Origin of the sequence: Streptomyces sp. NPDC086989, assembly GCF_044745505.1 — a bacterium.
Lineage (GTDB): Bacteria > Actinomycetota > Actinomycetes > Streptomycetales > Streptomycetaceae > Streptomyces.
In genome coordinates this window covers 166,494-222,126 of the sequence record NZ_JBIVAL010000013.1, presented here as the reverse complement: position 1 = coordinate 222,126, position 55,633 = coordinate 166,494, and the positions used below count along the sequence as shown (strand labels likewise).

At 74.9% G+C, this 55,633-nt stretch carries 45 protein-coding genes and 2 pseudogenes (2 of these 47 only partly in view); 19 read left to right on the top strand and 28 right to left on the bottom strand.

What is annotated here, in order from left to right; translation table 11 throughout:
• The 4 genes from ACIPK4_RS29280 to ACIPK4_RS29265 form a co-directional block, all read right to left on the bottom strand.
• A protein-coding gene (locus ACIPK4_RS29280; protein ID WP_402317925.1) for a glycosyl hydrolase family 18 protein crosses the window boundary here: on the bottom strand, positions 1–923 show its 5' portion. It extends 826 nt beyond the left edge of the window; only the first 923 of its 1,749 coding nucleotides appear in the window; its start codon is at positions 921–923; the stop codon falls past the left edge of the window.
• Positions 924–1,033: 110 nt separating this feature from the next.
• Positions 1,034–1,780 carry a hypothetical protein gene (locus tag ACIPK4_RS29275; protein WP_402317922.1) on the bottom strand — a complete coding sequence of 249 codons (747 nt, stop codon included), beginning with the start codon at positions 1,778–1,780 and terminating at the stop codon, positions 1,034–1,036.
• Positions 1,781–1,958: 178 nt separating this feature from the next.
• Entirely contained in the window at positions 1,959–2,621 is a 663-nt protein-coding gene (locus ACIPK4_RS29270) for an NADPH-dependent F420 reductase (protein WP_402317919.1), read from the bottom strand.
• 645 nt (positions 2,622–3,266) lie between these two features.
• Positions 3,267–4,628 carry an FAD-dependent oxidoreductase gene (locus ACIPK4_RS29265; protein ID WP_402317917.1) on the bottom strand — a complete coding sequence of 454 codons (1,362 nt, stop codon included), beginning with the start codon at positions 4,626–4,628 and terminating at the stop codon, positions 3,267–3,269.
• Positions 4,629–4,844: 216 nt separating this feature from the next.
• On the opposite strand from ACIPK4_RS29265, the gene ACIPK4_RS29260 reads away from it, so the two are divergent.
• Entirely contained in the window at positions 4,845–5,894 is a 1,050-nt protein-coding gene (locus ACIPK4_RS29260) for a PHP domain-containing protein (RefSeq protein WP_402317914.1), read from the top strand.
• A 40-nt stretch (positions 5,895–5,934) separates the two neighbouring features.
• On the opposite strand, the gene ACIPK4_RS29255 is transcribed toward ACIPK4_RS29260, so the two are convergent.
• The gene (locus ACIPK4_RS29255; RefSeq protein WP_402317911.1) at positions 5,935–6,867 is read right to left on the bottom strand and encodes a UbiA family prenyltransferase; all 933 of its coding nucleotides are present in this window, start codon (positions 6,865–6,867) and stop codon (positions 5,935–5,937) included.
• A gap of 76 nt (positions 6,868–6,943) precedes the next feature.
• Between ACIPK4_RS29255 and ACIPK4_RS29250 the strand changes: the two genes are divergently transcribed.
• Genes ACIPK4_RS29250 through ACIPK4_RS29240 form a run of 3 tightly spaced genes read left to right on the top strand, consistent with a single transcriptional unit; the run spans position 6,944 to position 9,616 of the window.
• Positions 6,944–8,005 (top strand): type III polyketide synthase, encoded by a 1,062-nt coding sequence (locus ACIPK4_RS29250; protein ID WP_402317908.1) that lies wholly within the window; start codon positions 6,944–6,946, stop codon positions 8,003–8,005.
• Between the two features lie 10 nt (positions 8,006–8,015).
• Entirely contained in the window at positions 8,016–8,594 is a 579-nt protein-coding gene (locus tag ACIPK4_RS29245; protein ID WP_402318062.1) for an isoprenylcysteine carboxyl methyltransferase family protein, read from the top strand.
• On the top strand, positions 8,591–9,616 hold the full coding sequence (locus tag ACIPK4_RS29240; RefSeq protein ID WP_402317907.1) for an NAD(P)/FAD-dependent oxidoreductase: 1,026 nt from the start codon (positions 8,591–8,593) through the stop codon (positions 9,614–9,616). The genes ACIPK4_RS29245 and ACIPK4_RS29240 overlap by 4 nt, the downstream gene beginning before the upstream one ends.
• A gap of 136 nt (positions 9,617–9,752) precedes the next feature.
• On the opposite strand, the gene ACIPK4_RS29235 is transcribed toward ACIPK4_RS29240, so the two are convergent.
• Both ACIPK4_RS29235 and ACIPK4_RS29230 read right to left on the bottom strand, forming a co-directional pair.
• Complete coding sequence (locus ACIPK4_RS29235) at positions 9,753–10,181, bottom strand: hypothetical protein (protein ID WP_402317904.1); 429 nt, start codon at positions 10,179–10,181, stop codon at positions 9,753–9,755.
• Entirely contained in the window at positions 10,178–10,630 is a 453-nt protein-coding gene (locus tag ACIPK4_RS29230) for a hypothetical protein (protein WP_402317901.1), read from the bottom strand. The genes ACIPK4_RS29235 and ACIPK4_RS29230 overlap by 4 nt, the downstream gene beginning before the upstream one ends.
• A gap of 235 nt (positions 10,631–10,865) precedes the next feature.
• Here ACIPK4_RS29230 and ACIPK4_RS29225 point away from each other — a divergent pair, with 235 nt between their 5' ends.
• The 3 genes from ACIPK4_RS29225 to ACIPK4_RS29215 all read left to right on the top strand — a co-directional run bounded on the left by ACIPK4_RS29225 (position 10,866) and on the right by ACIPK4_RS29215 (position 13,347).
• The gene (locus tag ACIPK4_RS29225) at positions 10,866–11,054 is read left to right on the top strand and encodes a DUF6381 family protein (protein ID WP_402318059.1); all 189 of its coding nucleotides are present in this window, start codon (positions 10,866–10,868) and stop codon (positions 11,052–11,054) included.
• A gap of 126 nt (positions 11,055–11,180) precedes the next feature.
• A complete protein-coding gene (locus ACIPK4_RS29220) occupies positions 11,181–11,690 on the top strand; it encodes a DinB family protein (RefSeq protein ID WP_402317898.1) in 510 nt (169 codons plus the stop codon).
• Between the two features lie 43 nt (positions 11,691–11,733).
• On the top strand, positions 11,734–13,347 hold the full coding sequence (locus tag ACIPK4_RS29215) for a carboxylesterase/lipase family protein (RefSeq protein ID WP_402317895.1): 1,614 nt from the start codon (positions 11,734–11,736) through the stop codon (positions 13,345–13,347).
• 6 nt (positions 13,348–13,353) lie between these two features.
• Here the strand turns inward: ACIPK4_RS29215 and ACIPK4_RS29210 are convergent, their stop codons facing one another.
• A complete protein-coding gene (locus tag ACIPK4_RS29210; RefSeq protein ID WP_402317893.1) occupies positions 13,354–14,046 on the bottom strand; it encodes a hypothetical protein in 693 nt (230 codons plus the stop codon).
• A gap of 81 nt (positions 14,047–14,127) precedes the next feature.
• On the opposite strand from ACIPK4_RS29210, the gene ACIPK4_RS29205 reads away from it, so the two are divergent.
• A complete protein-coding gene (locus ACIPK4_RS29205; protein WP_402317890.1) occupies positions 14,128–14,685 on the top strand; it encodes a hypothetical protein in 558 nt (185 codons plus the stop codon).
• A gap of 343 nt (positions 14,686–15,028) precedes the next feature.
• On the opposite strand, the gene ACIPK4_RS29200 is transcribed toward ACIPK4_RS29205, so the two are convergent.
• The 6 genes from ACIPK4_RS29200 to ACIPK4_RS29175 form a co-directional block, all read right to left on the bottom strand.
• The gene (locus ACIPK4_RS29200; protein WP_402317889.1) at positions 15,029–15,589 is read right to left on the bottom strand and encodes a GNAT family N-acetyltransferase; all 561 of its coding nucleotides are present in this window, start codon (positions 15,587–15,589) and stop codon (positions 15,029–15,031) included.
• Between the two features lie 50 nt (positions 15,590–15,639).
• Positions 15,640–17,757, bottom strand: coding sequence for a hypothetical protein (locus tag ACIPK4_RS29195; RefSeq protein WP_402317886.1), 2,118 nt, complete (start codon positions 17,755–17,757; stop codon positions 15,640–15,642).
• Complete coding sequence (locus tag ACIPK4_RS29190; protein ID WP_402317883.1) at positions 17,754–21,905, bottom strand: DUF5682 family protein; 4,152 nt, start codon at positions 21,903–21,905, stop codon at positions 17,754–17,756. Before ACIPK4_RS29190 ends, ACIPK4_RS29195 begins: the two co-directional genes overlap by 4 nt.
• Positions 21,902–23,065 carry an AAA family ATPase gene (locus ACIPK4_RS29185; protein ID WP_402317880.1) on the bottom strand — a complete coding sequence of 388 codons (1,164 nt, stop codon included), beginning with the start codon at positions 23,063–23,065 and terminating at the stop codon, positions 21,902–21,904. The genes ACIPK4_RS29190 and ACIPK4_RS29185 overlap by 4 nt, the downstream gene beginning before the upstream one ends.
• A 119-nt stretch (positions 23,066–23,184) precedes the next feature.
• Positions 23,185–28,158: a DNA-binding protein gene (locus tag ACIPK4_RS29180; protein ID WP_402317878.1), complete on the bottom strand. Its 4,974-nt coding sequence runs from the start codon at positions 28,156–28,158 to the stop codon at positions 23,185–23,187.
• A complete protein-coding gene (locus ACIPK4_RS29175; RefSeq protein ID WP_054225212.1) occupies positions 28,155–29,024 on the bottom strand; it encodes a DUF4132 domain-containing protein in 870 nt (289 codons plus the stop codon). The genes ACIPK4_RS29180 and ACIPK4_RS29175 overlap by 4 nt, the downstream gene beginning before the upstream one ends.
• A gap of 288 nt (positions 29,025–29,312) precedes the next feature.
• Between ACIPK4_RS29175 and ACIPK4_RS29170 the strand changes: the two genes are divergently transcribed.
• A complete protein-coding gene (locus ACIPK4_RS29170; RefSeq protein WP_402317875.1) occupies positions 29,313–30,047 on the top strand; it encodes an HNH endonuclease family protein in 735 nt (244 codons plus the stop codon).
• A complete protein-coding gene (locus ACIPK4_RS29165) occupies positions 30,044–30,328 on the top strand; it encodes a hypothetical protein (RefSeq protein WP_402318056.1) in 285 nt (94 codons plus the stop codon). The genes ACIPK4_RS29170 and ACIPK4_RS29165 overlap by 4 nt, the downstream gene beginning before the upstream one ends.
• A gap of 97 nt (positions 30,329–30,425) precedes the next feature.
• Here ACIPK4_RS29165 and ACIPK4_RS29160 read toward each other — a convergent pair whose 3' ends face one another.
• The 5 genes from ACIPK4_RS29160 to ACIPK4_RS29140 all read right to left on the bottom strand — a co-directional run bounded on the left by ACIPK4_RS29160 (position 30,426) and on the right by ACIPK4_RS29140 (position 34,383).
• A complete protein-coding gene (locus tag ACIPK4_RS29160; protein ID WP_402317873.1) occupies positions 30,426–30,959 on the bottom strand; it encodes a GNAT family N-acetyltransferase in 534 nt (177 codons plus the stop codon).
• A 168-nt stretch (positions 30,960–31,127) separates the two neighbouring features.
• Positions 31,128–31,430 carry a hypothetical protein gene (locus tag ACIPK4_RS29155; RefSeq protein WP_402317870.1) on the bottom strand — a complete coding sequence of 101 codons (303 nt, stop codon included), beginning with the start codon at positions 31,428–31,430 and terminating at the stop codon, positions 31,128–31,130.
• A gap of 324 nt (positions 31,431–31,754) precedes the next feature.
• On the bottom strand, positions 31,755–32,789 hold the full coding sequence (locus tag ACIPK4_RS29150) for an isopenicillin N synthase family dioxygenase (RefSeq protein ID WP_402317867.1): 1,035 nt from the start codon (positions 32,787–32,789) through the stop codon (positions 31,755–31,757).
• Between the two features lie 165 nt (positions 32,790–32,954).
• Entirely contained in the window at positions 32,955–34,025 is a 1,071-nt protein-coding gene (locus ACIPK4_RS29145; RefSeq protein ID WP_402317865.1) for a GNAT family N-acetyltransferase, read from the bottom strand.
• Between the two features lie 52 nt (positions 34,026–34,077).
• The gene (locus ACIPK4_RS29140; protein ID WP_402317862.1) at positions 34,078–34,383 is read right to left on the bottom strand and encodes a hypothetical protein; all 306 of its coding nucleotides are present in this window, start codon (positions 34,381–34,383) and stop codon (positions 34,078–34,080) included.
• A 183-nt stretch (positions 34,384–34,566) separates the two neighbouring features.
• Here ACIPK4_RS29140 and ACIPK4_RS29135 point away from each other — a divergent pair, with 183 nt between their 5' ends.
• The gene (locus ACIPK4_RS29135) at positions 34,567–35,157 is read left to right on the top strand and encodes an HPP family protein (protein ID WP_402317859.1); all 591 of its coding nucleotides are present in this window, start codon (positions 34,567–34,569) and stop codon (positions 35,155–35,157) included.
• Between the two features lie 119 nt (positions 35,158–35,276).
• Positions 35,277–36,428, top strand: a complete 1,152-nt coding sequence (locus ACIPK4_RS29130; RefSeq protein ID WP_402317856.1) for a serine hydrolase domain-containing protein — start codon at positions 35,277–35,279, stop codon at positions 36,426–36,428.
• Positions 36,429–36,487: 59 nt separating this feature from the next.
• On the opposite strand, the gene ACIPK4_RS29125 is transcribed toward ACIPK4_RS29130, so the two are convergent.
• Positions 36,488–37,855: a M64 family metallopeptidase gene (locus ACIPK4_RS29125; protein ID WP_402317853.1), complete on the bottom strand. Its 1,368-nt coding sequence runs from the start codon at positions 37,853–37,855 to the stop codon at positions 36,488–36,490.
• A 129-nt stretch (positions 37,856–37,984) separates the two neighbouring features.
• Here ACIPK4_RS29125 and ACIPK4_RS29120 point away from each other — a divergent pair, with 129 nt between their 5' ends.
• A complete protein-coding gene (locus ACIPK4_RS29120; RefSeq protein WP_402317850.1) occupies positions 37,985–39,319 on the top strand; it encodes a tetratricopeptide repeat protein in 1,335 nt (444 codons plus the stop codon).
• Positions 39,320–39,495: 176 nt separating this feature from the next.
• Here the strand turns inward: ACIPK4_RS29120 and ACIPK4_RS29115 are convergent, their stop codons facing one another.
• Complete coding sequence (locus tag ACIPK4_RS29115) at positions 39,496–39,738, bottom strand: DUF6158 family protein (protein WP_402317847.1); 243 nt, start codon at positions 39,736–39,738, stop codon at positions 39,496–39,498.
• 70 nt (positions 39,739–39,808) lie between these two features.
• On the opposite strand from ACIPK4_RS29115, the gene ACIPK4_RS29110 reads away from it, so the two are divergent.
• The 3 genes and pseudogenes from ACIPK4_RS29110 to ACIPK4_RS29100 all read left to right on the top strand — a co-directional run.
• On the top strand, positions 39,809–40,927 hold the full coding sequence (locus ACIPK4_RS29110; RefSeq protein WP_402317844.1) for a M20 family metallopeptidase: 1,119 nt from the start codon (positions 39,809–39,811) through the stop codon (positions 40,925–40,927).
• Positions 40,928–41,014: 87 nt separating this feature from the next.
• Complete coding sequence (locus tag ACIPK4_RS29105; RefSeq protein ID WP_402317842.1) at positions 41,015–41,650, top strand: TetR/AcrR family transcriptional regulator; 636 nt, start codon at positions 41,015–41,017, stop codon at positions 41,648–41,650.
• Positions 41,647–42,987 (top strand): annotated as a pseudogene (locus tag ACIPK4_RS29100) (MFS transporter); the annotation flags it as partial. The gene ACIPK4_RS29105 and the pseudogene ACIPK4_RS29100, both read left to right, overlap by 4 nt.
• On the opposite strand, the gene ACIPK4_RS29095 reads toward ACIPK4_RS29100, so the two are convergent.
• A complete protein-coding gene (locus tag ACIPK4_RS29095) occupies positions 42,952–43,860 on the bottom strand; it encodes a LysR family transcriptional regulator (RefSeq protein ID WP_402317839.1) in 909 nt (302 codons plus the stop codon). The pseudogene ACIPK4_RS29100 and the gene ACIPK4_RS29095 overlap by 36 nt on opposite strands.
• A gap of 177 nt (positions 43,861–44,037) precedes the next feature.
• Here ACIPK4_RS29095 and ACIPK4_RS29090 point away from each other — a divergent pair, with 177 nt between their 5' ends.
• The gene (locus ACIPK4_RS29090; RefSeq protein ID WP_402317836.1) at positions 44,038–44,658 is read left to right on the top strand and encodes a DUF6817 domain-containing protein; all 621 of its coding nucleotides are present in this window, start codon (positions 44,038–44,040) and stop codon (positions 44,656–44,658) included.
• 13 nt (positions 44,659–44,671) lie between these two features.
• Here ACIPK4_RS29090 and ACIPK4_RS29085 read toward each other — a convergent pair whose 3' ends face one another.
• Positions 44,672–47,881: a TIM-barrel domain-containing protein gene (locus tag ACIPK4_RS29085; RefSeq protein WP_402317833.1), complete on the bottom strand. Its 3,210-nt coding sequence runs from the start codon at positions 47,879–47,881 to the stop codon at positions 44,672–44,674.
• A 210-nt stretch (positions 47,882–48,091) separates the two neighbouring features.
• On the opposite strand from ACIPK4_RS29085, the pseudogene ACIPK4_RS29080 reads away from it, so the two are divergent.
• A pseudogene (locus ACIPK4_RS29080) lies at positions 48,092–48,256 on the top strand (RICIN domain-containing protein); the annotation flags it as partial.
• An 88-nt stretch (positions 48,257–48,344) separates the two neighbouring features.
• On the opposite strand, the gene ACIPK4_RS29075 reads toward ACIPK4_RS29080, so the two are convergent.
• The 5 genes from ACIPK4_RS29075 to ACIPK4_RS29055 all read right to left on the bottom strand — a co-directional run bounded on the left by ACIPK4_RS29075 (position 48,345) and on the right by ACIPK4_RS29055 (position 55,278).
• The gene (locus ACIPK4_RS29075) at positions 48,345–50,132 is read right to left on the bottom strand and encodes an ABC transporter permease/substrate binding protein (protein WP_402317831.1); all 1,788 of its coding nucleotides are present in this window, start codon (positions 50,130–50,132) and stop codon (positions 48,345–48,347) included.
• The gene (locus ACIPK4_RS29070) at positions 50,132–51,193 is read right to left on the bottom strand and encodes a glycine betaine/L-proline ABC transporter ATP-binding protein (RefSeq protein ID WP_376205409.1); all 1,062 of its coding nucleotides are present in this window, start codon (positions 51,191–51,193) and stop codon (positions 50,132–50,134) included. The genes ACIPK4_RS29075 and ACIPK4_RS29070 overlap by 1 nt, the downstream gene beginning before the upstream one ends.
• Positions 51,194–51,374: 181 nt before the next feature.
• On the bottom strand, positions 51,375–52,316 hold the full coding sequence (locus ACIPK4_RS29065) for a SigB/SigF/SigG family RNA polymerase sigma factor (protein WP_402317828.1): 942 nt from the start codon (positions 52,314–52,316) through the stop codon (positions 51,375–51,377).
• A gap of 302 nt (positions 52,317–52,618) precedes the next feature.
• The gene (locus tag ACIPK4_RS29060) at positions 52,619–53,482 is read right to left on the bottom strand and encodes a winged helix-turn-helix domain-containing protein (protein ID WP_402317825.1); all 864 of its coding nucleotides are present in this window, start codon (positions 53,480–53,482) and stop codon (positions 52,619–52,621) included.
• Between the two features lie 125 nt (positions 53,483–53,607).
• Positions 53,608–55,278 (bottom strand): IucA/IucC family protein, encoded by a 1,671-nt coding sequence (locus ACIPK4_RS29055; protein WP_402317823.1) that lies wholly within the window; start codon positions 55,276–55,278, stop codon positions 53,608–53,610.
• Positions 55,279–55,389: 111 nt separating this feature from the next.
• Between ACIPK4_RS29055 and ACIPK4_RS29050 the strand changes: the two genes are divergently transcribed.
• On the top strand, positions 55,390–55,633 hold the 5' end (the start) of the coding sequence (locus tag ACIPK4_RS29050) for an IucA/IucC family protein (RefSeq protein ID WP_402317820.1). The gene runs 1,307 nt beyond the window's last position; 244 of the gene's 1,551 nt are visible here — the first part of the coding sequence; its start codon is at positions 55,390–55,392; the stop codon falls past the right edge of the window.

The window sequence follows — 55,633 nt, the reverse complement described above, 5'->3', positions numbered from 1 at the left end:
CAGAAGGACAGGGTGTTGATGCCCTGGCCGGTGGCCCAGTCGTAGACGGCGTTCGCGTCGGCGGTGGTGAAGGTCTCGGCCGGCCCGTAGTCGTCGATGCCGGGCATCTCGGTGACGCCGATCATGCCCCACAACTGGGCCGGGGTCTTGGCCGGGTACAGGGCGGCGAGCTGGTCGTGGAGCCCGGTGGCCGCGGTCCGGGTGTCGTTCGCCATGTCGTGGCCTGCGCCGTCGTAGTAGTCGAAGGTCATCAGGTTCACGACGTCGACCCGGGCGCCCGCCGCCTTGGCGCTCCGGAGGACCGCCAGGCCGGTGGCCGCGAGACCGTTCGTGGTGGTGGGCAGGGTGTACGAGACCTGGAGCGGGCGGCCGTTCGCGGCGGCCCAGTCCTGCACCTTCCTGATGGCCTGGTTGCGGCGGTCCACACCGGCCTTGTCGGTCAGCGAGTTGTCCTCGATGTCCATGTCGAGCCGGGAGACCTCGTAGGTGGTGATCACCTTCTCGTACGCGGCGGCGATCGCGTCCACGCTGGTGCAGCTGTCAGCGATCTCGGTGCCGCCGTTGTCGGCCGCGTACCCGCCGAAGGAGGGGATCACGTCTCCGCCGCGGGAGCGGATCGTGGCGAAGTCGTCGCCGAAGACGGCGGCCGAGACGGGCCGTCCCCTGTCGCCGTTCCAGTACGGGGTGCAGGAGCCCTTGGCCTCGGTCTGCACGAACGCCATCGTCAGGTACTTCGCGCCGGACTTCTGGGCGAGATCGGCGGGACTGTCGGAGGAGTACGCCTCGAAGTACGGGGCGAAGACGTGCGCGGGCAGCGGGGCCGCCGCGTGGGCGGCGCCGCCCGCCCCGAGGACGAGGCCGGCGGACGCGAGGACCGTGGCCAGCGCCGCGGACAGGGCATGCAGGGGCCTGGGACGTCTCATCGATGCTCCCGGTGGGGCGTGAGCGAACGGGCGGACGCCTCATGATTGGTCTGGACCAACTAACGGGTCAAGGGTCCAGACCTCTTCAATCACCGGGGACGGAAGGGGAGTTACAGGAGGCGCCGGGTGGTGCAGGGCAGTGATCCGTACCCGGGCCGCGCGGAGTCCGCCGGGGCGCCGTCGGCGGCGTCCGTGTCGATCGCGTACACCATGAGCGGGCTGCTGCCGGTGGGGCCGGTGGCGGTGGCGCGCAGCCGGTAGCGCTCGGTGCGGACGGCGTCGCGGGCGAGGGCGGCGCCGCCCCCGTAGAGGCCGGCCGGCATGACGTCGGTGGCCATGCGCAGGTCCACGGACCGCCAGGCGCCGGTGGCCGGATCGAGGTGTTCCAGGACGAAGGGGGTCGCGGGCCCGGGGAGGTCGCCGGGCTCGCCGGGCAGGGGCTCCATCTGGAAGGCGATCAGCAGGTGCCCGTAGTCCCGGGAGTTGCCGTTGTGGACGGTGACCGTGAACTCCCTGGCGGGGCCTCCGCGGACCAGGTTCAGTCCGCCGCCCGCGGTGGACGCGGTCAGCGACAGCCGGGTCGCGGCGACGGGGGCCGCGGCCGGCACCTTCGCGGGCGCGGCCGGGGACGCGGCTACGGGGGCGGAGGCGGGGGCGGGCGTGGCCGTCACCGTCGCGGAGGCGCTCGGGGTGGCCGACGCGGTCGCCGTCGGCGCCGCGGAACCCGAGGGCTGGACGCCCGCCGACCGGGAGGGTGCGGCGGCCGGGTGGTCCGCGTGCCCCGTGCAAGCCGTCAGCACGGCGGGCAGTGCCGCCAGTACCGCCGTGGCGATCAGCAGACGGGGTCTGACGTGCATGGTCGGTCCTCCTACGGCTCCCGTGAGGGCAGGACCGTAACAAGGGCGCCGCACCGGCGCAGAGGCACGGTCGATGACGCTTCGATCACGGTTCGGCACGCCCGGACCGGGGCGGACCCGCCCGGACCTGGCCGGACCCGCCCGGACCCCGGGGCGGGCGCGCCCGCCCCGGGGGCGGTCAGGCCCTGAACTCCTCCTGGCGTACCGGGGAGGCGTCGGCGAGGGCCTTCACCACGGCATCGGTCCCCGCCCGGAGCCCGTACACCGGGGTGCCGGGCTGCTGGCGCCAGGAGTCGTCGAGACCGCCCGCGTCGACCGTGTCGAAGCCGAGTTCGTCGACGAGCGCCCGTACGGTCCGCTTGGCCGCCTCGTCGTCGCCGGCGATCGGAAGGGCCATCCGGTCGGGAGCCCCGGCCGGGCGGTGCCGGTCCAGGATGTCCTGGGCGTACGTCCCGTTGAAGGCCTTCACCACCGGGTGTCCGAGGCGGCGCTCGCTCCACCGGCTCTCGGTCAGGCCCTCGTCCTCGATCTCGGCGATGCGGCCGTCGCGCTGCTTCGGGTAGTAGTTCCCCGTCTCGATGAGGACGAAGTCCTTCGCCGCCGCGTCGAAGAGGCCGGCGGGCAGGTTCGCCACGTTCTTCAGGGGGATCGTGACGACGACGACCTCGGCGCCCCGGGCCGCCTCCGTGACGGTGACGGGCGTGGCCCCCGTCTCCTTCGCGAGGTCGGTCAGGGTCTCGGGGCCGCGGGAGTTCGCCACGGACACCTCGTGCCCGAGGGCGGTGAGCCGGCGGGTGAGGTTGCCGCCGATGTTGCCTGCGCCGATGATGCCGATCTTCATGAGCCCTCCAGTGCGTGCAGGGTGGTCGGGTACTGCGAGGAGTCCGAACCGCCGGAGGCCGCCGGGCATTCCGCGTTCGGCGCCGTCGCACCCAGATTCCCCCGCACGAGTGGCCGGTTCCCGGCCATCGGACTTTCACAAGATCGCTTATGTGGGGTTTCATTCATTCGCCGCCCACCGGGGCGGCGAGCGGGCGCGCGGCCGACCACCGCCCCCGTCCCGCTCGTTCGCGCACCACGTGACCCGACACGAGGGACCAGCATGGGGTTCCGGCTTCAGGGGCAGCCGACCATCACAGACACCGGCCCCGCGGCGGACAGCGGCTGGCGCGGGGTGCCCACGACCGGATCCAAGCGGCCGGGCCCGACGCCCGTGCGCGGGTGCGCCGGACGGGTTCGCCCCGATAGGCACGTGTACGCCAGCGACGTCGCATTCAGGCCATTTCGCACGATCCGAGAACCGTCCGCGGCGGCCGCACTCCGCTCCAGCGCGAGCTGAGGACGTGGGAGGACGCCAACCACGCGGACGGGGTGCTGCGCGCGCAGAACGTGCCGCTCCGGTGGAAGGTCACCTCCACCGGCAACGGGGCCGGACGCACGGGTGGGGGCCACCGCCGGCGGCCCCCACCCGTGTACGGCGCGACCGTTACGCGCCGCTCGCCTTCAGCATGTCCTCGCGCTCGACGATCTTCACGCGCTCGCGGCCCTGGGGCTCGCCCAGCGCCTTCTCGGCGGCGTCGAGGCGGTACCAGCCCTCCCACGTCGTGAAGCGCACGCTCCGCTCGGCCAGGAAGGCCTCGACGGCCTCCGGCGCGGGCGCGGACGGCGTCCGCAGGCGACCGCCGGCGTGGTCCGCCAGGAGGTTCGCGACCGTCTCGTTCGCGTCGCCCTTGGTGTGGCCGATGAGGCCGATCGGCCCGCGGCGGATCCAGCCGGTGACGTACGTCGACTTCAGGTGCTCGCCGGCCTCCATCACGCGGCCGCCCTCGTCCGGGACCGTGCCGCTCTCGACGTCCCACGGCAGCTTGGGCAGTTCGTCGGAGAGGTAGCCCACGGCGCGGTACACGGACTGGACGTCCCAGTCGGTGAACTGTCCGGTGCCCTTGACGTTGCCCGTGCCGTCGAGCTCGGTGCGCTCGGTGCGCAGGCCGACGACCTTGCCGTCCTCGCCGAGGATCTCGACGGGGGACTCGAAGAAGTGCAGGAAGAGCTTGTGCGGGCGCTCACCGATGTCGCGGATCGCCCAGTTCTCCAGGGTCTTGGCGACCATGTCGGTCTGCTTGTTGCCCCGCCGCTCGGCGATCGAGCCCTCGTCGTAGTCGATGTCCTCGGGGTTGACGATGACCTCGATGTTGGGCGAGTGGTCGAGTTCGCGCAGCTCCATGGGGCTGAACTTGGCCTGGGCCGGGCCGCGGCGGCCGAAGACGTGCACCTCGAGCGCCTTGTTGGCCTGGAGGCCGGCGTGGACGTTCGCCGGGATCTCGGTCGGCAACAGCTCGTCGGCGGTCTTCGCGAGGATGCGCGCGACGTCGAGGGCGACGTTGCCGACACCGAGCACGGCGACCTTCTCGGCCTCCAGCGGCCAGGTGCGCGGGACGTCGGGGTGGCCGTCGTACCAGGAGACGAAGTCGGCGGCACCGTAGGAGCCGTCGAGGTCGACGCCCGGTATGTCGAGCGCGCGGTCCGCGGTGGCGCCGGTGGAGAAGATCACGGCGTCGTAGAACGAGTGGAGTTCGTCGAGGCTGATGTCGTTCGGGTAGTCCACGTTGCCGAAGAGCCGGACCTGCGGCTTGTCGAGCACCTGGTGGAGGGCCGTGATGATGCCCTTGATCCGCGGGTGGTCGGGGGCCACCCCGTACCGGATCAGGCCGAAGGGTGCGGGCATCCGCTCGAAGAGGTCGATGGAGACACCCGGCTCGGCGGCCGCCTCGGACTTCAGCAGCGCATCGGCGGCGTAGATTCCGGCGGGGCCGGCACCGACGATTGCTACCCGCAGGGGGCGAGGCATGACAGGTTCCCTTCGACCGACAAAAAAGACTGGATCAAGGGAACCTTAAGCTAAGGGGACCCTAACCCTGCACCCACCCCCTGTTTATAGCCCCATAAACAAGGCTTATGACCTTCCCAAGACATCCTTGGGGTTCCCGGTCACACTGAGCTCAGTGACAGTTCCCGGCCTCACGGCGATCCGGCCGGCGGAGCAGGGGAGCCAGGAGGTGCGTCCATGGATCCGGTCGCGGCGCTGGAGCGCATCGCGTTCCTGCTGGAGCGCGGGCAGGCGCCCACCTACCGCGTGCAGGCCTTCCGGAGGGCCGCGGCCGCACTCGTGGAGCTGGGAGAGTCCGGGGTGCGGGAGCGCGTCGAGGCCGGGACCCTCGAGGCCGTCAAGGGCATCGGGCCGAAAACCGCCCAGGTGGTGCGGGAGGCGGTCGGCGGGGCGATCCCCGCGTACTTGCAGACGCTGGAGGACGAGGTCGCCGCGCACCCCGAGGGTCCGCCGGCGAGCCCCGCCGCCCGCGCCCTGCGCGCGGCCCTGCGGGGGGACTGCCACCTGCACTCCGAGTGGTCCGACGGGGGCAGCCCGATCGAGACCATGGGCTTGGCGGCGGCCGGACTGGGCCACGAGTGGGCCGTGCTCACGGACCACTCCCCGAGCCTGACCGTCGCCCGCGGGCTCTCGCCGGAGCGGCTGCGCGAGCAGCTGGAGGTGGTGGCCGAGCTGAACCGGACGTGGGCGCCCTTCCGGCTGCTCACCGGGATCGAGTGCGACATCCTGGCCGACGGCTCGCTGGACCAGGAGCCGGAGCTGCTGGACCGGCTCGACCTCGTCGTGGGCTCCGTCCATTCGAAGCTGCGGATGGAGTCGCCCGCGATGACGCGGCGCCTGCTGGCGGCCGTGCGCAACCCCCTGATGGACGTACTGGGCCACTGCACGGGCCGGCTGGTGACCGGCCGGACCCGCCCCGAGTCACAGTTCGACGCCGAGGCTGTCTTCGCCGCCTGCGCCGAGTCCGGAACCGCGGTGGAGATCAACAGCCGGCCCGAACGGCTGGACCCGCCGCGCCGGCTGCTGCGGCTGGCGGTGGAGTCCGGGACGCTGTTCGCGATCGACACGGACGCCCACGCGCCGGGCCAGCTGGACTGGCAGCCGACCGGCTGCGAACGGGCCGTGGAGTGCGGGGTGACGGCCGAACGGGTCGTGAACACGTGGCCGCGGGAGCAGCTGCTGGAGTGGACCCGGACCCGCCGCCCGCCCGCCACGGCCGCCGCCTGAGGCCGGCGGGGCCGCCCGGGGGCCGGCGGGGCCCATCGGCTCACCGGAGCCCGCCCAGGGCGGCTCCGCGCACCAGCAGCAGTACGACATCACCTCCGGCGACCGCCATGGTGAGCAGGAACGGGATCCGGCTCCGGCCGGTCCGCCACCCCGCACCCGCGAGCACCACCGCGGCCGTGACCGCGAGCAGCACCCACCCGTACGGGGGCACCCGCCCGGGCGGTCCGGCGACCAGGGCCACGGCCGAGCCGAGGACCAGCAGCCCCCCGACGACCGCCGAGCAGCGGGCCCCGATCCGGTGCGGCAGCCCCACCACCCCCGTGGCCAGGTCGTCCTCGATGTCGGGCAGGACGTTGGCGAAGTGCGCACCCGTACCCAGCAGGGCCGCCGCGGCCGTCAGCCACCACGGCGGCCAGGGGGCCCCGGGCAGCCCCAGGGTGACGAAGGCGGGCAGCAGCCCGAAGGCGAGGGCGTACGGGAGCCACGAGGCCGCGGTGCCCTTCAGCCGCAGGTTGTACGCCCACGCGGCCCCCACCCCCCACAGGTGAGCACAGCCGGCGAGCGCTCCGGTGGCCAGGGACAGCGGGATGCAGAGCAGCAGAGCCGTGAGGGCCGCGGCCGTCACGGCGGCGGGCCGGACCGCTCCCGAGGCCAGGGGCTTGTCACGGCGGCCGGTCGCCAGGTCGCGGCGGAGGTCGACGCGGTCGTTGCTCCAGCCGACCGACAGCTGCCCGGCGGCGACGGCTGCCACGGTGAGCGCCGCCCCGGGGAGGCCGTGCCCGACGGCGGCGGCCAGGGCCGCGGTGAACAGGGTCACGGCGGCGGCGGGCACCGGGTGGCAGGCCCCGAGCAGGGCGGACACGGCGGACAGGGCGGGCAGGGCGGGCGCGGGGGGACCGGCGGCGGGCGCGGGGGGACCGGCGTCGGATGGGGCGTCGGGCGCGGTTCCGTCGGCGGCTCGGGCGGGGGACACATGATCACGCTATGCCGCGCCGCGCCCGGTAGGCCGCATTCCTCACGAAGTGTCAGTTGTTCCCTATGTTGAATCAATGACGCGTGTTCTGGCAGTGAGCAGTGTGTTCCCGCCCCACCGCTATCGCCAGTCCGAGATCGCGGCGGCGCTCGCCCGCTTCCTGCCCCCGGGGCCCGACACCGCCCTGCTCCACCGGCTGCACGCCGCCGTGGGAGTCGAGACCCGTCACCTCGCGCTCCCGCTGGAACGCTACGGTCCGTCGAACGACTTCGGGACGGCGAACGCCCACTTCGTGGCGACCGCCGAAGAGCTCGGCGCCCGCGCCGTCGACACCGCCCTGACCGCCGCCCGCTTGGAGGCGGGCGAGATCGACCTGGTCATGTCGACCACGGTGACCGGACTCGCGACGCCCTCGCTGGAAGCCCGTATCGCCACCCGTGCCGGTCTGCGCCCCGACGTCAAACGGCTGCCGCTCTTCGGCCTCGGGTGCGCGGCGGGCGCCGCCGGACTCGGCCACCTCCACGACCATCTGGCGGGCCATCCGGACCACGCGGCCCTGTTGCTGTCCACCGAGCTCTGCTCCCTCACCCTCCAGCCCTCGGACACCTCGACGGCGAACCTGGTCGCCGGGGCCCTGTTCGGCGACGGAGCCGGGGCCCTGCTCGCCGTCGGCCGCGGCCATCCGCTGCACGGCACCCGGCTGGGTCCGTCGGTGGTGGCCGCGCGCAGCCGCCTCTACCCCGGCACCGAGGGGCTCCTCGGCTGGGACATCGGCCACTGGGGGTTCCGGATGGTGCTGGGCCGTGAACTGCCCGCCCTGGTCCGGCTGCACGTGGCCGAGGAGGTCGAGAGTTTCCTCGCCCGGCACGACCTCAAGCCGCCGGACGTCGACCGGTGGATCGTCCACCCCGGCGGGCCGAAGGTCCTCGACGCGCTGGCGGACGCGCTGGCCCTGCCCGACTCCGCCTTCGCGACGAGCCGTCGCTCGCTCGCGGAGGCCGGCAACCTCTCCTCGGCGTCCGTCCTGCACATCCTGAACACGATGCAGGCCGCCGGGCCGCCCGCCCCCGGATCCGTCGGGCTGATGATCGCCTTCGGACCGGGCTTCGCCTCCGAACTCGTCCTCCTGCGCTGGTGACCCCATGTCGATGAACCCGATGGACCGGATGAACCCCACGGACCTGTACCTGCTGCTCATCGGCCTCGTCGTGGCCGAGCGGCTCGCCGAACTCGCGATCGCCCGCCGCAACACCCGGTGGAGCCTGTCCCGCGGCGCCGTCGAGTACGGCCGCGGCCACTACCCGGCGATGGTCGCCCTGCACACCGCGCTGCTCCTGGGCTGCATCGTGGAACCCCTCGTCGCCGACCGCCCGTTCCTGCCCCTCCCGGGCCGGATCGCACTCGCCCTCGTACTGGCCGCCCAGACCCTGCGCTGGTGGTGCATCGCCACTCTCGGCGCGCGCTGGAACACCCGCGTCCTGGTCGTCCCGGGGCTGCCGCTCGTGGCGGCGGGGCCGTACCGCCTGCTGCGCCACCCGAACTACGTCGCGGTCGCGGTGGAAGGCGCGGCGCTGCCCATGGTGCACACCGCCTGGGTGACCGCGGCCGGCTTCACCGTGCTCAACCTCCTGCTGCTGGCCGTACGCATCCGTTGCGAGGAGGACGCCCTGGCCCATGCCGCGCCGGTCTACCGCAGCCCCGTACCGGCGGAGGGCGGGGCCCGGTGATCGACCTGCTCGTCGCGGGCGGCGGCCCGGCCGGGCTGGCCACGGCCATCCACGGGGCGCTGGCCGGAATGGAGGTCGTCGTGCTGGAGCCGCGCCCCACCCCGATCGACAAGGCGTGCGGCGAGGGCCTGATGCCGGGCGCGGTCCGCCGTCTCGGGGACCTGGGCGTGTCCGTGCCGGGCCGGCCGTTCCACGGGATCCGCTACCTGGACGGAGTGAGCGGCCTGCACGCGGAGGGGCGGTTCCGGGCCGGCCCCGGTCTCGGCACCCGCCGGACCGTCCTCCAGGCCGCACTGGCCGAACGGGCCGAACGGCTGGGCGTACGGGTGCTCGCGCGGCGCGTCGGCGAGGTCCGCCAGGACGAGGACCGCGTCGGCGCGGCCGGCCTGACGGCCCGCCACCTCGTGGCGGCGGACGGCCTCCACTCCCCCGTCCGGCGCGGCCTGGGCCTGGCGGCGCCGCCCGCTCCGGGCCGCACGCCCCGTTACGGGCTGCGCCGGCACTACGCGGTGGAGCCCTGGAGCGACCTGGTCGAGGTCCACTGGTCGGCGCGGTGCGAGGCCTACGTGACCCCGCTGGGGCCCGACCGGGTGGGCGTGGCGGTCCTCACCACCGAGCGCGCCCCCTTCGACGTACAGCTGGCCCGGTTCCCGCTGCTGTGCTCCCGGCTGGCCGGAAACGCCGGTTCGCCGGTGCGCGGCGCCGGACCGCTGCGCCAGCGGGCCCGGGTACGGGTCGCGGGGCGGGTGCTGTTCGTCGGGGACGCGGCGGGGTACGTGGACGCGCTGACCGGCGAGGGGCTGACCCTGGCCGTGACCGCCGCGGGTGAACTCGTGCGCTGCGTACGGGAGGGCCGGCCGCAGGCGTACGAGCGGGCCTGGCGGGAGCTGTCGCGCAGCTACCGCACCCTGACCGCGTCCCTGCTCTGGGCCCGCCAACAGCCCCGGCTCGCGGGACGGATCGTCCCGTTGGCGGCGCGGCTGCCCCGGGTCTTCACACACGGGGTCAACCTGCTGGCCTAAGCGCTGCGCAGCGAGGTGCCGTAGCCGGCGTCGCGCGCCCGCCGGGGAGTACGGGACAGCCCTTGGGCCCCTCAGGATCACGCGGGGCGTGCCACGGCGGCGGGACCGGCACACCGGTCCCGCCCCCGTCGCGCGGTCAGCCGTCGGCGCCCGCCCGGGCCTGCGGCGACCGGTTCACGAGGGCCAGGCCGGCCAGCACCGCGGCGGCCGCGGCGGACAGCACCGCCGTCGCACCCGCCCAGGCCAGGGAGGCACTCACCGCCCCCTCCAGCGGGTCGAACCCCGCGGCTCCGGCGATCACGTGCAGGGTCACCACGGCGACGGCCGCCGCCGCACCGGCCCGCCACGCCCCGGCCGTGTCGCGCACCGCGAGGAGCGCACCGAGTCCCAGGCACAGCACGGTGGCCAGCAGCGGGAGGAAGGCGGCCGGGGTCCGGGACGGCAGGTGCGCCACGTCAGCCGGCAGGTGCAGGACGCCGCAGCCCAGGAGGGCCGCGGCCACCGGCCAGCGCAGGACGTGCCGCAGCGCTCCGGCGCGGGCGGCGGGGGCCGGGTTGCCCTTCACGGTGCGGTGGCACGGGCGCCGGTACCGGTCCGAGGACCCGTCCGGCTCGTCGTGGCCTCGTCGTAGGGCTCGTCGTGCGGCGGTTCCCCGCGCGCGGCCCGGGCGGGTGCGGCTGGCTCGGCGGGACGCGTGGACCCGGTCGGCCCTGCGGACCGGGCGGTCCCGGCGGGCGGGGCGCTGTGCCCGGGTGCCACGGGCGGGGCGGTCCGCCCCGGGGCTGCCGGCCCGCCGTCCTCCTCGGTTCCGAGGATGCCGGCCAGCAGGGCCACGTCCCGGACCGGGCGTCCGACGGCGGCCGCCCTGAGCGCCCGGTGGCGGCGGTTGGGCCTCCGGCCTTCGCCCTCGAGGAGGTTCACCAGTTCGGCGACCTCCTCGACCGGTGGGCAGGTGCCGGGGAGCCCGCGGGGATCGTCGTCCTGCGTCGCCGCGAGCGTGGTGGGGTCATTCATGGAAAGCTCCGTTCGCCGACGGCGGGTCTGCACATCGCGCGCCGGTCAAGGTGCGTCATGGGAAGCGCACGCTCGGTCACATTCAGCGGCACCCCGCTCCGCTACGCCATACGGGGCGGGCAAACGGGGGAGCCGCCCTCCTCGCCCGGCCTCTGCGGGCCACGGTTCGAGATGCGCCCGCGCGGCGCTGCTGGTTCGCTGGATCCGCTCTCCTTACCCCCACACCCGAGGAGTGATCATGAGCGCAGGCGAATCCCACGGCCGGGTCCGGCAATTGCGCGAGAAGGCGCAGGAGCTGAACAACGCCGCCGAACGCTCCACCGATCCGGAAGAGCGCCGGAGGCTCCAGGACAAGGCCCGTCGGCTCCAGGAGCAGAGCGAACAGGAAGGCAAGATCGACGACCGGGGCATGGATCCCATGTAGCCGCGCGCCGGTCCACCCATCGGCCGGTCGCCACGGGGCACCGGCCGATGCCGTACGTCACATGACGTCGGACGACGTCGGACGACGTCGCGTCAGCAGTTTCGCGGACAGGTCTGGGGACGGTGCATGAAGGCTACGGAGGTCCTGGCCGATGCGTACGGGCGCATCCGCGAGGTCGTGCACGAGACGGTCGAGGGGCTCTCGGCCGAGGAGTTGAACGCGCGCCCGGACCCGGGGGCGAACTCGATCGCGTGGCTGGTGTGGCACCTGACCCGGGTGCAGGACGACCACATCGCGGACGCCTCGGGGCAGGAGCAGGTCTGGACGGCCCAGGGGTGGTTCAACCGGTTCGGCCTGCCGCTGCCCGTGGCGGCCACCGGGTACGGGCACACGGCCCAGCAGGTCGGGAAGGTCGAGGTCGCGTCGGACGAGCTGCTGCTCGGCTACTTCGACGCCGTCCACGAGCAGAGCACCGGCTTCATCCGGGGACTCACCGCCGCCGATCTGGGGCGGGTGGTCGACGCGGCCTGGGACCCGCCGGTCACCCTGGGGGTGCGGCTGGTCAGCGTGCTCTCCGACGACCTCCAGCACGCCGGTCAGGCCGCGTACGTACGCGGGGCACTGCGGCGCCGGTAGCGGCCCGCGGGGTGTGAACAGAGCGACGGAAGGCGGCCCGACCATGTCCCGTGCCCGTCCCGCACGACGGCCGGCCGCCGTGTGGTGCGCCCTGGCTCTGCTCCTGCCCGCCGTCGCGGCCGGCCCGGCGTCCGCAGCGGCGGACGCGCCCGCCGCGGAACGGCCCGTGGTGGAAACCGACCGGGGGCCGGTCCGCGGCACGGCGCACGGCACGTACCGCACCTTCGAGGGCATCCCGTACGCCGCGCCGCCGACCGGTCCGCTGCGCTGGCGGCTTCCGCAGCCCGCCGCGCGCTGGACGGCCGTCCGCGACGCCGGGGCTCCGGGTGCGCGCTGCGTGCAGCTCCCGGCGATCGGGCCCGGCGGACCCGGCGGTTCCGAGGACTGCCTGTACCTCAACGTCACCGCGCCGGCCGGCAGCGGCACGGGGCGGCCCGTCATGGTCTGGTTCCACGGCGGCGGCTTCGTCAACGGCGCCGGTGACCTGTACCGGCCGGAGCGGCTGGCCGTCCGGGGCGACGCCGTCGTCGTCACCGTCAACTACCGGCTGGGGATCTTCGGCCTGTTCGGGCACCCAGCCCTCGGCGGAGCCCCCGACTTCGCCGTCGCCGACCAGCAGGCGGCCCTGCGCTGGGTGCGGTCCAACGCCGCTCGCTTCGGCGGCGACCCGTCCGCCGTGACCCTGTTCGGCGAGTCGGCGGGCGGCCTGAGCGTCTGCGCGCACCTGACCTCACCGGCCTCGGGCGGCCTGTTCCGGCGGGCGATCCTGCAGAGCGGTTCGTGCTCGACCACCATGCCGCCCCGCTCGCTGCTGCCCACGATGGCCCGGTACGAGCCCTTCGTGTCCGAGCGGCGCACCGTCGCGGACGGGGCCGCGACGGCGGCCGGGCTCGGCTGCGACCGGCCGGAGCCGGGCGCCGTGCTGGACTGCCTGCGCGGGAAGGACGCGGCGACGCTGGCGACCCCGGAGCTGATGCAGCGGTTCTCGCTCGTCTCCTACGGAAACGGGATGCTGCCCGAGGAACCCCGGCGGGCCCTGCAGGGCGGCCGCTTCCACCGGGTGCCGGTGATCGAGGGCGTCAACCGGGACGAGATGCGGATCTTCCTCGGGCAGGGCCTGGCCGCGTTCCCCGTGCCCGACGGGGCCGCGTACCGGGCCCGGGTGGAGCGGTCGTTCGGCGCGGCGGCCGTCCCGGCCGTCACGTCCCGGTACCCGGTGGCGGCGTACCCGACGCCGGCGCTGGCCTGGGCCGCCGTACTGTCCGACGCCTCGTTCATCTGCCCGGCGCTGCGGGACGGCCGTGCGCTGGCCCGGTACGTGCCGGTCCACGCATACCGGTTCAGCGACCGGGACGCGCCGAACTTCACCGGCCTGCCGCAGGTGGCGGGCTTTCCGTACGGGGCCTCGCACGGCTTCGAACTGCCTTACCTGTTCACCATGGACGCGGCCCTGACCGCGCCGCAGCGGGCCCTGTCGGAACGGATGACCGGCCACTGGACGGCGTTCGCCCGAACCGGCGGGCTCCCCGCCGGATGGCCGGCGTTCGGCTCCGCCGGTTCCGTGCTCTCCTTCGCGCCCGGGGCGGACGGGACGCACGTGGTGGACGGCCCGACGGAGCACCACTGCGCGTTCTGGGACGCGCAGGCCACCCCCTAGGTGTCGTCACCAGGACGCGGTCGCGACCACGCCGCCCTCCGGGGTCCGGACCGACACCGTGCCGCGGTCGCCGTACACCTGCTGCCGCCAGGAGACGAACATCTGCGCCACCCGGCGGGCGTCCTCCCCGAGGCCCTTGCCGACGGACCGGGTCGTGAACGTCAGGAGCGCCTCGCCGGCGTCCCGCCCCTTGCGGACCCGGGCCTCCTGGACGGGCTGCTCGGGCAGGAGGCTGTCCGAGCGGTCCCGGTGGCGGGCGTAATAGGCGTTGAAGTCCCGGGTCATGTCGAACCACCCGGCTCCCCCGCAGGGACCCGCCCCATTGGTGATGTCCCCGTCGGTCGGCGGATTCGGAGCCCCGGTCTCCTGATCGGTCGGCGGACCGGCGTAACCGCCCGTCTCCTGATCGGTCGGCGGACCGGCGTAACCGCCCGTCTCCTGATCCGTCGGCGGACCGGCATAACCGCCCGTCTCCTGATCCGTCGGCGGACCGGCGTAGCCGCCGCCCTGTTCCTCCGTCGGCGGGTCCGGCAGGCCCGTACCGCCGCCCGTCGTCCGGTCGAGCCCGCAGGTCTCCTGCACCGGCGCGGGCGGCGCGGCGGCCTCCCCCGCATGGCGCGTGCCGCACGCCGCGAGCACGGCGCACAGGAGCCCCGCCACCGCCACTCGTCCCGCCACGGCCACCGCTGTCCTCGTCATGGTCGTCCCCCCTCGCCCATGGAGAGGGGATCACGGGGCCCGCGGTTCCACACCGGGGAGGGTGGCGGCTACGGTGCCGCCATGACCAGCTCGGCAGGGCACCCCCTCCCTCCTCTCCCCCTCCTGTACCTCGACGTCGACGGACCGCTCATCCCGTTCGGGGCCTCGTCCGAAGAACTGCCGGACGGCTATCCGACGTACGGGGCGCGGCCGGACGCGAACCCGCTGCTCGCCAGGCTGGATCCCGCCCTCGGGCCCCGCCTGCTGGCGCTGCCGTGCGAACTGGTGTGGGCCACGACATGGATGGCCGACGCGAACGCGTGGGTGGCCCCGCGGATCGGACTGCCCGAGCTGCCGGTGATGGCCTGGCCGGAGCCGACCGAGGACGACGGACCGGAGCTGATGCACTGGAAGACCCGCACCCTCGTCGACCACGCCGCGGGCCGGCCGTTCGTCTGGGTCGACGACGAGATCACCGCCGCCGACCGGAACTGGGTGGCCACGCACCACCCGGGACGGGCGCTGCTCCACCGCGTGGACCCCCGCTTCGGCCTCGGGCCCGCGGACTTCGCGACGGTGGCCGCCTGGCTGAGCGGGCCCCGACCGCCGCACGTCCGTCCCCCGGAGGCCCGGGCGTGAAGCCGATGCGCACCCTGCCCGCGCAGTTCACGTGGTACCGCACGGGCACCCGCGTCTTCCGCTGGGCGGCCCGGGCCGATGGGCGCTGGTGGGTGCTCCGGCTCAACGACTTCCCCGAGCATCCGCTCCACACGCTGTTCGTCGACGCCCAGGTCGTCCACGACCTCGACGACGCCCCGGCCGCCTGGCGGCTGTGGCCCGGCGACGGCGCCGCACTCCCCGCCCTCTCCGCGCCGGAACGCGCAGGGGTGCTCGGACTCATGACCGGCCTCGGTCCCTACGGCGCCGAGGCCGGCACCCCGTGCCCGGGCGACTGGTGCACCTGTGACCTGCTCACCGACGCCTACGCGGCCCGACTCGGCGATGAGGGCCTGTTCGGCTTCCACTCCCGGGCGAGGAGCCCGAGCAGCACCTCGTCGAGGAACTCGCCCATCACCCAGGCCGAGGAGCGCAGCACGCCCTCGCGGACGAAGCCGTTGCGCTCGGCGGAGCGCAGCATGGCCTCGTTGTCCGACAGCGTCTCGATCTGCAGCCGTTGCAGGCCGCGCACGACGAAACCGTAGTGGGTCAGCACCGCGACCACGTCCGTGCCGTAGCCCTTGCCGCGGGCGGACGGCAGCAGCCCCAGCCCGATGTGCGCGGACCGGTTGTGGTTGTCGATGCCCCACAGGTTCGCGGTGCCGACCAGCGTGTCGCCCTCCAGTTCCACCACGGAGAACGTGACGTGCTTCTGCTCCGTCTCGTCCACCACGACCCGCGGATCCTTCGAGTCGGGAGCGATCGGCCGCCACGGCCCGCCTTCGGCCCGCGAGGCGTTGACGACGTCGTTGAAGAGCTCGGTCCGCAGGATCGGGACGTCTTCCTCGTGCCGGGCCCTGAGCCCGACCTTGTTGCCTTTGAGCATGCAGGTTTCCTATCCGGCCCGGGGGAACCGCCGCAAGCGGATATGAGGGATCAGGACCAGGACGCGGCCACCAGGGAGCGTTCGGCTGCCGCCAGGTGGACGGACGCGGCCAGCCAGGCCCAGGCGTAGGCCTCGGGCGAGGGGTCGGTCAGGCGGCCGAAGGAGTCGCGCGGGCGGCGGTCCGCCTCGGCGGCGAGGGCCGTGGCCAGCTCCGCCGCGGTGGTGAAACCGGCCCGGCGCAGCGGTGCGTACGAGGTGAGCGGCTCGGTGGTGCGCGCCGCTTCGGCGACGGCGCGCCGGCCGCCCGCGACCCCCGTTTCGAGCAGTCGGCGCACCCGCCACAGCGGCGAGTCGGCCAGCGGGTCCGGTGCTTCGACGGCGACGGCCGGCCCGGCGGCCGGGGCGGCCCCGGTCCGCGGGGGGAAGTGGCTTCCCTGGAGCACGTCGTAGCCGAGGTCGGCGCGGCCCAGCCATTCCTCGGGCAGGCGCAGGGTGTACTCCGCGCCGGGGGCGGGTCCGACGGCGAGGGGGCGCAGGGTGGCGGCGCGGTCGAGATCGGGGCGGCCCAGGACGCGGAGCACGAGGCCCGGATGGGCGGCGATGCGGCGCAGGTTGGCCGTGTGGGGCAGTTCGGGATGGGGGTGGGCGGCGCGCAGCCGCAGCAGGGGCGCGTCCGCCCGTGTCTCGCGGACGAGGAGGTCCTCGCCGGCCGGGCCGACGACCGTGACCTCGCAGCCGATCAGGGCGGCGTCGGCGCCGTCCGGTTCGCCGTCCCGGTCGGCGAGCTGGCCGGCGACGGCCTCGGCCGCCGGGCGGGCGAAGAGCGCGGCGGCGGGTTCCGCGGTCCACGGGACGCCGCGCAGCGGGGTCGCCTGGACCCCGCGTCCGGCGCCGAGGCGGCCGTCGGCGGAGACGGTGGCCCCGGCGATGCGGAGCCCCCCGCGCGCGAGGCCCGCGTGGTCGAGGGCGGCCCCGCCGAGGGCGACGGAGGCGGAGCCGGCGCCGCGGGCGCGGGCCGGCCCGCCGGGGCGGACGTCGGAGACGGTGTGGCGGGCGCCGTCCGCGGCGATCAGGTGGGTGACCACTCCCCCGTATCCGGTGGCCGAGAGGACGGGCTCTCGGCACAGCCCGTACACGCGCAGGCTGCCACCGGTCCGGTAGGCGCGGCGTACGGTGCCGGTGAGCGTGGGGCCGCCCGTGCCGGCTGCGCCGGAGGCCAGCAGTCCGGCGGTGTGCAGGAGTTCGCGGAAGGCTCCGGTGAGGTCGGCGAGCCGGTGGGCGCCGCTGCGCTCCCGGGCGGCGCGCAGGCCCCGTACGACGCGCAGCGCGGCGGCCTCGGCCCGGGGCAGCCCGGCGAGGCGGGCGGTGTGGGCGGCCCGCAGCAGTTCGGCCTGGACCACCGCGCCGCCGGCCGTGACGCCGGCGGCGAGTGCCTCGGCGGCGGCCTGCCAGAGCGTGGCGGCCGCTTCGAGCTGCGCGGCGGTGAGGGCCACCGGGACGGCGCCGGTCACCACCGCGGACACGCCGGCGGAGGCGGCGCGGGGCCCGGCGGCGAGCACGGCGTCCGACGCGGTAGCGGACCCGGCCGCGGGAGCAGAGCCGGACGCGGCACCCGGCCCTGCTCCGGACCCGGCGGCGGGCCCGGCCCCAGAGGCGGCCGCGGACCCGGCGCTCGACCCGGGGTCGGCGGCGGGGGCGGCGCCGGGCACGGCTGCGGACCCGGCGCCCGACCCGGCTGCGGGAGCAACGCAGGACCGGGCACCCGACGCGGGGTCGGCGGCGGGGGCGGCGCCGGGCACGGCGGCCGGCACTGCGCCGCTCGCCGCCGCCGGGTCCGGCTGCGGCTCCGGCTCCGGCGCGCGCAGTTGCTCCGGATCGGCGAGCGGCGCCGCGCCGAGCACCGCGGCCCGGTGCAGGCAGCGCGGCGCCAACAGGCAGCTGCAGGAGGCCTGTTCGGCCGTGGTGATCGCGTCGGTCGGGCCCGGCCTGAGGGTGACGAGCGCGTCCTCGCCGAAGCGGACGCTCACGCTCCCGTCCTCGGCCCGGACGGCGCCCGCGGCACAGCCCTCGATGGCGGCGTCGAGTTTCTTGCGCAGCCGGGCGGTCAGGTTCTCGACGGCCTCGGCGAGGACCTCGGGGGCGACGGGCGGGAAGAGGTCGGTACTCAACGGGATTCTCCACGGAGGCGGTCGCCCACCCAGCGGGCGAGGGCGAGCGGACTGAGGGCGGCCACCGGCATGCCGGCCGCGACGAGCTGCCGGGCGACCGGGACCGAGTACCGGGGCGCCCCGGCGTCGTCGAGGGCGGCGCAGCCCATCAGGTGGGCACCGGACGCGGCCAGCGCGCGGACTTCCCCGAGGAGTCCGCCGATCGGTGCGCCCTCCTCGAAGTCGCTGACCACGACGACGAGGGTGCGGCTGGGCACGGTGATCAGTGAGCGTGCGTGGGCGAGACCCGCCGCGATGTGCGTCCCGCCGCCGACGCGGACCTCCAGGAGCAGCGAGAGCGGGTCCTCGACCCGGTCGGTGAGATCCACGACCTGGGTGGAGAAGGCCAGGAAGTGGGTGGACAGGGTCGGTACCCCGCCGAGGACCGCGGCGGTGAGCGCCGACCAGATGACCGAGGCCTCCATGGAGCCGGAGACGTCGACGACCAGGATCAGCCGCCAGTCGGCCTCGCGGCTCGCCCGGGTGGCGAACACGGGCCGTTCCGGGACGACGACCACCCGGCCGTCGTCGAGGCGGCGGGTGTGCGCGAGGTTGGCCCGCAGGGTGCGGGCCAGGTCGAGCCTGCCGCCGGGGCGGTGGGTGGGGCGCGGCGTGGCGAGTCCGGAGAGCGCCGGGCGCAGCCGGGTGGCGAGTTCCTTGGCGAGCTCGTCGACCAGCCTCCTGACCAGGGGGCGCAGCCGGGCGAGCTGGGCCTCCGGCATTCCGCCGGCGAGCGACAGCACCGAGCTGAGCAGTTCGACGGACGGGCGGACCGCTGCCGGGTCGAGCTGGCTCAGCACGTCGGATCGGCCCGCGTCGGCCGCGTCGGCGAGCACCTCCTCGCGTACGTCGGCTCCGAAGAGCGCTTCGAGCTCCTGCGACCATTCCCGGGCCGAGGGGAACGAGGGCTCCTGACCGCCGCCGTTGCCCCAGCCTCCTTCGAGATCGGCGGAGCCCTCGCCGCGGCCGGAGCCGTACAGCTCGTCGAGGGCGTGGGCGTAGCGGCGGGCGCCGGCGGGGAGCCGGTCGCGCTCGCGGCCGAGCAGCAGGCGCCAGCGGTCGGCGGGGGTCAGCCGCCGGTCCGCGGGCGGGCCGTCGGGGGCGGGCGGCGGTACGTCCGGGCCGGGTTCGGGTTCGGGTTCGGCTTCGGGTTCGGGTTCGGGTTCGGCTTCGGGTTCGGCTTCGGGTTCGGCTTCGGGTTCGGGAGCCGGGTCCTGCGGCCGGACCGGCCGCGGCAGGGCCGCCAGCGCTGCGGCTCCGGCGGCCTCCGCGGCGGCCCACAGGGCGAGCAGCGCGGGCGGTGCGTCGAGGGACAGGTCGAGCCGGTCGCCGAGCCGCTCGGTGACGGTGTCCAGCAGCCGGGCGCGGGCGGCCGGGGCGAGGGCGTCGAAGCCGCCGCGCAGGGCCGGCAGCCGGTCCAGGAACTCCTGGTCGGCGAGGCCGTCGATCCGGTCGAGGACCGGGGTGAGGGCCGCTGCGGAGGACTGGAGCAGCGGTGCAGCGGCGGCCAGGACGCCGCCGAGGCGGCGGGCGAGGGAGCGCCGTCCGTCGGGGGTGCCGGCGGCGTCGATCCAGCCGGCGGCGCGGTCGCCGAGGCCGTCGGCCGGATCCAGATCGAGGAGGACCCGTACGGCCAGTGCGGCGCCCTGCATCAACGGCGATGCGGTGGCGGCCAGTTCCGTCAGGGCGGAGTCCAGTCGCAGGCCCAGGTGCAGGGTGGCGGCACGGTCGGCGAGTGCCACGAGGGCGCGCGCGTCGGCGTGGTCCTCGCTGCCGGCGAGGCCGGGCAGGGAACGCACGGCGGCTTCGAGCAGCAGGCTCGTGAGCGCGCCGGCAGCGGCGCGGGAGCCCTCGGGGGTTCCGGGGAAGTGCCTGCGGGACAGGGCCTCCAGGAGGTCGATCGAGTCGAGGAGTTCGGGCAGGGTCGCGGTCTGCGGGAGGGTTTCGGCGGCCTCTTCGAGCCGTACGCCGACCAACTCGGGCAGATCGCAGCGCGCGGCGGCGGCCAGGCCGGTGAGGATCTGGGCCGGGGTCGGACCCCCGTCGGCGGTGGCGCGCCGGGCGGTTTCGCGCAGCGTCCCGGCGGCGGCCTGGGCGGCGGTGACGCCGCGCACGCCGGCCAGGTCGAGGCGGGCCGGTACGGAGGGCGTCCAGGTCAGCCGCCACTTGGTGCCGAGGGCGGTGCCGTCGCCGGTGGCGGCCACGTCGAGGGGCTCCCCGTACGAGGCCCCGCAGACGGCCAGCCGCTGGAGCAGGACCTCACGCCGGCGGTCGAGCGGGGAGCGGAGCGGGTCGAGGCGGACCTCGCGCGGGGCGGGGTCCTCGGGACCCGGCAGCCGCAGTTCCGCCAGCTCGGCCTCGACGGAGGGGCCGAGCCCGGAGCGGGGGGCGTGCGGGGTGATCCGGCCGCGGCCGGCCCCGACGAGCACGGCTTCCAGCGCCCGGGCCAAGGCGCGGCCGCGGCCGAGGAGTTCGCCCTGGCCGAGCACGGTGGTGACCGCCTCCAGGAGTTCGCCCCGGCCGGGGGCGGGGAGCCCGCGCAGGACCGCGAGGTCACAGGCGAGCCGCAGCGTCTCCGCGGCCTCGCCGGTCCCGGCGGTGTGCCCGGCGCGGCGCAGCTCCCGGCAGATGCCGGTGACGGCGACGGAGGCGGCGTCGCGCAGTCGCATCGGATCGCCGCCGGCCTCCAGCACGGCCTGCTGCCAGAGCGGATCGCGAATGCCGGCGGGGTAGCCGGAGCGGGAGTCGAGCAGATCGAAGGAGTACGGCACGAAGGAGGTCACGACCCCGTCGCCGCCCTCCTCCGCTGTGGTACGCGAGTCCCGCCGGGCGACGGCACCGTTCACCGGCCCGCGGGCGGTCGCGTACCCGGAGTCCGTGTCCCCGGAGCGGGGCGTCGAGTCCCTGCCGAGAACTCCGCCCGCCACCGGACCGGAGGCTTCGTCAGCGGGCCGCGTCGCCGGAACCCCGTCAGCGGAGACACTCCCGCACCCGTCAACCGTCGCCGCCGCCCCGGCCACGGGCTCCCGGCCCACGACCCGCGGCGCACCGGCGGTCCGGGCCGGCGCCGGTACGCCCGCGGGAGCGACGGGCCCGGGGCCCGCGGCGCCACGGGTCGACTGCGCCGGAACCCCGTCAGCGGAGACACCCCCGGGCTCAGGAGCCGGGGCCGCCGGGTTCTGGTCGGAGGCGTCGCCGGCCGGGGGCGTTGCGGGGCGGAGGAGGGCCGGGGCGTGGAAGGCGCCGATGAGGGCGGCGACCCTGCGGCCCCCCGAGGCGGCGGCCTCGATGACGCCGCGCATATGGGCCTCGCGGGCGAGGTCCGTCGCGGGGACGGGCCCGTCCTGGCGCAGGGCCCAGCCCACGCCGAGGGCGGCCCGCCGGACGGCTTCCGGCGTGCAGCCGGGGGCCAGGACCTCCACGGCCCGGTCCCACAGGTCATCGCCGTCCCGCCCGGTGCCGGACGCGGCCAGCGCCCCGGCGAACGACCGCCGGGGGGCCCGCGGTGACGCCCCGGCCGGACCGGGGCCCGCATCCGCCGTGCCCGCGGGCGGCGGCGCCGGTGCGTCATGGTCCCCGGGAGCATCAGCCGCGCCGGGGATCGTGACCGGTGCCGCGGACGGAATGCCGCCCGGCCCGACGCCTGCCCCCGTATCCGCACCCGGACCCGCACCCGGACCCGGACCCGCACCCGCGGAGCGGCCCGCGGCGGCCGCCGGCTCCGCCGCCGGGTCGGGCCGCCCGGTCCAGGCGGGGTCGGCCAGGGGGAGGTCACAGCAGCGGACCTCCACGCCGTGCGTACGCGCCCAGCGGATCGCGGCCAGCTCCGGGGAGAAGTCCGCGAACGGGTAGAACGCCAGACCGCCGTCCCGGCCGGTGCCCGCCAGGGCGACGGGCGCCACGGTCTCGGGGTCGGCCAGGTGCTCCAGCCACGGCTGGAAGTCGGCGGGCAGCTCGACGCACACCACGTCCGCCTCCGCGGCGTCCAGCAGCGCCGGGACCACCGCCGCCAGGGCGGGGCTGTGGTGACGTACACCCAGCAGGTACGGCGCGCGGGACGCGGCGAGCGCGTCCACGGCCTCCCGCGGATCGGTCGCCGGCGTCGTCATCGCAGGCTCCCGCGGAGGTCCCACAGGCGGCGCCACATCGCCGAGCCGTCTTCGGCGCGGCGGCGGACCGGGCCGTCCCAGTAGCCCAGCAGGCGGCCGTGGTCGGCGGGGTCGTCCTTGCGGACCACGCCCAGCAGGTGCCCCGGCAGCAGGTCCAGGACGTCGCCGCCGGGCAGGTACGCCGCGGCGACGCCCAGCGAGGCGGCCACCTGGACCGCCTCGGCGGTGGACATGACCGTGCCGGGGCGTTCCACGTCCCAGCCCTCGGCCGAGCGGCCCGAACGCAGGTCCCGGAAGACCGTGACCAGTGCGTCCAGCACGGCGTCGTCGACTCCGAAGGCCGCGCCCGCCCGCTGCACCGCGGCCACCGCCTGCCGGCGGATCAGGGTGGCTTCGGCGTCCGCGTCCGCGATCGGTGCGACCGTCTCGAAGTTGAAGCGCCGCTTGAGGGCGGCGGACATCTCGGAGACCCCGCGGTCGCGCAGGTTGGCGGTGGCGATGACCGTGAAGCCGGGGGCCGCGGAGACCACCGCGTCCTCGGTGGCGGTCAGTTCGGGCACGCTGACCCGCCGGTCGGACAGGATCGACACCAGCGCGTCCTGTACCTCGGGCAGGCAGCGGGTGATCTCCTCGACCCGCACGACCCGCCCGGTCCGCATCGCCGAGAGCACCGGGGAGTCGACGAGCGCCTGGGAGGTGGGGCCCTGGGCGAGCAGCAGTGCGTAGTTCCAGCCGTAGCGGAAGGCGTCCTCGGTGGTGCCCGCGGTGCCCTGCACGGTGAGGGCGCTGGTGCCGCAGACGGCCGCGGCCAGCAGTTCGGACAGCATCGACTTGGCGGTGCCGGGCTCGCCGGTGAGCAGCAGGCCGCGCTCGCCGGCGAGGGTGACCACGCAGCGTTCGACCAGGGCGCGTTCGCCGACGAACTTCGGGGCGATGACCAGCTTGGCCGGGAGTCCGGCGCGCCGGCGTCCCGGCAGGGCCAGTTCGGCTCCGTCGCTGCCGCACACGAAGGTGACGACGGCGCGCGGGGTGAGCGCCCAGCCGGGCGGCCGGGGGCCGCTGTCCTGGGCGGCGAGGAAGGCGAGTTCGGCGGCGTACCGCTCCTCGGCGGGCAGGGCCTGCCGCGGGGCGGCCGGGACGGTCGTTTCGGTCAGGGTCATGGCGTTCGTTTCCTTCGGGAACGTGCGGGGTTGCGAAGTCGGAGGAGCGCGGTGGGACGTCCGTGGGACGTCCACGCCGGGCCGGGCCGGGCGGCGGGGGGCCCGGCCCGGCCCGGTCGTCAGCGTCGGCGGGGGCGGGTGCGCTTGACCTTCAGTGCCTCGAAGCGCGGTACGTCGCCCTCGCGGACCCGCTGCCAGGCCCGCCGGTAGAGGTCCGCGGCCGGCTCGTCCGGCACCAGGACGCCCAGGACCGGACGCCCGCCGGGGGCCAGCCCGTACATCGCGAGCTTCCACTGTTCCACCGGCAGTACCGGGGAGGGCATCTCGGCCCAGCCGCCGGGCAGGAACAGCGAGCGGCCCGCCCGGGTCCGGGAGGCCGTCACCACGAGCTCGGTGGCGGCCAGTTCGGTGCGGGCGGCCTTGAGCCGGGCCGGCTTCCAGCCCGTCCAGCGCGCCACGTTGCGGTCGGTGGGGTCGGGCATGGCGAGCAGGACCAGGTAGAGGGCGGCGGCGTCCGCGCCCAGGCCGTGGGCCTCGCCGACCTCGGCCACCAGCTCCGGTACCGAGCGGCCGGGGTCCTGCGGCCACCAGGTGCCGTCCTGGTCGACCGCGTCGTCCCCGGCGCCGGCCGCCGGGGCGCCGGGGTCGGCGAGCAGCGCGGCGAAGCGCGGGTCGTGGACGGCCCGCAGCGCCGTCTCCGCTGCGGACGGCTGCTGGTCCTCGCCGCGCAGCGCCGGGAGGTAGGGGTCGGAGCCGGTGGAGTCGAGCAGGGCCGTCTTCACTGCGGGCTTGGGCCGGTCGTCGTGGGTGGCCATGACGACGGCGCCGTACCGCTCGTAGCCCGCGGCCGTCTCGGTGGGCGTACCCGCCGCCTTCCGGAAGTCGGGGAGGCTGGTGTAGTGCCCCACGGTGAGGAGGAGTTCCGGCGCGGCGAGCCGCTGCCGTACGGCGGTCAGGGCGGGCGGCAGGGCGGCCCGCAGCGGGTCCCCGGCGGGCAGCCGGTGTGCCAGCCAGGCCGTCAGGGTCAGTACGCCGGTCAGGACCTCCGAGGTGAAGGGCTCGGTGGCCGGTTCCCGGGGCTCGGCGTGGTCCCCCTTCACCTCCCAGGCGACGTCCACCGAAAGCGGCCGGGACGCCGCGGGGTCGAGGATCGCGGCGAGGGCGCGGTGCGTGGACCAGCCGGTCCTCGCGGCGCGGGTGGCCTCTGCGAGCAGCCACTCGGGCACGGGTGTGCGGCGGCCCACGCGGCGGTTCCACTCCTGGGCGGCGGCGGCCACGTCCGGGCCGTCGGTCCACAGCCGCGCGGGGTCGGCGGGCAGCAGTGCGGCGACGACCGCCCGGCGCACCTCGACGTCGAGGCCCTTCAGCTCGGTCCGGGCGTGCTTGGCGTCGGCCGCCTTGACGCCGAGGGCGGTGCGCAGTTCGGCCGGCAGGAAGTTCGCCTGCCAGCTGTCGATGTTCGGCAGGCCGGCCAGCACGAGCCGTGCGAGGGTGCCGGACACGCCGGTGAGGCGGGCGAACTCGTCGGCGGCCTCGGGGCGCAGCGGTGCCGGGCCGCGGTCGGCGGCCTCGGTCAGGAAGGCCGTGAGCCAGCCGGCGCCGCGCTCCCGGTCGCCTACCGGGGCCTCACCGCGCACGGTGTAGGGGCCGGGTACCTCGAAGCGGCCGGAGGGGTCGTGGAGCAGCGCCCCGAACTCGTGGCCGTCGGCGACGGACGTGCTGTGCTCGGTGAGGCCGAGGACGGCTCCGCCGCCGAGCGGGAGCAGGCTGCGGTGCGAGGTGTTGCGGGAGACGCCGTCCGGGGTGCTCAGGTGGCGCTGGTCGAGGTGGACCAGGACCCGGCGCCAGCGGCCGGCGCAGGCCCCGGCGGAGGCCAGTCCGAGGGCGTCCACCTGGCCGAGCAGGGTGCACAGTGCGGCCCGCTGCTCGTCCGTGGTGCCGACGGCGACGGCCCGGTAGGCGACCGCGGCCGGCTCGTCGAGCAGCGTGGTGAAGGGCAGGGCGGAGTAGTCCAGGGCGGGCATGTCGAAGTGGAGGCGGCCGGGTACGGCGACGGCGCCCGTGTCGGCGCACGCCTCGGTGAGGCGGGTCAGGAAGCGGTGGGCGACGTCCTTGTCGGTGCCCCAGCTGTAGTAGCCGGTGCCGGCGATGCCGCGCAGCGCCTGCTCGACGAGCTCGTCGGGGGGACCCTGCGGTTCGTCCGCCGGGGACCCGCCGCAGTAGAGGCGGGCGGCGACGCCGTCCAGGGCCTTTTGCTGGGTCAGGGCGAAGCGCACGACCTCGACGATGCCGCCGATCAGCTGCTCCGCGGTGACCTGCGGCAGGGCCGCGGTGACCAGGCCGGGCAGGTCGGAGGCCTTCTCGGCCTGGGCGGCGGCCTTCAGCAGGGCGGCGACGGTGTCGTGGTCGGCCGTCCGCAGGGCTGCGGAGCCCTCCGGGTCGCGGGGGCGCAGGGTGTACCAGAAGGGGAGCGGCGGGAGGCTGACGCTGCCGGTGGCGAAGCCCTCGTCGCGGTCGCTGCGCGTCGTGGCGGTGACGATGCCGTCGGGGTCGACGATGCTGAGTTCGCGCCAGCGCAGGGTGAGCGCGCGCGGCCGTTCGTCGCCGGGGAAGGCGAGGGCCGCGACGGGCATCTCGGCGCCTTCGGGCGTACGGACGGTGCGTCCGGCGGCGTCGCAGCCGTGCCAGCCCTGCCCGGGGACGCGGACGGCGTGCCAGCCCAGGAGTCCGTCGGCGGGCGCGCCGAGCGCCGAGCCCTCGACTACGGGGGCGGGGCGGAGCCAGGCGGACCGGTCGGAGAGGGTGGCGTCGGAGGGGTGGGCGCGCAGGGCGTCGGCGAGGAAGGCCGGCCGGGAGTACCGGCCGCGCGCACCGTCGGCCGGGGCGTACTCGCGCCAGCCGCCCTCGTGGTCCTGGTCGCGGTGCTGCCACACCCAGTGCGAGGTGCCGTCGGACAGCAGGGCGTGCTCGGCGGGCAGGGCCGTGTCCCCGGCGTGCAGGACGCCGCCGCCGGTGGCGCGGCCGCCCCCGGCCAGGGGCAGGCTGATGTGCTCGGAGCGCAGCGACCAGTAGCTGCGGTCGGTGCCCAGGGAGAAGACGTGGTGCGGGGCGGTGTGCCAGTAGCCCTGGACGTCGCCGCTGTTCCAGGAGGTCCAGAAGACGAGGAGGGCGCCGTCGACGTAGTGGAATCCGTAGCGGTGGGAGCCGCCGGCCGGCACCCGCAGGTCGTGGGTGAGCACGGTGGAGTCGGCGTCGATGACGCGGACCTGGACCGGGTTGGCGATGATGAGGTGGGGCCAGGCCTCGACGAGGGTCAGGTTCCCGCGGCGCAGGGCCTTGCGGTCGGCGAGTTCGACGAGGGCCTCTTCGAACGCGGGCCAGGTGAACTCCTCGAAGAGACCTCCGCGCAGGGTGCGGGCGAGGATGTCAGCGAGATCGGTGCCGGCGGCCGCGGCGACTTCTTCGCGGGCGAGTTCGAGTGCCTCGGCGGGCAGCCACGTCAGCCGCTGGATGGCGTCGGGGAGGGCGGGCAGGCCGGCGGCGGTGGAGCTGCGGGCGACCTCGCGCATCCATTCGGTGAGCATCGGGCGGCCGCCGGGCGAGGCGGCGAGCAGGCGCACGAGTTCCACCGATTCGGCGTTGCCGCCGAGGGCGTGTGCGGTGCGCCGGAAGGCGGGCCGGAAGCGCTGGTCGGCCGCGATGGCGAGCAGGTCGCGCCGCTGGTCGGAGCGTGCCCAGTCGGCCAGGTTCAGCTGGTCGTGGCGCCGGCGGGGGGAGGCGGGGTCGGGTTCGGGGTCGGTGACCGGGATGTCCAGGGAGAGCAGCAGGTCCAGCAGGTCGGCGTCCTGGACGCCCACGTTCAGGCCCGTTTCGCGGCCGGGTTCGGCGAGTTCGGCGCGCAGCCGGTCGGCCGCGCGGGTCACGAGGTCGAGCAGGGCGGGCAGGGTGGGGCGCGAGCCCCAGCCGCTGTGCCGGGCGGCGTGGAAGCGTTCGAGCCAGCCTGCCGCCCCGTCGGAGCAGCGCTGCCCGGCGGGCAGGCCGGCGTCGACGAGGCCGGCGGTGGCGCCGGACTGTTCCAGGACGTCCAGCCAGAGGGCGGAGAGTTCGCCGTCGCCGCCGGGCGGCATCAGGGCGAGCAGGGTGCCCCGTACGTCAGGCACCCGCCGGGCCAGCGCGATCAGCGCGGTGCGGTGGGCCTTCCACCAGCCGAACGCGGCGCGCAGGGTGGCGGGCAGCGGCAGCAGCTCGGCGAGGTAGTCCTGTTCGGCCTCGCTGCCGGTCAGGCCGGCGGCGCGGGCGAGGCGGCGCAGCTCGGTGGCGGCCTGCGCGGAGGGCGGCAGCCCGCCGGCGGTGCGGCGCACGCACAGGCGGCGGAAGCGCTCGTGGGCCTCGGCGGGGCTGACGCGGGTGGACAGTTCCCTGGCGTAGCCGGTGAGCACCTTCACCGGGAGCGCGCCGGCCAGGGCGAATTCGAGGAAGACGGCGTCGAGGCGGTCCTCGTCGACGGCGAGTCCGTGCTGGGCCTCGCTGGTCCGGGCGCGGCCGAACAGCTGGGCGGCGTATGTGGTGTTCTCGACGGCGAGGAAGACGCGGGCGGCCTGCTCGTAGAAGACGGGCAGGAAGTGCGGGACGGCGGCGGCGAGCCGGCCGGCCAGTTCGAGGCAGGCGTCGAGGGCGGCCTTGGGCTTGGTCTTGGCCTGGCGGGCGAGACGGTCGAGTTCGGGGACCACGGCGAGGGCGTGGTGTCCGTCCTGCGGGTGGTGGACGAGGACCCATTCGGGGAAGCCGAGGGCCTGGCGCTGGCCGAGGCCCACGACGGGCGGTTCGCCCTCGTCGCGTACGAGTCCCAGGAAGCCGGCGGCGAGGTCCTCGGCCGGACCCAATTCGGCGGCGGCGAGCCGGATGACGACGCGGTCGTCGGCGAGGGCGGGGTGACGATAGGTGCGTGCGGTCAGGTCGACGGCCGACGGGCCGGCGCCCTCGGTGCCGTGCGGCAGCACGGCACCGGCCTTGAGCAGCAGTTCGGCCTCGTGCGCGGCCTCGGTCGCCGTCGCGGTGGTGGTCGTGGTGGTGGTCGTGGTGGTGGTGCTCATCGCGCGTCCCCGCCCTCTTCGATCTTGCGCCCGGCGTAGAGCGCCGCGGCCATTCGCATTCCCTCGGACCAGGCGACCGGCCCGACCTCCGTCAGACGCACCACCCGGCCGTCCTCGTCCTGCCAGTTCAGGGCGCCGGTGGTGGTCTCGTCCTCGTAGTAGGGCTCGCCGATCCAGACGGCCGCCTCCGTACTCCGGCCGGTGTCGCGGACCTTGCAGGTCGCGTAGCCGCCGGAGACGCGGTAGCCGAGGCCCGTCGCGCGGGCGGCGAGGCCGAACCGGTTCGCGAACACGCCGCCCGCGTAGTCCCGCACCTCGGTGGCGGTGGCCGCCAGCCCCGCGGGCTTCTCCCAGGTGGGCCGGTGGATCTGCTCGACGCGCTGGACGATGCCCAGTTCGGCCGCGAAGTCCCGTACGTCGTCCAGGTCGGGCAGCAGCACCGGGTGCGGCAGGGTCACCGTGCGCGGGGAGAGCCGTACGGTCTCACCGTCGAGGTTGACCACCTTCAGCTCACCGGACGCGGTGGCGTCCCGCAGGAAGCCCACCTCGTCCGGGTCCTCGCCGACGACGGCCACGTCGCGCAGCGCGCTCTGCCAGGCCTCGTCCGGCCAGACCCGGGCGATCAGTGCCGTCGGCACGGGCAGCGAGGACACCATCCAGGAGTCCACCTGGGCGATGCAGGCGGCCTCGTGCCGCTCCAGCCATTCGGCGAGCCGGCGCAGCCGGTCCACCTCGGGATGGTCGCGCAGTGCCTTGGGCAGCGTCTTCAACTGCCGTCCCGCCGTGCGGCCGGTGGCGGACCGCGCCGCCACCTTCCCCTCCACCAGGGCGATCTCGTACCCCTCGCCCGCCGCCAGCCATGCCATCAGTACGTGCCCCTCCGCCTGCCCGGTCCATGTGCGCGCAGCGTCGACCAGGGGGAAAACCCCCTGAGCTGCGGTATGCGGGGAGACTAGCGAGAGCCACTGACAGCGGCCCCACGAGGGGCCCCGGCTCGACACGGGGGCGGGCACGGCCGGTTGCGCGCCGGTTCGCGCGCCGGTTCGCGCGCCGGTTTGCGTCCCGGTGTGGCGGCCGGCCGCCGTCCGGTTGATTGTCCGGTTCTGGGTAGTCTCTTCCGGGACAGGGTGCGGAAGCCGGCTCGGGGTGGGTTCATGGGACGTCAGACAGGTGTGCGCGGTGCGGTCCTGGCGGCCTCGGTGCTGCTGGCCGTGGCCGGGTGTGCGGGGACCGGCACGGCGGGCAAGGACGCGAAGCCGTCTGCCCCGTCCGTCCCGGCCGGCGCATCGCCCTCCGCTTCCGGGGGCGGGGACGCCAAACCGTCCTCCGGGGACGTGCTGCCCGGTCTGGTGACGGTCCAGGTGGCCCGCACGCAGCTGGCGGCGCTGAAGGTCGCACAGCCCGGCACGATGGCCGGTTACAGCCGGGCCAAGTTCACGCACTGGGCCGAACAGGGCAACAAGTGCGACACCCGCGAGGTGGTCCTCAAGCGCGACGGCAAGGACGTCAAGCAGGACTCGGAGTGCAAGGCGGTCTCCGGCACCTGGACGAGCCTGTACGACGGGACGGTGGTCACCGACGCCTCGAAGATGGACATCGACCACGTCGTGCCGCTCGCCGAGGGCTGGCGTTCGGGCGCGGCCGGCTGGGACGCCGCGCAGCGCAAGGCCTTCGCCAACGACCTGACGCACCCCCAGCTGCTGTCGGTGTCCGCCGCCACGAACCGCTCCAAGGGCGACCAGAGCCCCGACCTGTGGCAGCCGCCGGACAAGGCGAGCTGGTGCCAGTACGGGCGGGCCTGGACCACCGTGAAGTCCGCCTACGGCCTGACCGTCACCGAACCGGAGAAGAAGATGCTCTCGACGATGCTGGACACGTGCGCGTCATGACCGGGCGCCCGCGGCAGTGGCAGGACGACGTGCTCGCCGGGCCCGGCGGGGCGATGACCGATGAAGTCGGCGTCGTCACGGGCCCGCTGACCGTCCGGACGACGGCGGTCGCGGGCGGCCTGGCCCGGATCGACGTCCAGTACAAGGACGCCGAGGAGTGGTACGTCCTGACCGGCAGCCCGGTCCCGCACCACGGCGACCCGGCGGCCGTGCACGCCGCCGCGCTCGCCGCCGTCCGCGCGGGGCACGCCGCGCAGGCGCCGGGGACGGCCCCCGGCTGACCCGGGGGCCGACGCCCCGGGGGGCGGTCCCGGACCCGGGGGCCGGTTCCGGACCCGGGGTTGCGGAGGCAGGGGCCGCACGGGGCGGGCGCCGTGGTCAGGCCTCGTACTCCGTCAGGTCGATGCTGTGCACCTGGAGCATGTGGCCGTGCTCCGGATCCGTCGTGTCCAGGTCCGCCACCATGCCGAGCTTGCGGATCACGTTCTCGGACTCCTCGTGGCCCGACCGGTTGACCGCGATCACCCGGTCGAGGCCGCGGTCCTGGAGGGCGAACTCGAGGGTGGCCTGCGCGGCCTCGGAGGCGTAGCCCTGGCCCCAGTACTGGCGGCCGAGCCGCCAGCTGATCGCGACGAAGTCCCGCACCTCCTGCGGCGACTGCGCCACGCTGAGCCCGACCGCCCCGATCAGCTCGCCCGACGCCAGCAGCTCGACGGCGAAGACGCCGAAGCCCTCGTCGTCCCACTCCTCCTCCCAGCGCTCGATCTCCTCGGCGGTCCCGTCGAGGTCGAGGGTCGAGCCGTCGCCGATCCAGCGCATCACGTCCGGGTCGGCGTTGATCTCCGACAGGGGGACGAGGTCGTCGTCGGTCCAGCGGCGGAGGAGGAGGCGGGGGGTACGGATCTCGGTCATGCCCCCATCCTGCCGAACCCCGCCGACCAGCGGTAATCGGGTCGGGGCCCGGCGGTGTGGAAGCGGACCTCCGGCGCCTGGGAGCCCGGGGGGGGCCGGAACCGTCGGGGAGCTGCTGCGGCACGCCCTTCGGATGCCGGCCGAAGAAGGCGCCGACGGGGCGCCGGGTCAGGTCGGGCCCACGGGCACCCGGCAGCGGCGACGGCGGAGGCAGCCCGGGCGCGCGCTCGCGGCGGGCCGGTCGGTGAAGGTGCAGTGGTTCGAGTCGTCGAAGGTGATCCAGCGCTGCCGGCCGTCGAGCCGCTTCCCGTTCGGGTCACCGGACGGCCGCCGGTGCCGGCTGCGGATGCCGGTTGCCGGCTGCCGGCGCCGACGGGAACAGCCCGCCGTCCGTGTCGGTTCCGGCGCGATGCGCGGGTCGGCCGCCATGGCGGCGACCGCGGTGGAGCCGCCGCTGGAGTTTCCCGCCATCGTGTTCCGGCCCTGGTCGCGACGGCCGGGTCGAGTCCACGGTCGGTGGTCGGCGGGCGGGCCTCCTCGGCGGTGAGCCAGGGGTGCACCGGGCGGCCGGTGCCGTGCCGGGCCGGGTGGCGCACCCCCACCATCAGTTCGCGCGGCCGGACCCCGCCCCCGGGCCGGTCCTGGTGCGGTCGACCAGGTGCAGGATCGCCTGGCGACCCCGAACTTGCCGCTGCGGCACGGTAGTTGCGGCAGCACCGTCCGGGTGTTCGCGGAGGCGGCCGCCGACGGCGCGGACCTCGATGTGGCGGACCTCGGCGGGGCGGACCTCGGACGTCAGGACACGGTGATCGCGTCCAGCTTCGCCCGCAGGTACGCGTGGGAGTCCACCGGCTCGTGCACGACCCGGCCGACCGGCGCCGGCAGCGACTCGACACGGGTGTGCGCGTCGCATTCGTAGAAGTACACGAGCGAGACGAGTTCCTCGGCCGGAGCGTCGACGGGCGGCGGCAGCACGCGGTGCCGGCCCGCGCGCCAGCGGTCCCCCGTCCAGCGGGCCATCAGGTCGCCGATGTTCACGGTGAGCGCGGCCGGGTCGTACGGTGCGTCCTGCCAGCCGTCGGCGTCGGTGTGGATCTGGAGCCCTCCGGAGCCCTGCTGGCGGTCGAGGACCGTGACCGTGCCGAAGTCCGTGTGCGCCCCGATGCGGAACTGGCCGGGCAGGGGCTCGCCGAGCACCTCGGTGCCGGGGTACCAGTTGAGGTTGAACCCCCAGGTGGGGTGGCCGGTGTGGCGGGTGAAGTGGTCCTCGGCCACTCCGAGTGCGGTGGCGAGGAGCTCCAGCAGCTCGTCGGACAGGGCCCGCATCCGGGCGAGGTACTCGACGACCAGCGGCCGCAGCGCGGGCACCTCGGCCGGCCAGGTGTTCGGGAGGAACCATTCGGCGTCCACGGACGGGTCGCCGGTGGGCTCGTCCGCCGCGAACGACCAGGATTCCTTCAGATCGGGCGGCGAGGCGGCCCCCTCCGCGTAGCTGTTGGCCTCGGCGCCGGGGCCGAGCCAGCCGCGGCTGCCGACCGCGACCGCGTACGGCTGCTTCACCTCGGCGGGCAGCCGGAAGAACTCCTTGGCGGCCTCCCGGATCCGGGCGGGCAGCCGGGGGTCCACGCCGTGCCCGGTGATCAGCAGGAACCCGGCGGCCTGCAGGGCCTCGTCGACGCGGGCCGCGGTCCGCTCGCGCGCGCCGGGGTCGCCGGAGCGCCACGGCCCGAGGTCGATCACGGGAACCCGGGAACGGGCGGCAGCGGGGTCGGAGGAACCCGGGGGAAGGGGGGAACCCGCAGAGGCCTGGGGTTCGGTGGAACTCGCCATCGGGGCCTGCCTTCCGAGCCGGTGTCGGCTTCCGCTTCCGAGGCTATCGCCCGCACACCCGCCGGGCCCTGCGGACGCTCCGGCTCCGCATCACCCATGTCGGTGGGTCCGGGACGTGGTCCGCCGTGTGGTCCGCGGGGTCGGCGAGCGGGGCCCGCGAAGCCGTCAGGCGCGGGGGGCCGGCAGGGTGTAGCGGACCCCGCCGTCCTCCGTCGAGCCCGTGCGCTCGAAGCCCGCCCGGCCGACCACGCCGTGTGAGGGCGCGTTGTCCTCGTCGACCGAGGCGTGCAGCGCGCTCACCCCGGGCTGTCCGAAGGCCCACGCGGTCAGGCCGTTCAGCGCATCGGTGGCATAGCCGTTGCCCCGGGCCGACGGTACGAGGTCGTAGCCGACCTCCGCGTGCCCCTCGGCGTCGGGGGCGGCGTGGAAGCCCATGCCGCCGATCGCGCGCCGGTCCCGCGTACGCACGATGGCGTACGCGCCCCACCCCGGGCGGTACGTACCCTCGTCGCGCGCCGTGGCCACCATCCCGGCGGCGAACCGCGTGCCCTCGCCGGGGCCGTCCTCGGCCCAGGCGAAGCCGCCGGTGCCGCCCGCATGGAGATCGGCGGCCACGTTCGGCGAGATCTCGCACAGCACGACGCGACCGGCCGCGACGGGTTCGCTGTACCAGCGCCAGACCCGGCGTCGGGGCAGCCCCGGGAGCCCGGCGCGGCCGGTCGCCCACAGCAGGGCCGGCCAGGGGGCGGCGGTGCGCGGGACGTGCGGGAAGAGCCGGTCGAGCACCTGCTCACAGAGGTCCGCGTCGGGCTCCCAGTCGTGGACGCCGAGGCCGTTAAGGATGTCGTGGGTGTGCAGCAGCGTCTCGACGACGCCCATCGCGGCGAATCCGTCCGGGCCGGCCATACCGCACGGGTGCCAGGCCCGGACCTCGGGAGGGGTCACGGCCACGGCGGCGGAGAGCAGGCCTCCGGTGGCCTCGATGACGTCGATCAGGCCCGAGGGCGTGGTGCCCGGGTCCGCGCTTATGTCGAAGGGTACGTACGCGCCGGTCGCGCGCCCGGTGAGCTGGGCGGCGTAGCCGGTGAAGTCGCCCGCCACGTGGACGGCGGTGTCGTAACAGCTCCACTCCAGGTCGGCGGCCGGGACGGACCAGTCGAGGTGCGCCACGTCACGCAGCGCCCGTGCGGTGAGGGAAACGGATCGGCCTACGGCATCGGAGCCCATGATCGTCATGGGCGGAACCCTAGGTCCGCCCCGGGCGCCCGGGCCACCGGATTTCGGGCGGTCACGGAGCGGCGTCCGGGAGCGGGCCGCCGCAGTGCGCACAGGAGCGGGCGGACGGTCCGGCGGCGAGCCGTCCGCAGTCGGGGCAGACGAGGTGGAGCAGGCAGGCCGGCTCCCCGCCCTCGGGCGGGGGTGCGGCCGCAGGGCCGTGGTCCGCGGCCGACCCCGCGTCCACGGTGGCCCCTGCCTCCTCCGTCTCCGATGCCTCCTCGGCGTCTGCTGCGTCCGCTGCGTCTGCTGCGTCTGCTGCGTCCGCTGCGTCCGCTGCGTCCTCCGCGGACTGGAGGTGTCGGGAATGCTGCGTCATGACCGTCCTTCCGGTACCCCTGTCCCTCCCCCGGGACGGCCGCGGCACACCTGACGGATAAGCTCGGGGCCGGTCCGCGTCGGCCGTACCCGGGACAGGCGCGAGGCCGAGGCTGTGGTTGATCACCCTGCTTCGTGTCGCCCCGACCGCACCCGCCCTGCCGTCCTGCCCCGGAAATCGCACATGAGCACCGCTTTGCAGCCCCCGTCCGCCCCCGCGACCCCCTCGACGCCCGCGCCCCCACCGTCCCCCTCGTCGCCCGCCGCCGAATCGTCCCGGTTCCGGTTCGCCGCCGGGCGGGCGCCCGCGCGGCCCACTCCCGCAGCCGCCTTCCACAGCATCAGCGCCGTGACGTCGGTCCTGCTGGGGCTCGTCGGGATCGGCGCGGTGCTCCACGAGCCGGTGCTCATACCGCCGCTGGCCGCCAGCGCCGCTCTCGTCCACAGCGCCCCCACCCTGCCCCTGGCGCAGCCGCGCAGTGTGGTCGTGGGCCACCTGCTGGGCGCCGCGGTCGGATACGGCGTCCTCGCCGCAGCCGGCGGCAGCGCCTGGGCGGCGGCCGTCGCCGCCGGGGTCACGCTGGCGCTGCTGATGGCCGCGCGCACCCCGCACTCCGCCGCGTGCGCCACCGCCGTGGTGGTCGTGCTCCAGAGCCCGGCTCCGGGCCGGTTCGTCCCCCTGCTGTTCGGCGCGACGGTGCTGCTCGTCCTGACCGGGTACGCCGCCTCGCGCGTGCGGCGCAAGGCCCCGAGGTACCCCGCCTACTGGTGGTGAGCACTCCGGTGCCCACCGCGCGTCCGCCCGATGATTCCACGCCGCTGCGGGAGTCTTGGTTACCGAGGGGCCGGCCCGGCCGGCCCCTCATCGGGAGAGGCATCGGGAGAGGTGGAGTGATGACCGGCCTGCGCGACATCCTGGAACGGCACGTGAGCAGTGGACCGCTGCCCGGGGCGGTGGGCCTGGTGGCCCGCGGCGACCGGGTGGAGGTCGAGGCCGTCGGCTCGGCCGACGCCGAGGGCACGGCCCCGGTGGTCCGTGATTCGATCTTCCGTATCGCCTCGCTCACGAAGCCGGTCACGGCCGCCGCGGTCATGATGCTCGTCGAGGAGGGCCGGCTGGCCCTGACCGATGCCGTCGCGCCGTGGCTGCCGGAGATCGCCTCGCCCCCCGTCGTCCGTACGCCCGCGAGCCCGGTCGACGACGTGGTGCCGGCGGAACGCCTGATCACCGTGTCCGACCTGCTCACGTTCCGCGCCGGGTACGGCTTCCCGTCCGATTTCTCGCTGCCCGCGGTCGGCCTGCTGTTCAGCGAGCTGAAGCAGGGGCCGCCCCAGCCGCAGCACACGGCGGCGCCGGACGCCTGGATGAAGGCGCTGTCGCGCATTCCGCTGCTGCACCAGCCGGGCGAGGCCTGGCTGTACAACACCTGCTCCGACATCCTGGGCGTGCTGATCGCCCGGGTCACGGGTCAGTCGCTGCCCGAGTTCCTGGCCGAACGGATCTTCGAGCCGCTCGGCATGGCGGACACCGGGTTCGCCGTCCCGGCGGCGGACCTGGGCCGGTTCACGAGCCTCTACCGCGCGGGCGACGGCGGCCCCGAACTGATCGACGCGCCCCATGGGCAGTGGAGCAGCGTCCCGGCCTTCCCCTCCGGCGCCGGCGGTCTGGTCGGGACCGCCGACGACTTGTACGCGTTCGCCCGGATGCTGCTCGCGGAGGGCGCGCTGGACGGGGACCGGGGCCGGCTCCTTTCGGCCGGGTCGGTGCGGATGATGACCACCGACTGGCTGACCGCGGACCAGCGGGCCGGCGCCGGGCTGTTCCTGGAGGGCCAGGGCTGGGGGTTCGGCGGGTCTGTGGACGTCACGCCCCGCGATCCGTGGAACGTGCCGGGGCGGTACGGCTGGGTCGGCGGCACCGGGACCGCCGCCCACATCACCCCCGCCACCGGCTCCGCCTCCGTCCTGCTCACCCAGCTGGAGATGGCCGGTCCGACCCCGCCGGCCCTGATGCGCGAGTTCTGGGCGTACGCGGCCGGCGTATGAGCCCCCCGCATCGCAGGCCCTAGGGACCCGCCGGCCAGACGGGACTTTGACGACACGACCTAGAGGCGGACGCTCCAGTCGACGGTGTTCTTCAGGGTGCCGGCGGTCTTCGGGTCGCGGACGGAGGGCGTACGGTCCTCGGCCGTGACCGACAGCTTGTGCGTGCGCAGGTCGAAGAGCCACAGCTCGGCGACGGCGACCTCGGTCCGCCCGGCGAAGCGCTTCAGCTCCCGGCCGTCCAGGTACCAGCGGACGTCCGGCTGCCGTCCGTCCTCGCCGGCCAGGCGGGGTACGGAGACCTTCGCCGTGTTGCGCAGCCGCAGGGTGCGGCCGGTCGGGGTGAGCGGCGTGGCGATCTTCGCGTGCTGGTAGAACCCGGCGATCATCGCCTCGGCGCCGGGCAGGTTGAAGGGCTTGCCGAGCACCCGCATGATCGAGGCGTCGGTGGGCCGGTTCAGCCCGGTGACGTAGTAGCCGCCGCCCTCGTACGCGCCGACCGTGCCGCCGTCGGGCGACGGTGCGCCGAGCCAGCGCCACCACTTGGCGTGCTCGGCGGCCATCCGGTCGGCGGGCAGCGTGGAGGTGTTGGAGTCGGCGGGCTCGGGGCCCTCGTACTTCTCGTAGCCAGGGGTGCCGGGGTAGAAGTACTCGTCGGCGAGCTTGCCCAGGGAGTGGCCGGTCTCGTGGATGGCGACCTGTCCGGACTTCGCGTTGCCCGCGGAGGCCGTCGATATCCCCTCGTAGCCGAGGGTGGCGCTGGGTTCGTTGTAGCCGGCGCCGCCGTACTTGGCGCTGTTGGCGAGGACCAGGACCAGGTCCGCCGCCGGTGCCTTGGCCACGTACGCGTCCACCTTCGGCTGGTCGATGCAGAGCAGCCGCTCGATGTCCTCGCACCAGAAGTAGGAGCCGAGGGCGGTGTCGCGGACGGTGGCCGGCGTGGGGTCGCCGGAGACGCCGGAGTCGTGGGAGACGGCGTCGACCGTCCACACGTTGAAGAGGTTGCGGTACGTGGCGTACGGCTCGACGGCGGTGATCTCGGCCCACTTGGCCCGGGCGTCCGCGTGGAACCGGTCCTGCTCGGCGGCGGTGTATCCGTCGCCGACGACCACGATGTCGAGGCGGTCGGCGGTCGGGCCGTTGTCGACCTGCTTGGCGACCTCGCCGTCGGCCGCCCGTTCGGCCTCGGACAGCTGTGGGGCCTTCCTGGCCCGCCCGGCGGCGGGGACGCGGGTGTGGCCGGATCCGGCGGTGGTGCCGTCCTCCGGCCCGGGGATCTCCACCTCGGTCCCGGCCTTGGCGGGTGCCGTCGAGGGTTTCGGCGGCGGCGCCGCCGCCGCCGTGTCGAGGGGGCCCGCGGCCAGCAGCAGGGCCGTCGTGCAGACCGCGGCGAGGGCGGCGCGCAGCTTCGGGCGGAGGGACGCGTCCATGAGGTTTCTCCCCGTTAAACGGCGGTGTAAGTGTGCTGAATCGGTTGCTTAAACTAGGGGGCGCACGGGACGTGCGCAATGGCCTGCCGCCCCTGCACCATGGGGAGTTGGAGCAACCAGGGGGTCTACATGGACGAACCGGCCGAGATCGGACGCAGGGTTGCGCGCATGCGCGCCGAACGCGGTCTGACACAGCGGGCGTTGGCGGAGCCGTCGTACACGTCCGCCTACATCTCGACGCTGGAGGCGGGCAAGGTGCGGCCCTCGGAGACGGCGCTGCGCTTCCTCGCCGGGCGGCTCGGCACCTCGTACGAGGAGCTCGCCACCGGGCGCCCCGCCCATCTGGCCACCGAGCTGCGGCTGGCCCTCACCGACGCCCAGCAGACGCTGGCCACCGGCGCCGCCACCGAGGCCGCCGCCCGCTACCGCCGGCTCCTGGCGGAAGCGGAGGGGCTCGGCCTCGACGCCGAGCGGGCGGAGGCGCTGCTGGGCCTGGGCGACTGCGCCCTGGAGGCGGGGGAACTGCCGGAGGCCATCGGCCACTTCGAGGCGGCCGAACGGCTGCTGGCCGAGGAGCCGCTGCCCCGGCGGGCCCGGCCGATCCGCGGGCGGGCCGTCGCCCACCTGCTCGCCGGGGAGCTGCGTTACGCCTGCTACCTGCTCGAATCGACCATCGACGAGCTGAACGCGAGCGGGCTGGCCGACCCCGAGGCGCTGGTGCTGCTGTACGCCGCGGTGATCGGCCCGTACATCGACATGGGCGCCCACGGCCGGGCCGCACACGCCGCCGAACTGGCCTTGGAGCTGGCCCCGCAAGTGGCCGATCCGGCGCTCGTGGCGGGGATGCACCGGCAGGTCGCGCGTACGTTCCTCACCGCGGGCCGGCCGGCCGACGCGGACGCCTCCCTCGCCAAGGCGCAGGCGATCTACCGGCAGCTGCGGCTGCGGACCGACCTGGCGCACTGCCACTGGATGCGCGGCTACGTACAGGCGCAGAACGGCGATCTCGGGGCGGCCGAGGCGGAGTTGCGCACGGCCCGGGACATGCTCTCCGCCCGGCGGGCCGCCCTGTACACGGCCCAGGTCGAGGTGGAACTCGCCGATGTGCTGCGCCGCCTGGGCCGCTGCGAGGAGGCCGCCGAGCTGCTGTCCGGGCTGCTGGAGCTGGGCGACAGCCATGGCGCGGTGCATGCGGGCGGCGCGCACCGGCTGCTCGGTCTGATGGCGGAGGAACGCGGGGAGACCGAGTCCGCCGAGGAGCACTACGTGCAGGCGCTGACCCTGCTGGAGCGCAGCGGGGCCAGCGGTGATCTGGCGGATCTGTGCCGGCTGCTGGGTGATCTGCTGCGCCGCACGGGCCGGGTGGAGGCCGCGTTGGACGCCTACCGCACGGGGCTGGGCCACCGCGCGGCGCCGGGCACCACCACGCTGGGTCCGGCGCCCGCGTCACCGCTGCGCCGGTGACGCGGGCCGGGGCGCGGCTGCCGGGCGAACGCCGGGTGGCCGAGCCCGGCGAACCGCTGGGGCGTGCGGGGTGTCCAGAGCGCCCGAGGCCGCCTTTGCCTCAAATGGGACAAAAATGCCTCACTCAGGCGATAAAGGGTTCATCCCTCCTGGCAACGCGCCGGCAATGAGGCCCGTCAGTCCTCCCCGGTCCGGGCGCGTGCGCCCGACCGGGTCCGCGCCGCGATCTGGGCGCGCTGCGGGTGCCGGCGTACGTACTCGTGCTCCAGCTCGTTCATCCGCTGCGTGTGGGTGACCAGCGCCTCGTCCGACCCGTACAGCAGGGTCTCGTGGCGGGTCCGGTGGATGGCCTCCAGCTCTTTGAGCAGCTTGCCCTCCTCCAGCTCACCCGCCGCCGGACCGCCGTCGTGCTCCGCCATGGCCCGTACACCTCCTCCCCTCCATCATCCCCTCCGGCGTCCCATTCGGCGCTGCGACTACCCTTGCGCCATGACGCTGCGCACGGCCGTCGACGTGAACGTCGACGCGATGATCGAAGACCTCCGGACCCTCGTCGAGATCGAGTCGCCCTCGCGGGATCTCGACGCCCTGAGCGCATCCGCCAAAACCGTCGCCGCCGTCATCGAGAGCCGCCTGGGCGGGCACGCCGCCATCGTCGAGAGCGAGGCCGGGCCCCATGTCCACTGGTCGGCCGGCGGCGAACCCATGGTGCTGATCCTCGGTCACCACGACACGGTGTTTCCGCTGGGCACCCTCGAACGCCGTCCGTTCGAGGTCGTGGACGGGCACGCGACCGGCCCCGGGGTCTTCGACATGCTCGGCGGCCTGGTGCAGGCCGTCCACGGTCTGGCGGCGCTCGACGACCTGTCGGGCGTCGAGATCCTGGTGACCGCCGACGAGGAGGTGGGATCCCACTCCTCCCGGGCCCTCATCGAGGAACGCGCGCTCGCCTGCGGCGCCGTGCTGGTCTTCGAGGGCGCCGCCGACGGCGGGGCCCTCAAGACCGGCCGCAAGGGCTGCGGTTCGTTCCAGGTGTCCATCACGGGCCGGGCCTCGCACGCGGGCCTCGAACCCGAAGCCGGGGTCAACGCACTGATCGAGGCCGCCCACCAGGTACTGGACATCGCCGCGCTCAGCCGCCCCGGGGCCGGCACGACCGTGACCCCGACCGTCGCGTCCGCGGGCACCCTGGACAACGTCGTTCCGGCCGAGGCGGTGCTCCACGTCGACGTCCGGGTCGAGACGGCCGACGAGAAGGACCGCATCGAAGCCGCGTTCGCGGCGCTCGCCCCGCACCTGCCCGGGGCGGAGATCTCGGTCCACGGGTCCATCGGCCGTCCGCCGATGCCGCAGTCGGCGTCGGCCGGCCTCTTCGCGGTGGCCCGGCAGCTGCTCCCCGGCCTCGAAGGCCGCTCGGTCGGCGGCGGGAGCGACGGCAACTTCACGGCCGCGCTGGGGGTGGCGACCCTTGACGGCCTGGGCGCCGTCGGGGGCGGCGCCCACGCCGACCACGAGTACGTCGTGGTCGACGCCATGGCCGAGCGGGCGAACCTCGTGGCCGGGCTCGTACGGGCCCTTCGGCACGCGCAGACGGACGGGAACCGGTAGCCCCTTCGACAGAAGGCGGAAGGCGGAAACGGGATGAGGGCGGCCAGCGAGTAGACAGTGTCTACTCACTCCTGGTAGACACGGTCCATGGAACAGGACAGCCCTCTGCGGGAACGGCTCATCGACGTCGGCGTCGAACTCGTGCTCACCGAGGGGACCGCCGCCCTCGGGCTGCGCGAGATCGCCCGGCGGGCCGGGGTCTCGCACGGCGCGCCCCGCCGCCACTTCCCCACCCACCACGCGCTGCTCTCGGCGATCGCCCGGCGCGGATTCGCTGACCTCGGCGGCCGGTTCGCGGCCGCGACCGCGACCGCCCCCTCGCCCCGCGGCCAAGTCCGGGCGCTCGGCTGCGCGTACGTCCGCTACGCGCTCGAACACCGGGGCATGTTCGAGCTGATGTTCCGGCACGACCTGCTCGACAGCGAGGCCCATGCAGGCACCGGGCAGGGCGCCGGCGGGCCGGAGACCATCGGACAACAGCCACCGCAGTTGCGCGAGTCCACGATCCCGCTCTTCCGCATGCTCGTCGGGCTCGTCAGCCGCTGCGGGGCCACCGGCGACGCCGAGGTCGTCGCCGCCGCGCTGTGGGCCAATCTGCACGGCGTGGCCCAGCTGTGGGCCTGGGGCAGCCTGCCCCTGGTCCTGGGACCCGGTCACGCGGCCGGCGTCGAACGCCTCGTCGACGCCGCCCTCGACGCCCACCTCGGCCCGGAGCAGGGATGAGCGGCCCCCGGCAGCGGATCGCGCTGCTCGTCAGCGCCGGCGGCGCGATGCTCGTGGCCCTCGACGGCACCGTCCTCAGCGTGGCGCAGCCCCGCCTGACCCACGACCTCGGGGCGAGCGTGGGCCAGGTCCAGTGGACCAGTACCGCCTATCTCCTCGCCGTGGCCGCGTTCCTCGTCCTCGCCGGCCGCCTGGGCGACCGGTACGGGCACGCCCGGCTGCTCCTCGTCGGCGCGCTCGGCTTCGCGGCGGCCTCCGCCGGGATCGCGCTCGCGCCCGGCGTCGGCTGGGTCATCGGCCTGCGCGCCGTCCAGGGCGTGTTCGGGGCGCTGCTGCAGCCGGCGACCCTCGCACTGCTGCGGCTCGCCTATCCGGCCGACCGGCTGGCCACCCCGGTGGCCGTGCGGACCGGTGCCATCGCCGTGGCCGCCGCGGCCGGCCCGCTGCTGGGGGGTGTGCTCGTCGCGGAGTCGGGCTGGCGTTCGGTGTTCTGGCTGAACGTGCCGGTCGCCCTCGTGATCGGCGCGCTCGCCCTCGCCGTACGGGTGCCCGCGCCGCCGAGGACCGGAGCGGAACGGGCGCCCGCACCAGCCGGTGCGGCGCTGCTGGTCGCGGCGCTCGCCGTACTCGTGCACGCGCTGGCCGGCGTACCCGCGCACGGCTGGACCGCGCCGCCCACGCTGCTCGGGCTCGGCGGGGCCGGCGCCCTCGCGGTGGTGCTCGTACGGTGTGAACGGCGGGCCGCGCAGCCCCTCGTACCGGCTGCGGTGGCACGGTCCCGGCCGGTCACGGCCTCGATCGCGCTGCTGGCGGCCGTCTCCGCAGGCATGTTCGGGGCGCTGTTCACGGCGACGTTCCTGCTCCAGGACGTACGGGGCCTCGACCCGCTCGCCACCGGGCTGCTGGTGCTGCCGCTGACCGGGTGCATGGTCGCGGGCGCTCCGGCGGCCGGGGTGGCGCTGCGCCGGTACGGGCCGCGCCGGACCGCGCTCACCGGTGCGGGCCTGGTCGTGCTCGGCATCGGCGCCCTGGGTGCCTGGTGGTCCGGGCCGGGGGTCATGGCGGCGTTCGCGCTGCTCGGTGCCGGGTTCGCCGCGGTCATGGTGACGGCCACCGCCTCCGTGGTCGGGGACGCCCCGGCCGGGTACGCCGGGGTCGTCGGCGGGCTCAAGCAGACGGCCATGAACGTCGGTCCGACGCTCGGCATCGCCGTCGCCGCGGGCGGCGCCGCCGGTGCGGGGGCCTCGCCGACCGCCCTGTTCGCGCTGGCCGGACTGGCCGCCGTGGGGCTGGTGCCGGCGTCACTGCTGCCGAGCGGCGCGCGCCGTGCAGCTGCGGGCGACGTCGTCGGCGAAGACCCGGGCGAGCGGGGACAGGGCCGTCCAGCGTCGGACGGCCCAGCCGACGGCGAGCGGCGGCAGGTCCGGGACCGGGACGAGGCGCAGCGGGCCGTCTGAACCGGGAACCCGCCAGCCGGGCAGGGCGGGCACCACGGCGTGCCCGACGCCCAGTTCGGCCAGCAGCAGGGCGGTGTCCCAGTCGGCCACGCTGGTGTCGGACCGTATCCGGATGCCGGATTGCGCGAAGGCGGCGTCGAGATGGGCGCGGGACGCGGAGTTCTCCGGGAGCCGGATGTGCCGGATGCCCGCGAGGTCGGCCGGTTCGATGCGGGCCCGGGCGGCGAGCGGGTCGTCGGCGCAGACCGCGAGGACCCAGGGCAGCTCCATCACCGGGCGCTGCTCGATGCCCCGCACCGGCCGGCCGATGGTGATCCAGGCGAGGTCCAGGTCGTCGGCCGCGAGGGCGTCGAAGCAGCTGCGGCTGGAGTTCTCGGTCTGGAACTCCAGGCTGACCTGGGGGTGCCGGCGCCGGAAGGCCACGACGGCCTGGGACATGAAGTGCCGCACCGTCGTCGCGCCGGTGGTGATGCGCACCGATCCGGTGTCCCCGCGCACGAGGTCGTCGAGGCGGCGCAGGGCGCCGTCGAGTCCGGCGATCCCGTCGGCGGCGGCCGCCTGGAGGATGCGACCCGCCTCGGTGGGGACGACGCCGCGCGCGTGCCGCTCCAGCAGGTCGGTCCCGGTCTGCTTTTCGAGGCGGCGGACGTGCTGGCTGACGGCCGACTGGGTGCAGCCGAGATCGCGGGCCACGGCGCTGAGACTGCCGGCCCGGCAGACGGCCACGAACACGCGGAGGTCGTCGAGAGTCATGAGGTCCAAGCTACCGCTTGGGTGTTGATAGGAAATCAGAGGATTGACTTGGGTTTCGGAGTGGATCAAGCTCGATGCGGGGCCCCAAGGCGGCAACCCGTCCCCGCCCGCGCCACGGTCCGGACCTGGCGCGGGCGGGGACGGGTGTCGACCCGTCCCGACGAAAGGACCACGCCCATGCCGACACCTGACCCGACCCCGAACCCGAACCCGGAACCCACACCGACACCGACACCGACACCGGCCGGGGATCGCGAGGCGCGCGCCCTCGCGCTGCTGCACGAGCTCGGCGCCCAGCACGTCGACCACCCCGGCGGCACCCTGCTCGCCCACCTGGAACGCGTCGGGGCGCAGCTCGGTGCGTGGGGAGCGCGGCCCGAGCTGCGCCTCGCGGGCCTGTGCCACGCGTTCTACGGCACGGACGGCTTCGCCACCGCCCTGCTCCCGGTCGGCCGGCGCGCGGAACTGGCGGCGGTGATCGGGGCGGAGGCCGAGGAGATCGTCCGTCTCTACGCCGGCTGTGACCGCGCGGCCTCCTTGCCGACGCTCGCCGCCGACGCGCAGACCGTGGCGTTCCGGGACCGGTTCACCGGCCGGGCCCACTCCCCCGGCCTGCAGGCGCGGCGGGACTTCGCGGAGCTGACCGCCGCGAACGAACTGGACATCGCCCGGATCGACCCCTCCTTCCGCGCGGCCCACGGGCCCGCGCTCCTCGCGCTGTTCACCCGGCTGGGCGGTCTGCTGAGCGAGCCGGCCCGGCGGGACTGCCGTGCCGTGCTCGGCGGCGCCGCGCCCTGAGCCGCGACCGGCGTCAGGGCGTGAACGTCCAGCGTTGCGCCGGGCTCCCGTCGCAGGCGGCTCGGGTGAGCTGCGTGCCGTCGGCGGTGCCGGCACCGACCGGGGTCAGGCACTGGCCGAGCGTACGGAGGCTGCCGTCCGCTCCCGGCTGCCAGCTCTGGCCGGCTGCTGCGCCGCAGGTCTGGACGGTGACCCGGGAGGTGCTCGTCCCGTCGAGGCAGACCCCGCCCAGGCCGGTGACCCGGCCGTCGGCCTGGAGGCTCCAGCGCTGGTTGGGGCCGCCGTGGCAGGTGTACAGGGTGGGTTCGGTGCCCGGTGCGGTGACGCTGTGCGGCAGGTCGGCGCAGCGGGCGGAGGCGGCCTGGACGAGGGTGGCTCCGGCCGGGAGCGGGGCGGCGCGCCCGGTGAGGCTGATCTCGGCGGCGCTGGTCCAGGGTCCGCGGCCGCCGGCTTCGGTCAGGGACTTCAGGCGCAGGTAGCGGCCCGTCTTGGCGGACAGGGGGACCGAGGTGGCGGAGGCGGTGTCGGCGAAGGTGCCGGCCGCCACCGGTTGGCCCCAGTCGGTGGTGGTGTCGGATACGTACACCTCGTAGCCGCCGATCCTTCCGTTGACGCCGCCGTCCTGGCGGGGCAGGTAGCCGAGGCCGTCGACGGCGTAGCGGGCGCCGAGGTCGATGCGGATCTCGTGCGGCAGCGCGGCCGGGGTGCCCGAGGACCAGGCGGTGTGCCAGATCGTGGCCGGGTCGCCGTCGAATGCGTTCTTGGCCGCGCCGTTCTCGGCGGCGGTCTCCTGACTGTCGACGGAGACCAGGGTCCACGCCGCCTGCGGGACGGGGGCGGAGGTCGCCGGGACCGGGTCGGCCGCGGGGACGGAGGTGCCCGTGACGGTGATGCCGAACGCGCCCGACCTCGTACCCGACTTGACCCACAGGATGCCGCCGCGGTCGGCGGGGTCGAAGTACCAGCCGGTCGCGGCCGCGTCGTAGGCGGCCTTGGACGTCGTGCGGGCCAGGGCGACGCCGTCCGCGGTCACCGCGCCCGGGGCGGAGGCCACGTGGAGGGTGAACTCGTAGCCGCGTGCGGCCGGTTTGCCGGCGTAGCTGCCGGTCGGGGCGCCGACGGAGACGGTGACCGTGCCGGATCCGGTGGCCGGGGCGGTGACGTCCACCTGCTGGCGGGCGTAGGCGCCGGACTGGTGGGCGCGGGTGATCCCGTCGTCCTCGTACAGGCTGAAGGAGGAGTTCCCGCGCGGGTGGATGTCGTAGGTGAGGGTGGAGACGGGCTTCTCCCCGGTGTGGTTCATCTGCGGCCACATCGGCACGATCGCGCCGCCCTTGACGAACAGGGGCAGGGTCTCGAGCGGCGCCCGGTAGCCGTTCAGCCAGCCCGGTCCCGCGTACGTCCTCCCGGTCCAGTAGTCCGTCCAGGTCCCGGCGGGCAGGTAGATGCCGTCGCGGACGGAGGTGGCGGACACCACCGGCGCGACGAGGAAGGAGTCGCCGGCCATGAACTGGCCGCTGGTGAGGTTGCCGCGGGCCACCGGGTCGTCCGGGTACTCCAGGACCAGGGCGCGGGTGCTCGGCACTCCGCTCTCGTGCGCGGTGCGGCTCATGGTGTACAGGTACGGCATCAGCCGCATCTTGAGCTGGAGGTACTTGCGGTTGATGGAGAGGTACGGCTCGGCGAAGCGCCAGGGCTGCTTGTCCTGGTAGCCGGCGGCCGGGTTGGTCGCGCCCCAGCCGGACATGGTCATGAAGGCGGGCGTGAAGGCCTTCCACTGGAGGTCGCGGGTGTACGTCTCGGGGCTGCCGCCGAAGATCCCGTCGACGTCGCCGGAGGCGTAGTTGAGGGCGGACAGGCCGGCGCCGGCGATGGCCGGGACGTGCCAGCGCATGTCGTCCCAGGTGCCGTTCGTGTCGCCGGTCCAGACGACGGCGTTGCGCTGGGTGCCCGCCCAGCCGTCGACGGTCCAGACGTAGCGGCGGGCGTCGGAGTTCTTCTCGATGCCGTCGACGGCCTGCTGGACGCCGGTGAAGGCGGTCTTGTAGCCGCCTCCGATCCAGGCGACGTCCGTCTTCACGCCGCGGGTGCCGGCCGTGCCGACCTCGTCGGCGATGGAGCCGAGGCCCGTGGACGTCCACAGTCCGGTCTGGAAGCCCTTGGCTTTCAGGGCGTCGACCGTGGATTTCAGGGGCGCGGTGTAGCCGCAGCCGTAGCCGTCGTTGGGCAGGAACCATCCCGAGGGCATGTCGGCGGCGCGGGCGTCCGCGGCGTAGCCGACCACGTCGGGCGTGGTCTGGTGGCGCAGGCGGTCGTGGTCGCCCTGGTATGCGGGGTTGGAGGCGTTGAAACAGTCGGCGTTGCCGAGTTCCAGGCCCCACATCGGTGCCATGAACGGTTTGCCGCTCACATCGGTGTAGGCGTCGAGTACGGATTTCAGCGAGTCTCCGGTGAAGTACCAGGCGTCGAAGCGCTTCTCGTCGTGGCTGAGCGTGGTCGGAGCGTTGAAACCGTACGAGCCGGGCGCCCAGGTGTTGCGCATGACGCCGTAGCCGTTGGTGGACATGTAGAAGGGGGCCGGGCTGGCGTTGTTGTTCTCGCGCCACTTGTTGTCGACGGCCACCGGGACGGTGTTCCCGCGCAGCGCCCATTCGCCCAGGCGCAGGCCTGTCCCGTAGAACTGCTCGTCGACGCCGCGGGCCAGGTACTGGGTGGTCCGGGCGGCCGTCCAGGAGGTGGGCTGGGTCTCCTGCCAGACGAGGGTGGAGTTGTCGGCGCGGTAGACGGAGAACTGCAGGGGCGTCTTGTTGACGCGGATGTTCAGGGCTCCGGTGGTGATCCTGTAGTACGCGCCCGCGTCGGTCGAGGCGGAGTCCACGGAGCCGAAGTCGGTGGTGGGGGCGAGGTCGGAGCCGGCCGGGTCGTTGGTGAAGGAGCCGTCGGGCGAGAGCCACAGCCGGAAGATGTCGGCACGGGCGACGATCACGCGGGCCTTGGCACCGCTGGTGGTGGTGACCGTGAAGGTGTTCCCGGACCGGGTGAGTCCGGTGGCGTTGCCCGCCGTGGCCGGAGCCGGGGCAGCCGCGGCCGGGGAGGTCATCGGTCCGGCGGCGGCCAGACCCGCGACGGTGAGGGCGCCGGCGAGCAGCGCGGCCGGTGAGGCGCGCCGGCGCCTGGGCTTCTTGAGGATGCGGATGCTGCTGGGGATGCGGATGAATCTCATGGGGCAGCTCCTCGTGCGGTCCGGATGACGGACACACCGCTTTGGCATGCGCCTGGCAAGATAGCGCCCCACGGAGATCACTTGAAGGATGCTGCTCGAAATCGTCTCCAATCAAGCAGCTTTGAGCACGCATCAGCTGGATGGTGCACAGGGGTCGGCGTGCCGTTTCTGCGGTGAACCGGGCCGCCCGACCAAGCTCGTGAACAGGACTCCTCGAAGTGCGCCGATGTGGAGGCGTGGTCCAAGGACGACGGCGGCAACGTCCACCAGTGGAGCTGCCGCCCGGACGACGACGCGAACCAGAAGTGGACGCTCCGCCGCACGGCCGACGGGTACTGGAACGTCGTCAATCAGAACAGCGGCAAGTGTGCCTGGACATCCAGGGCCCCACGGGTGGGGGCGCCGGCGGTCGGCGGAGCGCGCTCCTGCGACGACCGCCGGCGCCCTCACCGCCGTGCGGTGGTCACGCGGCCTTCGCGATCTCCGGGTGGTCCTTCAGCCAGCTGCGGACCGCCTGTTGCTCGTTGCCCTTGCCCGCCTCCTGGATCTCGGCCTCCAGGCCGGTCAGCTGGGCCTCGGTCATCTTGAACGAGCGCAGCCAGGAGGCCACTTCCGGTTCGTCGGCGGCGAAGCCCTTGCGGGCCAGGGTGTGGATGCCGTCACCCTTGCCCCAGGCTCCCCTGGGGTCCTCCAGCTTCTTCAGGTCGTACGAGGCGTACGCCCAGTGCGGCGACCAGAGCACGACCGCCACCGGCTCCCGCTTCTCGTACGCCCGCTTCAGTTCGGCGAGCATGCCGGGCGTCGATCCGTCGACGACCCGGTACTCGCCGTCGAGGCCGTACTCCTTGAGCAGCTTGCCCTTCAGGATCCCCATCGCGCCCGCGCTGGGCTCGATGCCGATGATCCGGCCCTTGAACTCGCCGCCCTTGCCCTTGAGGTCGGCGAGGGAGGTGACGTCCTTCATGTAGGAGGGGACGGACAGCTCGATGGAGGTCGGGCCGTACCAGGACCCGAGGTCGTCCAGCTTGTTCCCGTACTTCTCCCAGTACTGGGCCTGCGTGACCGGCAGCCAGGCGTCCGTCTGGAAGTCGACCTGGCCGCCCGCCATCCCGGTGAACAGGGCGCCGAGCTCCAGCTGCCGGGCCTCGACCTGGAAACCGCGGCGCTCCAGGAGCTCCTTCCACAGGTAGGTCGAGGCGATGCCCTCGTCCCAGGGGATGTAGCCGATGCTGATCTTGCGGCCCTTGCCGATGCCGTCGGCCGCGGCGCCCGGCTGCCCGGAGCCGCCGAAGGTGTTGAGGCCGCCCGCGACGAGGGCGAGCACCACGGCCCCGGTGACGGCGTAGGCGGGCTGGGGGCGGTGGTTCCACAGCTTGGCGGCGCCGCTCGCGGCGGCCTGTGCCTTGGCCAGGGTGCGGCGGCCGAGCGGGGAGACCCGGCGGCCCAGGGCCCCGGTCATCCGGTCCAGGTACATGGCGAGGATGACGATGGAGATGCCCGCCTCGAAGCCGAGGCCGATGTCGACGTTGCCGATGGCCCGGTAGACGGCGCCGCCCAGCCCGCCGCCGCCGACCATGCCGGCGATGACGACCATGGAGAGGCCGAGCATGATGACCTGGTTGACGCCGGCCATGATGGTCGGCAGCGCCAGGGGCAGCTGCACGCGCACCAGGGTGTCGCGCGGGGTGGTCCCGAAGGCGTCGGCGGCCTCGACGAGTTCCGCGTCGACCTGGCGGATGCCGAGCTCGGTCATCCGGACGCCGGGCGGCAGCGAGAAGATGATCGTCGCGATGATGCCCGGCACGACGCCCACGCCGAAGAAGATGATGCCGGGGATCAGGTAGACCATGGCCGGCATCGTCTGCATGAAGTCCAGGACGGGCCGCAGGACGGCACTGACCCGGTCGGAGCGGGACGCCCGGATGCCGAGCGGGACCGCGAACACGAGTGTGACGAGGGTCGCGACCAGGACCAGGGAGAGCGTGGCCATCGCGTCGCCCCACAGGCCGACGGAGTCGACGAGCGCGAAGCCGGCGAAGGCGAGGAGCGCGGCGAGCAGCCCGCGCAGCCACCACGCGGCGACCGCGAGGATGCCGGCGAACAGCAGCGGGGCGGGCGCGTCGAGCACCGCGTGGATGCCGTCGTACAGGCCGGTGACGAGCGCGCTGATCGCGTCGAACAGCCAGGACAGGTGGCGCTGGAGGAAGTCGACACCGCTGTCGACCCAGGCGCCGAGGTGCAGGCGGGGCATCAGGCGGCCACCTCCGCGCAGCGCACCGGGGCGCGCTGTTCGTCACCGATGAAGGCGACGAGGCGGTCCTGCGCCACGGAGCCCACGACGGTCCCGGACGCGTCGGTGACGGCGACGGGGTGCGGGACGCGGGCGCTGACGGCGCACAGGTCGGCGAGCGGGGTGTCGGCGGTGACGCTCGGGCAGCCGCAGGCGCAGCTCCCGGCGACGGGGCCGCTCATCACGGCGTCGGCCGTGAGCACCCGGGAGCGGTCGACGTCCTGGATGAAGGAGGCGACGTAGTCGTCGGCGGGCCGGGTCAGGATGTCCTCGGCGGTGCCCTGCTGGACGATGCGGCCGTCGCGCATGACGGCGATGCCGTCGCCGAGGCGCATGGCCTCGTTGAGGTCGTGCGTGATGAACACGATGGTCTTCTTGAGCCGCTGCTGGAGTTCGAGCAGCTGGTCCTGCATGTCGCGGCGGATCAGCGGGTCCAGTGCACTGAAGGACTCGTCCATCAGGAGCAGGTCGGCGTCGGTGGCCAGGGCGCGGGCCAGCCCGACGCGCTGCTGCATGCCGCCGGACAGCTCGTCGGGCCAGGACGCCTCCCAGCCGGCGAGCCCGCACAGCTCCAGCGCCTCGGCGGCGCGCCGCTCGCGCTCGGCGCGGGCGACTCCCTGGACCTCCAGCCCGTAGGCGGCGTTCTCCAGCACACTGCGGTGCGGGAAGAGCGCGAAGTGCTGGAAGACCATGCTGATCTTCGTGGAGCGGACGTGGCGCAGCTCACGCCGGGAGAGCGAGGTGAGGTCCTGTCCGTCGAAGAGGATGCGCCCCTCGGTGGGTTCGAGCAGTCCGTTCAGCATGCGCAGCAGCGTGGACTTGCCGGAGCCCGACAGACCCATGACGACGAAGATCTCGCCGGGCTCGACGCGGAATGAGGCGTCGATCACAGCGGCCGTCGTCCCGTTGACGCGCAGGTCGTCGCGGTCGGCGCCGCCTCGCAGCGCGCGGACCGCGGCGGCGCCGTCGGCGGGTCGTCTTCCGAACACCTTGTAGACGTGTTCGGCCTGGAGCGTGGACACATGCACCTCGCGGGTCGTACCGGGGACGGTCTGCGCCCGGCCGGGGGGCCGGGCGCAGACCGTGGAGCGGTGCGGGATCCGCCCGCGCCTGCGCCGGCCGGGGGGACGACCGGCGGAAGGATCCGCTCCGGTACCCGCGAATGCCCGGGGCACTCCGGGGTAAACGCCCGGGTGACCCACCTCACGCCGGCCGGGGCGCCTGCTCCTCGGGGGCCGGGTCCTCGAGCATGGAGGCGCGCAGGTGGGCCAGGAGACGGGTCAGCAGCCGCGAGACCTGCATCTGCGAGATGCCGAGGGCGCTGCCGATCTGGGCCTGGGTGAGCTCCTGGCCGAAACGCATCTGCAGCATCCGGCGTTCCCGGTCGGTGAGCTGTTCGAGCAGCGGCGCGAGGGTCTGGATGTCCTCGACGCGCTCCAGGGCCGGTTCCTCCTCACCCATGACGTCGGCGAGGGTGTGGCCGTCGGCCGAGGCGTCGCCGCCGTCCGCGTGCGCGGTGTGCGGGGCGTCCAGGGAACCGCTGGTGTGGCCGTTGGCGGCGACGAGACCCTCTATGACGTCCTCCTGCGCGAGGCCGAGGTGATCGGCCAGGTCCGCGACGGTGGGCGAGCGGTCCAGGGTGGCGGTCAGCTCCTCCTTCGCCTTGGCTATGTCGATGCGCAGCTCCTGGAGCCGGCGCGGGACGCGGACCGCCCAGGAGGTGTCGCGGAAGTGCCGCTTTATCTCGCCTGTGATGTACGGCATGGCGAGGGTCGCGAACTCGTTCTCGCGGGTGGGGTCGAACCGGTCGATCGCCTTGATCAGGCCGATGGTGCCGACCTGGACGATGTCCTCGATGTCGTCTGCGTCACCCCGGCCGCGGAACCGGCGGACGGCGTACTGGACGAGTGAGGCGTTCATCTCGATGAGCGTGTTGCGGACGTACCGGTGTTCCGGTGTCCCTTCGGGCAGTTCGTGCAGCCGCCGGAAGAACACCCTCGAAAGCTCCCGCGCATTCGCGGGGGCCACCTCCCTGGGCTCCTCGATCCGCGGCAGGTCCGCGATCCGGGCGGCGGCCTGGGTGCCACGGCGAGGACGGGGGACGGCGGCGGTTTCGGAAGTGGAGGACGGGGCAGGGGCGGGCATGGGGTTCGCTCCTTGGGCTTGTCGGCTTGCGGCGCGGGACCTTGACTGCCGTAGATGGTGGTCTCTTTCAGCTTAAACGTCAAGAATTGCCGGAAATGGTGCCGTCCACTTGCCCGCGCGCGCGTGCACACGGGTCACACCCGCGGCACGCGCGCACGCGCGTGACCGGCGGCCCGGATTCCTCCTCCGTGCGAACACGTGGTTGCCCTGTCGAACCCGGGCCGCGCGGGCGCCCGTACGGCCCAGGGCCTGGCGGTGGTCACACGGTTCGGCGGGGGCCCTGCGCTTTTGTGGATCCGCCGTCAGGTGACGCGGAACCCCGCCACCGCGCGGTCCCGATGGAAGGTCAGCCGGTCCCAGGTGGGGAACGCGAGGTCGGTCACGGCGAGCAGCCGCCCGGAGTCGTCGTGCAGGGTGCGGCGCACGGTCAGACCGCAGACCGGCGCGGCGGCCGGCGGGTGGCTGGTGCGGGTCATGGTGAGGGTCTCGGCGACCCGCCCGTGCCCGGCGGCCCGGTCGAGCCACCGGTGCAGGGGCCCGAGGTCCTGGTCCCGGACGGCCGGGCGCTCGCGGTAGCCGGCGAGTTCGGGATCCTCCGCGACCACGCGGGGGCAGAGGTAGGTGACCGCGTCCCGGAGGGTCTCCCCCGACGGGCCGCGCTCGCGGCGGTGGTGGACCAGGGTCCGGTCGCCGCCGCGCATGCCGAGCAGCCCGGCGAGCGAGGGCGGCACGCTGACGAGGGTGAGCCAGCTCTGGTCGTGCACGACGGCGCGCCGGGCTGGGACGGCGGGGACGGCGGGGGCGGGGACTCCGGGGGCGGGGACTCCGGGGTCGGGGGCTCCGAGGGCGAGGAGTCCGGGCGCAGCCGCGGCACCCGCGGCTGCGCCCGGGGCACGCGAGACGCCCGGGGCACCTGCGACGGCGCCGACGGCCGGCCGGGTGCCGCGCCGCCCGGTGACGATCAGCCCGTCCTCCCGCAGCCGCTGGAGGGCGGCCCGGACGGTCTGCCGGTTGACCTGGTAGCGGGCGGCCAGGGTGCGCTCGGAGGGCAGTCTGCCCCCCGGGGTGCGCGCGGCGCGTTCGAGCTCGTCCCGCAGCGCTGCGGCGATCCGCTGGTACTTGGGCATGGCGACGGCGGGGCCGCCGCCCCGCGAAGGCGAGGGCATGGCTTCTCCTGTGACGGGTGGTCAAGGGCTGCGCGGTCTGCCGGTCAACCTAGCATTGGTCTATACCTCTGCGTGAGTGGTGCTCGCCGATCCCGCTCCACCTTGGCCGGATCCGGCCCAACCGGCTACGCCCGCAGGGGGTTCGGGAGCGGGACGTACCGTGCGGCGGCGCCGTCCGCGCGGGTCCAGCGCAGCAGCAGGTTCGTTTTGGCCGGGAGGGACCGCGCGGAGAGGAGTTCCGCGATCTCGGGCAGGCCCCGCTCGGCGTCGTAGCGCAGGAACTCCTCGCGCACCGCCGGCCACACCGTGGCGGCGGTGTCCGGATGGGCCTCGGCGAGGGCCGCCGCGACCTCGGCCAGGTGGTTGACCACCAGGCAGTAGACCAGCCGCTGCCAGGCCCGCGCACGCTCCACCTCCGGCAGGAGCTTGACCCCTTCCGCGTCCCGGAACAGGGCCTGCACCGGCATGCCCCGTGCGTCGACCGCGACCAGGCTGTTCTGCAGGTGGGCCTCCAGTACGACGCCGTGCCGGGCGAACAGGTCCAGTACGGGCGGGACCACATGGCGCAGGTACGCCCGCCACCAGCCCGACGGATCGGCCGTCGCTGCGAGCGGGCTGCCCGCGAACCCCTCCGCGAGCGCGGCGGACGCCATGGCCGTGGCCCCCGGCTCCAACCGCGCGTTCAGGCCGTCGCGGACCAGGACGGCGAGTTCCTCGAAGGCGAAGGACGCCGTCCGGTAGCCGCGGTCGGCGAGCCAGACGGCGTTCGATCCGGCGGCGCGCAGGGCGGTGAACCCGGCCTCGACCGCGGCGTCCGTGCGGCGCAGCTTCAGGAGGTCGTGCCGCCACAGCCGGCGCACGTCGTTGGTGATCCGCACGTCGAGGCTGAACTTCACGAAGAGGTCGCGGCCCGCGCCGCCGCCCCGTTCGTCCGGCCCGCCCGGTACGTACAGCGTGCGGATCGAGGCGGTCGGCCAGGCCGGGCGGCGGCCCGGGCCGAGGCGCAGCAGCCGGCCGTCGGCGAAGGCCGTGCGCACGGCCGCCGAGCCGCCGACCAGGTCCAGCTGCCAGGGATGCGCCGGCAGCAGCCGGTATCCGGCGGGCGGGCGCGGGCCGTCGAGCAGCCCGGCCAGCGCGTCGATCGCCCCGGCGGCGGCCGGTCCGCCCTCCTCGGCCACCTGGTCCTCGCGCAGCCCCAGGAAGACCACGGGGAAGCGGGCGTACGCCTCGGGCGCGTACGGCAGCCAGCTCGCGGCGGGCGCGCCGCCCCGGGCCTTGGGGGCGGGATGGTACGGGTGTCCCATGACGAGGGACTGCTCGGACAGGACGTACGGGTCCTGCGGGGGCGCGGCGCCGGAGCGGACGGCCAGCAGCGCGGCGACGGCCTCGCGGCTGTCGGCGATCTCGACGGGGAGCTCGTCGTTCGGCGTACCCGTGTACCGGCGCAGTTCGTCGGCGGTCAGTTTGACGAGTTCGGTGTGGCTGAGCGGGCGCCACCCGTCGGCGGTGCGCAGTTCGGGGCGCAGCGGCCGGCGCCCGTTCCGCACCCGCAACAGGCGGCCGCTGCCGCGCAGCCGGTGCACGCGCCCGGCGGCACCGTCCGGTACCGAAGCGGCCGGTGCGGAACCGTCCGGTGCCAGAGTGCCCGGTGCGGGAGCGTCCGGTGCGCAACCGTCCGGTCCGGCGGCGAACTCCCCGACGGGATCGGCCGCCTCCCGCAGCAGGCAGTTCAGCAAGGGGGTTGCGGCGTACGCGTCGGCGGCGGCGTTGAGGTCCACGGATTCCATTCGGTCCATCCCATGCGCCGGGGGTTCGCGGGGCGTACCACCGGCCGTGATCTTCAGTATCCGCGATGATGACGTGATCATCACGCCACCCGTGAGAGGAACAGGGCCCTGCATCCCAGCATGAACCTCCCCGCCTCCCCGGCCGAACAGGCCGTGTCCGCAGAACTGGCCGAGGTGCGCCCCGCGCTCGGTTCCGCTTACGGGGCCGCGCTCGCCGGCGCCCGGGCCGCCGTGCTGACCCGGCTCTGGCGGGCGCTGGCCTGCGAACCGCTGCCGTGGGTGGAGCGCCGCGAGCGGGAGCCCGGCGCGCTCACGGTGCTGCTGTCCGGGGGCAGACGGCTGGAGGGACCGCTGCCGGACCCGT

What these genes read in the sequence shown, in the direction of transcription:
- ACIPK4_RS29275 (WP_402317922.1), bottom strand. Translation starts at nt 1,780, where the DNA reads ATGCACGTCAGACCCCGTCTGCTGATCGCCACGGCGGTACTGGCGGCA.
- ACIPK4_RS29270 (WP_402317919.1), bottom strand. Translation starts at nt 2,621, where the DNA reads ATGAAGATCGGCATCATCGGCGCAGGCAACATCGGCGGCAACCTCACC.
- ACIPK4_RS29265 (WP_402317917.1), bottom strand. Translation starts at nt 4,628, where the DNA reads ATGCCTCGCCCCCTGCGGGTAGCAATCGTCGGTGCCGGCCCCGCCGGA.
- ACIPK4_RS29260 (WP_402317914.1), top strand. Translation starts at nt 4,845, where the DNA reads ATGGATCCGGTCGCGGCGCTGGAGCGCATCGCGTTCCTGCTGGAGCGC.
- ACIPK4_RS29250 (WP_402317908.1), top strand. Translation starts at nt 6,944, where the DNA reads ATGACGCGTGTTCTGGCAGTGAGCAGTGTGTTCCCGCCCCACCGCTAT.
- ACIPK4_RS29245 (WP_402318062.1), top strand. Translation starts at nt 8,016, where the DNA reads ATGAACCCGATGGACCGGATGAACCCCACGGACCTGTACCTGCTGCTC.
- ACIPK4_RS29230 (WP_402317901.1), bottom strand. Translation starts at nt 10,630, where the DNA reads ATGAATGACCCCACCACGCTCGCGGCGACGCAGGACGACGATCCCCGC.
- ACIPK4_RS29220 (WP_402317898.1), top strand. Translation starts at nt 11,181, where the DNA reads ATGAAGGCTACGGAGGTCCTGGCCGATGCGTACGGGCGCATCCGCGAG.
- ACIPK4_RS29215 (WP_402317895.1), top strand. Translation starts at nt 11,734, where the DNA reads ATGTCCCGTGCCCGTCCCGCACGACGGCCGGCCGCCGTGTGGTGCGCC.
- ACIPK4_RS29210 (WP_402317893.1), bottom strand. Translation starts at nt 14,046, where the DNA reads ATGACGAGGACAGCGGTGGCCGTGGCGGGACGAGTGGCGGTGGCGGGG.
- ACIPK4_RS29205 (WP_402317890.1), top strand. Translation starts at nt 14,128, where the DNA reads ATGACCAGCTCGGCAGGGCACCCCCTCCCTCCTCTCCCCCTCCTGTAC.
- ACIPK4_RS29200 (WP_402317889.1), bottom strand. Translation starts at nt 15,589, where the DNA reads ATGCTCAAAGGCAACAAGGTCGGGCTCAGGGCCCGGCACGAGGAAGAC.
- ACIPK4_RS29190 (WP_402317883.1), bottom strand. Translation starts at nt 21,905, where the DNA reads ATGACGACGCCGGCGACCGATCCGCGGGAGGCCGTGGACGCGCTCGCC.
- ACIPK4_RS29185 (WP_402317880.1), bottom strand. Translation starts at nt 23,065, where the DNA reads ATGACCCTGACCGAAACGACCGTCCCGGCCGCCCCGCGGCAGGCCCTG.
- ACIPK4_RS29180 (WP_402317878.1), bottom strand. Translation starts at nt 28,158, where the DNA reads ATGAGCACCACCACCACGACCACCACCACGACCACCACCGCGACGGCG.
- ACIPK4_RS29175 (WP_054225212.1), bottom strand. Translation starts at nt 29,024, where the DNA reads ATGGCATGGCTGGCGGCGGGCGAGGGGTACGAGATCGCCCTGGTGGAG.
- ACIPK4_RS29170 (WP_402317875.1), top strand. Translation starts at nt 29,313, where the DNA reads ATGGGACGTCAGACAGGTGTGCGCGGTGCGGTCCTGGCGGCCTCGGTG.
- ACIPK4_RS29165 (WP_402318056.1), top strand. Translation starts at nt 30,044, where the DNA reads ATGACCGGGCGCCCGCGGCAGTGGCAGGACGACGTGCTCGCCGGGCCC.
- ACIPK4_RS29160 (WP_402317873.1), bottom strand. Translation starts at nt 30,959, where the DNA reads ATGACCGAGATCCGTACCCCCCGCCTCCTCCTCCGCCGCTGGACCGAC.
- ACIPK4_RS29155 (WP_402317870.1), bottom strand. Translation starts at nt 31,430, where the DNA reads ATGGCGGGAAACTCCAGCGGCGGCTCCACCGCGGTCGCCGCCATGGCG.
- ACIPK4_RS29150 (WP_402317867.1), bottom strand. Translation starts at nt 32,789, where the DNA reads ATGGCGAGTTCCACCGAACCCCAGGCCTCTGCGGGTTCCCCCCTTCCC.
- ACIPK4_RS29145 (WP_402317865.1), bottom strand. Translation starts at nt 34,025, where the DNA reads ATGACGATCATGGGCTCCGATGCCGTAGGCCGATCCGTTTCCCTCACC.
- ACIPK4_RS29140 (WP_402317862.1), bottom strand. Translation starts at nt 34,383, where the DNA reads ATGACGCAGCATTCCCGACACCTCCAGTCCGCGGAGGACGCAGCGGAC.
- ACIPK4_RS29135 (WP_402317859.1), top strand. Translation starts at nt 34,567, where the DNA reads ATGAGCACCGCTTTGCAGCCCCCGTCCGCCCCCGCGACCCCCTCGACG.
- ACIPK4_RS29130 (WP_402317856.1), top strand. Translation starts at nt 35,277, where the DNA reads ATGACCGGCCTGCGCGACATCCTGGAACGGCACGTGAGCAGTGGACCG.
- ACIPK4_RS29125 (WP_402317853.1), bottom strand. Translation starts at nt 37,855, where the DNA reads ATGGACGCGTCCCTCCGCCCGAAGCTGCGCGCCGCCCTCGCCGCGGTC.
- ACIPK4_RS29120 (WP_402317850.1), top strand. Translation starts at nt 37,985, where the DNA reads ATGGACGAACCGGCCGAGATCGGACGCAGGGTTGCGCGCATGCGCGCC.
- ACIPK4_RS29115 (WP_402317847.1), bottom strand. Translation starts at nt 39,738, where the DNA reads ATGGCGGAGCACGACGGCGGTCCGGCGGCGGGTGAGCTGGAGGAGGGC.
- ACIPK4_RS29110 (WP_402317844.1), top strand. Translation starts at nt 39,809, where the DNA reads ATGACGCTGCGCACGGCCGTCGACGTGAACGTCGACGCGATGATCGAA.
- ACIPK4_RS29105 (WP_402317842.1), top strand. Translation starts at nt 41,015, where the DNA reads ATGGAACAGGACAGCCCTCTGCGGGAACGGCTCATCGACGTCGGCGTC.
- ACIPK4_RS29095 (WP_402317839.1), bottom strand. Translation starts at nt 43,860, where the DNA reads ATGACTCTCGACGACCTCCGCGTGTTCGTGGCCGTCTGCCGGGCCGGC.
- ACIPK4_RS29090 (WP_402317836.1), top strand. Translation starts at nt 44,038, where the DNA reads ATGCCGACACCTGACCCGACCCCGAACCCGAACCCGGAACCCACACCG.
- ACIPK4_RS29085 (WP_402317833.1), bottom strand. Translation starts at nt 47,881, where the DNA reads ATGAGATTCATCCGCATCCCCAGCAGCATCCGCATCCTCAAGAAGCCC.
- ACIPK4_RS29075 (WP_402317831.1), bottom strand. Translation starts at nt 50,132, where the DNA reads ATGCCCCGCCTGCACCTCGGCGCCTGGGTCGACAGCGGTGTCGACTTC.
- ACIPK4_RS29065 (WP_402317828.1), bottom strand. Translation starts at nt 52,316, where the DNA reads ATGCCCGCCCCTGCCCCGTCCTCCACTTCCGAAACCGCCGCCGTCCCC.
- ACIPK4_RS29060 (WP_402317825.1), bottom strand. Translation starts at nt 53,482, where the DNA reads ATGCCCTCGCCTTCGCGGGGCGGCGGCCCCGCCGTCGCCATGCCCAAG.
- ACIPK4_RS29055 (WP_402317823.1), bottom strand. Translation starts at nt 55,278, where the DNA reads ATGGACCGAATGGAATCCGTGGACCTCAACGCCGCCGCCGACGCGTAC.